Below are 56,548 nucleotides of genomic sequence, written 5' to 3'. Positions count from 1 at the left end.
GTCAACGGCGTTCTCGGCCTGCCCAACCAAGGCCCGCGCTATCGCTATCACCGCGGCCACCGCTGCAAGGGCTACTACACAAGGAGCGGCAAATTCCGCTGCTATCGCCGCTGAGCCGGCGAACCTGTCCAGAGGAGGCGCGGCCGTTCGGGCCGCGCCTTTTCTCTTTGGTCCGATCGATATGGCTGTCCGATCGATATGGTCGGCCGATCGACGCCCGGCGGATCAGGCCTTCAGCCGGTAGCCGGTCTTGAAGATCCACCACACCACCGCCATTCCGGCGAGCAGGAAGCCGCAGGTGGCGGCGACGCTGATGCCGATATCGACGTCGGAGATCTCGTAGAAGCTCCAGCGGAAGCCGGAGACCAGATAGACCACCGGATTGAACAGCGCGATGGTCTGCCAGATCGGCGGCAGCATCGAGATCGAATAGAAGCTGCCGCCGAGAAACGTCAGCGGCGTGATGATCAAGAGCGGCACGATCTGCAGTTTCTCGAAGCCGTCCGCCCAGATCCCGATGATGAAGCCGAGCAGGCTGAACGCCACCGACGTCAGCACCAGAAAACTCAGCATCCAGACCGGATGCGCGATCTTCAGCGGCACGAACAGCCAGGCGGTGGCGAGAATGATCAGGCCGAGGATGATCGACTTGGTCGCCGCGGCGCCGACATAGCCGAGCGCGATTTCCAGGAACGACACCGGCGCCGAGAGAATCTCGTAGATCGTGCCGGTGAATTTCGGGAAGTAGATGCCGAACGAGGCGTTCGCCACGCTCTGCGTCAACACCGACAGCATGATCAGCCCGGGCACGATGAAACTGCCGTAACTGACGCCTTCGATCTGATCGATGCGCGAGCCGATCGCCGCGCCGAACACGATGAAATACAGCGAGGTCGACAGCACCGGCGACACGATGCTCTGCATCAGCGTGCGCCAGGTCCGCGCCATCTCGAACAGATAGATCGCCTTGACGGCCCGATGGTTCATGCTCACGCCCTCACCAGGCTGACGAAGATCTCTTCCAGCGACGACTGGCTGGTGTCGAGATCGCTGAAATGGATGCCGGCGGCGCGGATGTCGCCGAGCAGGGCGGTGATGCCGGTGTGTCCGGCGCGGGTGTCGTAGGTGTAGATCAGCCTGCGGCCGTCGTCGGCGAGCGCCAGATCGTAGGCGGCAAGCTGCGGCGGGATCGCGCCGAGAGCTTCGTCGAGATACAGCGCGAGCTGCTTCTTGCCGAGCTTCCGCATCAGCGCGGCTTTTTCCTCGACCAGGATCAGTTCGCCGTTGTTGATGACGCCGACGCGATCGGCCATCTCCTCGGCTTCCTCGATGTAATGCGTGGTGAGAATGATGGTGACGCCGGTCGCCTTCAGCGCGCGCACCACCTCCCACATCCCCTTGCGCAATTCGACGTCGACGCCGGCGGTCGGCTCGTCGAGAAACAGGATCTGCGGCTCGTGGGACAGCGCTTTTGCGATCATCACCCGGCGCTTCATGCCGCCGGACAGCGTGATGATCTTGCTGTCCTTGCGGTCCCACAGCGACAGGTCGCGCAGCACCTTCTCGATATGCGCGGGGTTCTTCGCCTTGCCGAACAGGCCGCGGGAAAAGCTCACCGTGTCCCACACCGATTCGAACGCGTCGGTGTGCAGTTCCTGCGGCACCAGCCCGATCATCTCGCGCGCGGCGCGATAGTCCTCGACGATATCGTGGCCGGCGACGCTGACCTTGCCCCCGGTCGCGTTGACGAGCCCGCAGATCGTGCCGATCAGCGTCGTCTTGCCGGCGCCGTTCGGTCCGAGCAGCGCGAAGATCTCGCCGGCCATGATGTCGAGGTCGATGCCGTTCAGCGCCTTGCGGCCGGTGCCGTAGGTCTTGCTGAGATTTCGGACGGAAATGATCGGGGCCATCAGGGCTCGCAGGCTGGGACGCTGAACAAGAGGCTGCGGGCGCAGCCGGTCACGCGGGTCGGTTACATAAGGACGAAGGAGGCGGGGCGCAACCGACAAGGGAAAGGGTCGGGAAGCTCGACAAATTTGGGCGCCGGCTTGCTGGCACCGAACCTCACCGCGTCATTGCGAGGAGGCGAAGCCGACGAAGCAATCCAGACCCGTGCATTGCGCCCTGGATTGCTTCGCTTCGCTCGCAATGACGGGGAGAGGCTGGGAGGTCACTCCGCCGCGTGGGCGGGGTAATCGATCAGCGCCACGGTCGCGTCCTTACTCGCCTTGACGAAGGCCGGGTCTTTGTTCAGCTCGTCGATCGTGCGCGGCGGATTGAAAACGATCGCGCCGTCCGGGTCCTCGGCCGCGAAGGCGAGAAGCTCGGCGGCTTCCTCCTCGGCTTCCTCGATCGTCTCCCCCGCGGTGACGACGCCGGGGATGTCGGGAAACGACACGCTGTAGCTGCCGTCAGAGTCCTGGTGGATCAAGGCGACGTAGTGAACCATGGCGGCCTCTACACCCGCTGCACGAAACTATCGACCACCTTCTTCTCGCCGGCCTTGTCGAACACGATGGTGAGTTTGTTGCCGTCGATTTTGGTGACCTGGCCGTAGCCGAACTTTTGATGAAACACCCGGTCGCTGACGGTGAAGTCGGAGTCGGTGCCGGTGGATTTCGCGACCAGTTCGCCTTCGATGGTGAAGGGGGCGCGGCGGGGGCTGCCGCCGAATGGTGAGCCACTTTCGCTGAAGCCGCCGCCGCTGCGGCCGCCGCCGTTCTTGTTCCGATTGGCCTGCGCGCGTTGCCAGCCCGGCGTCGAATAGCTGGAGCCGAACGACTCGACATTGTCGAAGCGCGACGGGCCGTAGCCGCTCATGCCGCCCCAGCCGGAGCCGCCTTTGGACTCGGTGATCTCGACATTCGCCGCCGGCAATTCGTCGAGGAAGCGCGACGGGATCGTGGTGTTCCAGGTGCCGTGGATGCGGCGGTTGGTGGCGAAGTACAACTTCGCGCGGCGGCGGGCGCGGGTGATGCCGACATGGGCGAGGCGGCGCTCTTCCTCGAGCCCAGCGCGGCCCTGATCGTCGAGCGCGCGCTGATGCGGGAACAGGCCTTCCTCCCAGCCGGGCAGGAACACCGTCTCGAACTCGAGGCCCTTGGCGGAATGCAGCGTCATCACGCTGACGGCGTCCTCGTCGGCGGCGCCATCGCGGTCCATCACCAGCGAGATGTGTTCGAGGAAGCCTTGCAGATTCTCGAACTCCTCCATCGAGCGGACGAGTTCTTTCAGGTTCTCCAGCCGGCCGGCGGCGTCGGCGGAGCGGTCCTTCTGCCACATCTCGGTGTAGCCGCTCTCGTCGAGCACGATCTCGGCCAGCTCGGTATGCGACAGCGCGTTGCGCTGCACCTGCCAGCGCTCGAAATTCTCGATCAGCCCGCGCAGCGAACTCCGCGCTTTCGGCTTCATTTCGTCGGTGTCGATCACCAGCCGCGAGGCCTCGAACAGCGGGATGCGGCGCTTCCTGGCATGGTCGTGCAGCATCTGCACGGTGGCGTCGCCGAGGCCGCGCTTCGGCACGTTGACGATGCGCTCGAAGGCGAGATCGTCGGCCGGCGAGTTGATCACCCGCAGATAGGCCAGCGCGTCGCGGATTTCGGCGCGCTCGTAGAATCTTGGTCCGCCGATCACCCGATAGGGCAGGCCGAGGGTGACGAAGCGGTCTTCGAATTCGCGCATCTGGAACGAGGCGCGCACCAGGATCGCGATCTCGTTGAGCTTGTGGCCCTGGCGCTGCAACTGCTCGATCTCCTCGCCGATGCCGCGGGCTTCTTCTTCCGAATCCCAAGCGCCGGTGACGGTGACCATCTCGCCATCGACGTCCTCGGTGCGCAGCGTCTTGCCGAGCCGGCCTTCGTTATGGGCGATCAGATGTGAGGCGGCCGCCAAGATATGCCCGGTCGAGCGATAATTGCGCTCGAGGCGGATGACTTTCGCGCCGGGAAAATCGTGGTCGAAGCGCAGGATGTTGTCGACCTCGGCGCCGCGCCAGCCATAGATCGACTGATCGTCGTCGCCGACGCAGCAGATGTTTTTGGGGGGAGCTTCACCCTCTCCCCCTGTGGGAGAGGGTGGCGTCGCGCGTAGCGCGATGCCGGGTGAGGGGGCGCCGCGCATCGCAGCCTCTGCTTCCGACCCCTCACCCGCCTCGCCACTTCGTGGCTCGGCACCCTCTCCCACAAGGGGAGAGGGAAGGGGCCGCGCGCGGGGAGAGGTTTGACCGGGCGCCTGCGACAGCAGCCGCAGCCAGAGATATTGCGCGACGTTCGTGTCCTGGTACTCGTCGACCAGGATGAACTTGAAGCGGCTTTGATATTGCCGCAGCACGTCGGGGTGCTCGCGGAACAGCCTGATGTTCTCCAGCAGCAGATCGCCGAAATCGGCGGCGTTCAGCACTTTCAGCCGCTCCTGATAGGCGGCGTAGAGCTTGCCGCCGCGGCCGTTGCCGAAGCTCGCGGCTTCGCCGGCGGGCACCTGCGACGGCGTCAGGCCGCGGTTCTTCCAGCCGTCGATCAGCCCGGCCAGCATCCGTGCCGGCCAGCGCTTGTCGTCGATATTGTCGGCGGCGAGCAATTGCTTCAGCAGCCGGATCTGGTCGTCGGTGTCGAGCACGGTGAAGTTCGAGGTGAGCTGCACCAGCTCGGCGTGATAGCGCAGGATGCGGCCGCCGATGGAATGGAAGGTGCCGAGCCACGGCATGCCCTCGACCGCCTGGCCGAGCATCTGGCCGAGCCGCAGCTTCATCTCGCGCGCGGCCTTGTTGGTGAAGGTCACCGACAGGATTTCGGCGGGGCGGGCGCGGCCGGTGGAGAGGATGTGGGCGATCCGCGTCGTCAGCACGCGCGTTTTGCCGGTGCCGGCGCCGGCCAGCACCAGCACCGGGCCGTCCAGCGTCTCGACCGCCTCGCGCTGCTCCGGATTGAGCCCCGACAGATAGGCCGGCGCCGCGGAGGCGCGCGCGCGCGCGGCGATGCCGCCGGCAGCGGGCTGATAGCCGGAGAGGTCGAGATTGGCGCGCTTGTTCGGTTCAGTCATGCGAATCGTCTTTGACCCACGTTGGCACCGCGGGCTTGCGATGGGGAGCCTTCATAGCAGGATTATCCGGCGATATGGGGTCTGCGAGCCGGAAACGACAGGTTGTCCCGCGCAAGGCGGCTGCGCCAACCGGCGCGTCCAAGCGCCTTTGTTCCGCAAAACGGCTGCAAATTAAGCCCTTTCGCAGGCCGGAACGCGCCGGAACTTTCGTTCCAGCGTTGGATTGGTTCGCCAGATGGCGCGGCTGCTGGCAGGCGCGTTGAGTTTCTCAGGGCGTCCCGCGCGGATGTCCCAAGCGCAAAGGAGATGGTCTCATGATGGGTTGGGTTGTCACTTTTCTGGTCGTCGCACTGATCGCGGGTCTGCTCGGCTTCGGCGGCATCGCCGGCGCCTCGATCGAAATCGCCAAGGTGGTGTTCTTTATCGCGATCGTGCTGTTCCTGATCTCGGCCGTCGTCGGCCTGGTCCGCGGCCGCACGCGAGTCTAGCGCACGGCCTCTGCGCGCTTCGAGGGCATCGCGATGCTACGTCCGATGCCCTCGGGCCGCGGCGCCGCGCGATGCGCCTCGGCGACGCGCTCGATCCGGGCGCGAATATCGGGCGGGAACGGCGCGACCTTGCGAACGCCCATGTCGACATGCATCGTCATGTTCTCCGACGTCGCCGACAGCCAGCCTTCCTCGGCATGGCGCAGTTCCTCGAAGGTGTGGATCCGCTTCTCGTCGGCCGCGATCAAATAGACGTGCACCTGCACCGGATCGCCGAGATGCACCTCGCGCAGATAGCGCACGTGGCACTCCGCCGTGAAGGTCGAGCCGCCGCGGGTCTTCAGATAGTCCGGACCGATCCCGAGGTCGAGCCACATCTGATCGATCGAGCGATCGAACAGCACATTGTAGTAGGCCATGTTGAGATGGCCGTTGTAGTCGATCCAGGCCGGTTCGATCTGCATCACGGTGGTGACGAACGGCGCGGCGATGCTGCCGGCGTCGACGTTGCGATCTACTTCCAAAGTCAATCCTGCCTCCCTTGACCCCTCCGGTATCCTTTGCCACGGTCGATCCGATCCGGAGGATTTTTATCGTGGGCCTGACCATCACCAACACGCCGAAGCGCGCCGAGCCGCAGGCCGTGGCGAGCGCCATTGAAGCGCTCGCGGCGCGGTTCGGCAACCGTCTCGTCACCTCGCTCGCGGTGCGCGAACAGCACGGCCACACCACGACCTGGCTGCCGAACCAGCCGCCGGACGCCGTGGTGATGGCGCAGGAGACCGCGGACATTCAGGACGTGGTGCGCGTTTGTGCCAAATACAGCGTGCCGGTGATCGCGTTCGGCACCGGCACCTCGCTGGAAGGCCACGTCAACGCCCCGGCCGGCGGCATCTCGATCGACCTGCGCGACATGAACAAGATCCTCAGCGTTCATGCCGAGGATCTCGACTGCGTGATCCAGCCCGGCGTCACCCGCAAGGCGCTGAACGAAGACCTGCGCGACCAGGGCCTGTTCTTCCCGATCGATCCGGGCGCCGACGCCTCGATCGGCGGTATGGCGGCGACGCGGGCCTCCGGCACCAATGCGGTCCGCTACGGCACCATGCGCGACAACGTTCTGGCGCTGAAAGTGGTGCGCGGCGACGGCGAGATCATCACCACCGGAACCCGCGCCAAAAAGTCCGCCGCCGGCTACGACCTGACGCATCTGTTCGTCGGCAGCGAGGGCACGCTCGGCATCATCTCGGAACTGACCATCAAGCTGCGCGGCATCCCCGAGGTGATCGCGGCGGCATCGTGCTCGTTCCCGTCGGTGACCGACGCCTGCCAGGCCGTGATCCTGGCGATCCAGACCGGCATCCCGCTGGCGCGGATCGAGCTGCTGAGCCAATCCCAGGTCAGGGCCGTCAACGCCTATTCCAAGCTGACGCTGCCGGAGACGCCGCTGCTGTTGCTCGAATTCCACGGCAGCGAGGTCGAGGTCGCCGAGCAGTCGAAGAATTTCGGCGCGATCGCCAAAGACTGTGGCGGCGGCGACTTCACCTGGACGACGCGGCCCGAGGATCGCAACAAGCTGTGGCAGGCCCGGCACGACGCCTATTGGTCGGTGCGGGCGCTGCGGCCCGGCGACGGCGTCGGCGTGGTCGCCACCGATGTCTGCGTGCCGATTTCCCGGCTGGCCGATTGCGTCGCCGAGACCGAGGCCGACATGGCGCGGCTGAATTTGCTGGCGCCGATCGTCGGCCATGTCGGCGACGGCAACTTCCATTGCTCGCTGCTGTGCGACGTCAATGACGCCGACGAGCTGGCGCGCGCCGACGAATTCATGCACCGTCTGGTCGAGCGGGCGCAGGCGATGGACGGCACCTGCACCGGCGAGCACGGCATCGGGCAGGGCAAGCAAAAGTATCTGCAAGCCGAGCTCGGCATCGAGGCGCTGCAGGCGATGCGCGCGATCAAGCAGGCGCTTGACCCGCAGAACATCTTCAATCCCGGCAAGATCCTGCCGCAAGGGATTTGAATGGCTGAAGTTTCCGCCTTCCGGGCGGCCGCGACGCAAGTTGCTGTGAGTTCGCCATCTTTCTTTGTTATGCGTTGAAATAACGGAGCTATTGATCATTGGCCGGGGCGGCTGATCGCCCGAGGGGAAACCGCGTTGCAGACGACCTTGCTCGGCCTAGCCTTCGCGCTGATTCTGGCGCTGCTTGCCGCTCTGGTGGGGCCGTTCGTGATCGACTGGAATCAGTTCCGCGATCAGTTCGAGGCCGAGGCGACGCGGTTGGCCGGAGCGCCGGTCCGGGTCGCAGGCCAACTCGACGCAAGGCTGCTACCGACGCCGACGCTGCGACTGCGGGACGTCACCATCGGCGGCGCCAATGATCCCGGCCGAATTCGCGCCGCCAAGCTCGACGTCGAATTCAGCCTCGGCGCGCTGATGCGCGGCGAATGGCGCGCCGACGAGCTCTCGATCAACGGCTTTGCGCTCGACCTCGGGCTCGATGCCGATGGCCGGCTCGATTGGCCGGCCTCCGGCCTGTCCGACCTCGCGGCGCTGTCGATCGACCGGCTCAACCTGACAGGCCGGATCGCGCTGCACGACGCCGCCAGCCGCTCCACCTTCGAGTTGAACGATATCGCCTTTGCCGGCGATCTGCGGGCGCAGGGCGCCTCGCTGCGCGGCGACGGCAATTTTCTGATGGACGGCACGCGCTATCCGTTCCGGCTGTCGGCCGGGCGCGCGGCGACTGGCGATGGCACGCGGCTGCACGTCACGGTCGACCAGGCGGGCCGCGGCATGTCGGCGGACCTCAACGGCGTGCTGACGTTTGCCGAGCGATCGCCGCGGTTCGACGGCGCCGCCATCCTGGCCGCGACCGCAGCGCCGGACGGATCACGCACGCCCTGGCGGATCGCCGCCAAGGTGAAGGTCGATCCCGCCGCGGCGGCGCTGGATCAGCTCGAACTATCCTGGGGCGCGGACGAGCGTGCGCTGAAGCTGGCGGGCAGCGGCGATGTCCGATTCGGCGTGTCGCCGCTGCTCACGGCCAGATTGTCCGCCCGCCAGCTCGATGGCGACAGGCTGCTGGCCGGGGGTGAGGACTGGTTGCCGCAATTGCGCGAGCGCATCGCCAGGATGCCGAAGCCGCCGCTGCCGGCCCGGATCGTGCTCGACGCCGAGCAGATCATGCTCGGCGGGCGGCCGCTGACCGAAATTGCCGCAGAGCTGCGCTCCGATCGCCAGATCTGGCGGATCGATCGGCTGGCGCTGCGGGCGCCCGGCGGTTCGCGGCTGGCGCTGAGCGGCGAGGCCGGGCCGCCCGGCGCGTCGGATCAGTTCAACGGCGCGCTGACGATCGAGTCCGCCGATCCGGATCTGCTCACCGCCTGGCTGCAGGGGCGTGCGCCGACATCGAGTGGTCCGCCGAATCCGCTGCGGGTGCAGGGCAGCGTCGCCGCGTCCGCAGACGTAATCACGATCGATCCGCTGACAATCGAGGCCGATGGCGGCACGCTGCGGGGCCGCATCGTCACCAGCCGGACGGCCGATCGCGGCGGCCGGATCGAGGCCGTGCTGAAAGGCGACCGGGTCGATCTCGACGCCGCGACGGAGCTGTGGAATTCGTTCGCCGGGCCGCGCGACAATTGGCCGGAGCAGGCCAGCGTCGCGCTCGACCTCGACGAGGCCAAGTCCGGCGGCCAGACCTGGCGCCCGCTGCGGGCGCGGTTCGGCTATGGGCCGGGCACCGTGTCGCTCGACCAGCTCGAAGCAAAGAGCGCGAGCGGCGTCACGCTGCAAGGCGACGGTCGACTCGATCGCGCCAACGCCATCGGGCGGCTCAATCTCGCGGCGCTTGCGCCGTCGCTGCGGCCGATCGCGGACGCGCTCGATGCCGTCGCGCCGACGTTCGCCGCACGGCTGAAGACCATCGGCGAGATGCCCGGCGCCGCGTCCGGTCCGGCGCGTGTGTCGCTGGCGCTGACGCTCGATGCCGACAAGGCGAAGGCCGGGCGGGTCAACGCGGGCGCGGTGGTGCAGATCGACAGCCGGCCGCTCGAGGGCGCCGTGACCCTAAAGGCGACGCCGAGCGGCGCCGACATCGGCGACCTCAAGGCCGATGTGCTCAGCCGCAGCGACATCAGCCTCAGCGGCAAATTGTCGGCCGAGCGCGGGGCCTCGTTGCTGACCTTGCTCGGGCTCGATCGGGCGCTCGCCGCCGGCGAAGGCGGCGGTGCGCTCGACATCGCCGCGACCGGCGCGTGGGGGGCGCCGCTGAAGGTGAAGGGGCGTCTCACCGGGGGCCTATTCGACATCGAGGCCGACGGCCGGGTCGAGCCGTGGGCGGCCGAGCCGAAGGCGGCGCTGTCGCTGAATGCGCGCCGGATCGATCTGGCGCCGCTGTTCGACCTTGCTGCGGCAGGCTCCGACGCAGCCAGGATCAGCGCGACCTCACGGCTGGCGGTGGCCGGCCGGCAATGGACTTTCAACGAGATCGACGCCGGCCTCGGCGGCGCGCGGCTTCGCGGGCGGCTGGCGCTGACGCTCGGCGACGAGATCGCGGTCGACGGCGAGGCCGGGCTCGACGCGCTCGCGCTCGGTCCGGCGCTGCAACTGGCGCTCGGTGTTGCCGGCCATGATCCGACCGAGCCGCTCGGCCGCGGCGTGCTGCGCGGCTGGCGTGGCAAGCTGGCGTTCCAGGCGCTGCGCGCGTCGTTGCCGGGCGGCGCCGAATTGCAGCCGTTCGGCGGCGTGCTCCGACACGACGGCGGCACGCTGACGCTGGATGCCAAGGGCAAGCTCGGGGGCGGCGACGCCAAGGTCGTGCTGCACGCGAGGCCGGTCGATGCCGGCGTGGCGGTCGACGCCAATGTCGCGGTGGCGGGCGCGGATGCTTCGGCGCTGCGCTATGGCGAGCAGGTGCTGCCGGCGGCGAAAGCCTCGCTGCAGATCACGATCGACAGCGTCGGCCGCAGCGCTTCGGCGTTGAGCGGCGCGCTGGCCGGCGGCGGCACGCTGACGCTGGAGCGGGCGCAGATTCCCGGGCTCGACCCGAAGGCGTTCGAGGTTGCGATCCGCGCCGGCGACCAGGCCAAGCCGATCGACGAGGCGAGTCTGGCGAAAACGATCGAACCGGTGCTGGCGGGCGGGACGCTCCCGGTCGACAGCGTGCAATTTCCGATCAGCCTGGCCGACGGGCGGTTGCGGGTCGCGGCCACGACACTGACCGCTAAGGGCGCACGGGCGGTGATTTCGGGTGGCTATGACATCCCGGCCGGGCAGGCTGATCTGCGCGCCACGCTGGCGCTGACCGGCGTGGGTCCCGGCCTGCCGCCTGAAATCCGGATCTTTGCGGCGGGACCGCCGGAGCGGCTGACGCGCAATGTCGATCTGTCGTCGCTGTCGTCCTGGCTGGCGGTGCAGCGGATCGATCGCGAGACCAAGAAACTGCAAAGCCTGGAGCAGGAGGCGAAGCCGCCGGTGATGCCGGCCTCGCGCCCGACCGATCCGTCACCAGGCCCGTCGCTCGACAGAGCTGGCCAGGACATGCCGGCGACGGGGCGGCCGGATGGGTCCGATCCGTCTGCAAAGCAGCCTGATGCATCCATGACGCCAGCCATCGACGGTCCCGGGTCGGGCAAGGCCGCAACTGCTGCGCCACGGTCGGGGATGCCGGAATCTGGCGCAGCGCCGGCCGGGGGAAGTGGTGCTGGCGGGACTGCCCCTGTCGGGGCTGCTGCTGGCGAAGTTGCGCCAGCGCCGTCCACCCCGACGAAGCCCGCGCAGAATAGCCTTGGCCCGACCGCGCCGTTGAACGGGCCTGCGGCGCCCGGGTCGCAAACGGGCACGGCACCACAGGTCGTGCCGCTGCCGGACGCCGACCCGCGCCGCACATCGCCACCGCCACGTGCTGCCACGCCGAAGCCTGCGCCGGTTCAGACGCCGCCCCAAGCCGCGCCGCCCCAAGCCTCGAACAAGGCCTCGAACAGCGACAAGCCGGGCGCACCCGGGAAGCTTGCGCCGCTACCGCCGGCTCTGGAAATCAAGCCCGCACCCGGCGACGCGCGACCGGGTCGGCCGCGCCCGCCAATGGTGCTCACGCCCCCGAACAACTCGCGGGCAGCCTACTAGAGCAATTCCGGTTCTGATAGAATCAGAACCGGAGCTCTAGATTCTAGTTCTGACGCGTTTTCTTCACGCGAACCGGTTTCCACTTCGCTCGAAAACGCTCTAATTGCGCACCAATCGACGACGTCGATCAGTGCGCCACGATGCTGCTATCGACCTTGGCTTCCACCGCGGGCTGCGGCTGTTGCGGTTGCTGCATTGCGCGGCTGCGGAAGTAGTCCAGCACGAACAGGCGGATCGCCGACGACAGGTTGCCCTGCTGGCGATTGCCGTCGATCTCGCCGACGAGTTCGGACAAAGTCATGTCCCGCACGCCGGAGATTTCCTTCATGCCGTTCCAGAACGCCTCTTCGAGACTGACACTGGTCTTGTGGCCCGCGACCACGATCGATCGTTTGACGACCGGCGATTTCATGACGCGTCCTCGCCACCGATTACATGTTGATCGAGCAGTTCATTGGCGCGGCTGACCCGATGATCGTCGATCGCACGCTGCGATTTGGTTCTGCCAAATCGCGCACGATTGACGTCGGCGAGCTTCGCGGCTGCTTCCCGCTCCGCCCGTTTCTTGAAACGCTTCAAATTGACCACATCCACCATAACGGGCACCCATTATCGACTAAATCGGCAACGGGCGTCGCTTAGGGCCGGGCACGAATGCACGAAACCATAGGCGGCTCGATCACCATCAAGAATACAGTCCTCACCGCTGCAGGTTGCTGCTGACTTCCTTCCGCCGACGGCGGAATAAAATTAGCAAATTGCAACACTGCGAGATCAAGTTGATCAATCCAGACGCGCAAGGGATATGATTTACATCAATTTCCGAAACGGCATTTTTGATCACTCTGCGCGACGGCTCGGCTCAGCCGGGATGCGTCATATTGTCCGGACGGACCAGCCGGTCGAATTCGACCTCGGTCACCAGGCCCAGCCGCAGCGCTTCCTCTTTCAGCGTGGTGCCGCGCTGATGCGCCGATTTGGCGATCTTCGCAGCGTTATCGTAGCCGATCTTCGGCGCCAGCGCGGTGACCAGCATCAACGAGCGCTGCATCAATTCGCCGATCCTGACTTCGTCGGCGCGGATGCCGTCGACGCAGTTGGTGGTGAAGGAGCGCGCGGCGTCGGCGAGTAGTCCGATCGATTGCAGCATCGCCTGTGCCATCACCGGCTTGTAGACGTTGAGCTCGAAGTGACCCTGGCTGCCGGCGACGGTGATCGTGGTGTGATTGCCGAACACCTGGCAGCACACCATGGTCAGCGCTTCGCACTGCGTCGGGTTGACCTTGCCGGGCATGATCGACGAGCCCGGCTCGTTCTCCGGCAGAATCAGTTCGCCGAGGCCGGAGCGCGGTCCGGAGCCGAGCAGGCGGATGTCGTTGGCGATCTTGAACAGCGCGGTCGCGGCGGCGTTGATCGCGCCGTGCACGGAGACGTAGGCGTCGTTGCTCGCCAGCGCCTCGAATTTGTTCGGGGCGGTGACGAACGGCAGCTTGGTGATCTCCGCCGCGCGCTTGGCGAACGCCTTGGCGAATTTCGGATGGGTGTTGAGGCCGGTGCCGACCGCGGTGCCGCCCTGCGCCAGCGGATACAGCTCCTTCACCGCGAGCTTCAGCCGGGCCAGGCTGCTCGCGACCTGCGCGGCGTAGCCGGAGAACTCCTGGCCGAGCGTCAGCGGCGTGGCGTCCTGGGTGTGGGTGCGGCCGATCTTGACGATCTTGGCGAACGCCTTTTCCTTGGCGCGCAGCGCGTCGTGCAGCGTCGTCAGGCCCGGGATCAGGTCGCTGACGATCGCCTGCGCCGCGGCGATGTGCATCGCGGTCGGGAACGAGTCGTTCGACGACTGGCTCATATTGACGTGATCGTTGGGATGCACCGGCTTCTTGCTGCCGCGCTCGCCGCCGAGCAGTTCATTGGCGCGGTTGGCGATCACCTCGTTGAGGTTCATGTTGGTCTGGGTGCCGGAACCGGTCTGCCACACCACCAGCGGGAAGTGATCGTCGAGCTTGCCGTCGATCACTTCGCGGGCGGCGCGGACGATCGCGCCGGCGCGGCGTGCGTCGAGCAGGCCTAGTTCGCGGTTGGTCTCGGCGGCAGCGAGCTTGACGATGCCGAGCGCGTGCACGAGGCCGATCGGCATCCGCTCCCGGCCGATCCGGAAGTTCTGCCGCGAGCGTTCGGTCTGCGCGCCCCAGTAACGGTCTGCAGCGACCTCGATCGGTCCGAAGCTGTCGGTTTCGCTGCGGGTGGCGCCGGATTTGGCTGCGCTGGATTCGGCGGCGCCGGGTTTGCGGGCCATGGCGGTCGTCCTGTCGGTCGGCGGTGGGGAAACGAGCGAGCTTCCGCGGGCCGCGTCGCGGCCGGCGGGGCGCGAACTGGGCGAATTCTATTTCTTGCGGAAGCGATCGAGCCGCACCACTTCGGCGCCTTCGGACTTCACCGATTCGTCGGCGGCGATTTCTGCCGGGCCGGATTCGGCCGCTGCCGGGAGAGCAGGGCTCGGCGCCGGGGGCGCGATTTCCGGCGCGCCGGCGTCGGCAGTTTCAGCGGCGCCGTCACTGGCCTCGAATTGCAGGCCGAACTGCACCGACGGATCGAAGAAGCTCTTGATCGACGAAAACGGCACCACCAGCCGCTCCGGAATGCCGCCGAACGACAGTCCGACCTCGAAGCGATCCTCGGTCACCACCAGATCCCAGAACTGATGCTGCAGGATCACGGTCATCTCTTCCGGATATTGCGCCAGCAGCCGCGGCGACAGCTTCACGCCATCGGCCCTGGACAGGAAGGTGATGAAGAAGTGGTGCTCGCCCGGCAGGCCGTGTTGGGCGACATCGGTCAGGACCTGCCGCAGCACGCCGCGCAATGCTTCCCGCGCGAGGACGTCGTATCGGATGTGATCGGTGGCCATGACCTGTCCTGTGCCCGCCTTGTCCTGTACTCGCTTGTCCCGTCGCCGCGCGCTTCGACACTGACCGCCACCGGCGCCAGGGTCCGACTCGCGCCGACCGGGCGGATCGTAACCCGGCAATGGTCCGGGGTCAGCAGGCATCACGGCTGAATATTGTGCGCCCCGGCGCCGGCGGAAGGGCATCGAGGGACGCGAAGGAAAAGTAAAGTGGAGGCTTCTGTTGCCAGGTGCCTCCGAACCCCGCCAAACGGAGCTTAACCCGTCAGGACTTCAGACTTGGTCTTTCAAACTGCGTTACGCAGCCTGAGCAACCGGAGCATAGTTGTCGTTGGCAACTATTGCATAGCCCGATAACGGCGGAACAATACCGGGAAAAAGCAAGCCCTTTACGCCCTCGTCGATCCTGTTTCGCCCCCGCCGAAACCCGCATGTCGGACGGAACCTGCGGGCTTTGGTGGAGGCGCCGGGTACTGCCCCCGGGTCCGAATGGTTTATTACGACGGCCATTTATTTCCATAGTCGGGTTGCCCCGACGCTTCCAATATAGGGGGCAATCGCTTGGGGCGGAAGGGCGATCGCCGTCAAAACGTCCATTATCCGGTCAGCTCGGCCTGGCGCGAAACGGCGGCCGGCAAAAATGCCGGTGGTCGGTGATAATGGGCCGTTCTACAGCTTAGCCATGGCTTTCCACGCTCCAGCCTCTGTTGCAGACAGCCCGGCGCCGCGGGTTCCGCGGCCGCAGCTCGGCGAACTGTTCGTCGCCTTCGCGAAGATGTCGCTGGCCGGTTTCGGCGGGGTGCTGATGTGGGCGCGGCGCGGCATCGTCGAAAAGCACCGGTGGATGACTGCCGACGAATTCAACGACACTTTCGCGCTGTGCCACTTCCTGCCGGGGCCGAATATCGTCAATCTCTCGGTGGTGTTCGGCGCACGCATCCGCGGGATTCCCGGCGCGCTCGCGGCGTTCACCGGGCTGGTGGCGCCGCCGGTGCTGATCGTCACGATCCTCGCCGCGCTGTACGCCCGCTATGGCGAGATCGACGCGCTCCGCCGCACGCTGGCGGGCGTCACCTGCGTCGCCGTCGGGCTGCTGTTTGCGGTCGGTTTCAAGATGATGCTGCCGCTGCTGCGCAAGCGCGACCCGGTCGCGGTGCTGCTGCTGGTCGCGGTGTTCGTCGCGATCGGCGTGCTGCGGCTGCCGCTGCCTGCGGTGCTGTCGGTGATGGCCCCTCTCGGCATCGCGGCGAGCTACCTGATCCGGCGGCGGCGCGCGCCATGAACGGAAGCGACCCCTCGCTCGGATCGCTGACGGCGACATTCGCCCTGATGTCGCTGTTCGCGATCGGCGGAGCCAATGCCGCGGTGCCGGAAATTCATCGGATCGTGGTCGACGTCCATCACTGGCTCACCGATGTGCAATTCGCCGACGCCTATGCGATCGCTCAATTGTCGCCCGGTCCGAACGTCCTGATCGTGACGCTGATCGGTTACCACGTGGCCGGTATCGCCGGCGCGATGGTGGCGACGCTGGCGATGTGCGGACCCACCGCCGTACTCGCCTATGTGGTCAGCCGCATGCTCGGCCGCGCCAGCCGGTCGCAATGGCCGGCCATCATCCAGGCGGCGCTGGTGCCGCTGTCGATCGGGTTGATGTGCGCGAGCGGCCTGATCCTGGCGACGACGTCCGATCGCACGATCGGCGCAGCGCTCGTCACCGCGGCCGCCGCCGTGCTCGCGGCGGCGACGCGGCTCAATCCGCTGTGGTTGCTGATCGCCGGCGGCATACTGGGTTTCGCTGGCGTTGTCTGAGGAAACTGGGTAGGCAGGACGGCCACGCTGCGACAATAGAAACGGGCCACGAAGCCCGGCAACGGGGAGGGAACGATGAGCGACACGCCGAGCCGCGTCTCGGAGAAATCCGTGTTTCCGAAATGGATCCGCGGGCCGCAGGACTTCATCGGTGGCCTCGCTCTGGTGGCGGTGGCGGCCTTCGCGCTGTGGGCGTCGAGCGATCTTCAGGGCATGCAGGGCTTTTCGTTCGGCGCCGGGACCGCGCCGCGGATCTTCGCGCTGCTGCTGCTCGGGACCGGCGTCGTGCTGACGGTGACCGCCATCCTGGTCGACGGCGAGCCGATGGCGAAATTCCACTGGCGCGGACCGCTGTTCGTCGGCCTCGCGATCCTGTCGTTCGCCGTGTCGATCCGCCCGCTCGGACTCATCGTTTCCGCATTCACGACCTTTCTGATCGCCGCGCTGGGAACTCCCGAAACGCGCTGGAAGGAAACGATCATCGTCGGCATCGTGCTGACCATCGGCTGCAGCCTGCTGTTTCCCTATGCGCTGGGACTGCCGATGCCGCTGTATCCGTCGTTCCTGATCCGGTGAGCGCCCGCGATGTTTGATCTGTTTTCCAATCTCGCGCTGGGCTTTCAGGTCGCCGCCTCGCCGATGAATCTCGGGCTCTGCCTGATCGGCGCCCTGGTCGGCACGCTGATCGGCGTGCTGCCGGGGATCGGCACCATCGCCACCGTGGCGATGCTGCTACCGATCACCTTCGGCCTGCCGCCGGTCGGCGCGCTCATCATGCTGGCCGGCATCTATTACGGCGCCCAGTATGGCGGCTCGACCACCTCGATCCTGGTCAATATTCCCGGCGAGGCGACGTCGGTGGTCACGACGCTCGACGGCTTCCAAATGGCGAAGCAGGGCCGCGCCGGCCCGGCGCTGGCGATCGCGGCGATCGGCTCGTTCGCTGCGGGCTGTTTCGCCACCGTGCTGATCGCGGTGTTGGGCGTACCGCTGACCAAGCTCGCGCTGGAGTTCGGACCGGCGGAGTATTTCTCGCTGATGGTGCTCGGCCTGATCTTCGCGGTGGTGCTGGCGAAGGGCTCCGTGCTCAAGGCGATCGCGATGATCGCGCTCGGGCTGCTGCTGTCGATGATCGGCTCCGACATCGAAACCGGCGCGTCGCGGATGACTTTCGGCATCCCGGAATTCGCCGACGGTCTCGGCTTCGCCACGGTGGCGATGGGCGTATTCGGCTTCGCCGAGATCATTCGCAACCTCGACGGCGGCACCGAGGCCGACCGTCAGTTGGTCCAGCAGAAGATCACCGGCCTGATGCCGACCCGGAAGGATCTGCGCGAGGCCGCGCCGGCGATCGCGCGGGGGACCGTGCTCGGTTCGCTTCTCGGCATCCTGCCGGGCGGCGGCGCGGTGATCGCGTCGTTCGCATCCTATACGCTGGAAAAGAAGATCTCGCGGACGCCGTACCGGTTCGGCCGGGGCGCGATCGAAGGCGTGGCGGGGCCGGAAAGCGCCAACAATGCCGCTGCCCAGACGTCGTTCATCCCGCTGCTGACGCTGGGCATTCCGCCGAATGCGGTGATGGCCCTGATGGTCGGCGCGATGACCATTCACGGCATCGTGCCGGGACCGCAGGTGATGCAGAACCAGCCGGAACTGGTCTGGGGGATGATCGCCTCGATGTGGATCGGCAATCTGATGCTGCTGATCATCAACCTGCCGCTGGTCGGAGTCTGGGTGCGGTTGCTCCGGGTGCCGTACCGGCTGATGTTTCCGGCGATCGTGGTATTCTGCGCCATCGGCATCTACTCGGTGAACAACGCGCCGACCGACGTCGTGATGGCGGGGATCTTCGGATTGATCGGCTACTGGCTGGTCAAGCACGATTTCGAGCCTGCTCCTCTGTTGCTGGGGATGGTGCTCGGGCCGCTGATGGAGGAAAATCTGCGCCGGGCGCTGCTGATCTCGCGCGGCGATGCTACAGTGTTCGTGACCGAGCCGCTGTCGGCGGCTCTGCTTGTGGTGGCCGCCGGTCTGCTGGTGCTCGCGGTGCTTCCGTCCCTGCGGCACAAGCGCGACGAGGTTTTCGTCGAGTCCGAGAACTGATCGATTTGCGCTCGGCGCAGGCGCGCCGGGCGTCGTGATTGTCTGATATATTCGATCGGGGCATTCGTTCCCGATCATCTCGATATTGGTAAGGAATTTCTGCCGGAGGCGGGAAAATGCATTGCATTGCGCGGGCGGTCGCGTTCAGGCGCGTCGCCGCTGTCATCGGTCTGGCCCTCGCAGTTTCGGCGTCGCTTTCGGGCGGGCCGGCGGTCGGTCAAACCCCGGCCGGCTATCCGGCACGTCCGCTCACTGTCATCGTTCCGTTCGCCAAGGGTGGCCCGACCGACGTGGTGGCGCGGATCGTGGCAGCCGAGATGTCGAAGACGTTGGGGCAGCCGGTCGCGATCGAGAACGTCGTCGGCGCCGGCGGGACCACCGCGACATTGCGGGCGGCGCGGGCCGAGCCGGACGGCTATACGCTGATCGTCGGCCACATGGGGACCCACGCTGCGGCTGTCGCGCTCTACCCCAATCTCGGATACCGGCCGGATGCCGATTTCGCGCCGGTCGCGCTGTTGTCGCGGATGCCGGTGCTGGTGGTGGCGCGTCGGAAATTCCCGGCGGCGGATTTCGGCGAATTCGTCTCTTACGTGCGAGGCCACACCCATCTGCTCAATATGGCGCATGCGGGGGTGGGGTCGGTGTCCTATGCGTCCTGCACGCTCCTCAATCATCTGCTGGGCATCGATCCTACCGGCGTTCCGTTCAATGGGACGGCGCCGGCGATGGAGGCGCTGGCGGCCGGGCAGGTCGATTATATGTGCGACCAGATCGTCAACGTGGTGGTCCCGCTGCGCGACGGTGCGGTGAGGGCCTATGTCATCGCCAGTCCCCAACGCGATCCTGCTCTGCCGACAGTGCCGACCGCCGCCGAGACCGGCCTGCCGGCTTTCGAGGTCGAGGCCTGGAACGCCCTGTTCGCGCCGAAAGGCACGCCCGATCGGATCGTCGCCATCCTGAACGAGTCGGTGGCGCGGGCGCTGGACCAGCCCGAGGTTCGCGATCCGCTCATCGGCCTCGGCGTCATTGTTCCGCCGCCGGACCAACGCACCCCCGGCGCGCTGCACGCGCGCGTGCAGACCGAGCTGCAGAAATGGGGCCTGGTTCTGAAACGTTCGAGCCATTGAGAAAGCGGTTGACGGCCGCGGCGCGGGCGCGATCAATCCTTGTTGTTTCGACCGGCAGGGGTATTTTCGGCATGGATTCCGTATATCCGCAGCCTTGCGCAGCGGCCGCTTCCGGCGGCTGCCACGCCGGCGCCATTCCGGGCACCGACGACCGATGATCCAGTACCACGACCTGCTCGAGCGCATCCTCAGCGACGGCGCCGAGAAGCACGACCGCACCGGCACCGGCACGCTGTCCGTGTTCGGCCATCAGATGCGGTTCGATCTGGCGGCCGGCTTCCCGATGCTGACCACCAAGCGGCTGCCGCTGAAGGCGATCGTCCACGAACTGCTGTGGTTTCTGCAGGGCGACACCAACATCAAATATCTGCGCGATCACGGCGTCACGATCTGGGACGAATGGGCGGACGCCAACGGCGATCTCGGCCCGGTCTACGGCGCGCAATGGCGGTCCTGGCCGACCGCCGACGGCGGCAGCATCGACCAGATCGCGGGCGTGGTCGACATGATCAAGCGCAACCCGGATTCGCGGCGGCTGATCGTTACCGCGTGGAACCCGGCGGATGTCGAGAAGATGGCGCTGCCGCCATGCCACTGCCTGTTCCAGTTCTACGTCGCGAACGGCAAGCTGTCGTGCCAGTTGTATCAACGTTCCGCCGATGCGTTTCTCGGCGTGCCGTTCAACATTGCGTCCTACGCGCTGCTGACGATGATGGTGGCGCAGGTGACCGGCCTGCAGCCCGGGGATTTCGTTCACACGCTGGGCGACGCGCATCTGTATTCCAACCACCTCGAGCAAGCGCGACTGCAGCTGACCCGCGCGCCGCGCGCGCTGCCGGTGATGACGATCGATCCCGCCGTCACCGACATCTTCGGCTTCCGCTACGAGGACTTCACGCTGCAGGGCTACGACCCGCACCCGCACATCAAGGCGGAGGTGGCGGTGTAGCGGTCATGGTCGAAATCAGCAAAGCCCGGTTGGTCGCTCTGTCCGACGCAAAACTGCACGATGCCAAGCTTCTGCTGGACGCGGGCAGCAGCGGAAACGCCTATTACCTAGCTGGATATGCGATCGAACTGACGCTGAAGGCGATCTTGTCGTCACAATTCAATGCCGATACGCTGCCTGACAGAGTCCTTGTGAGGGATGTGTTCACTCACGATCTTATCAAGCTCGTAAAGCTTTGTCGTCTGGAGGACGAGCTCAAGTCTCGCAGGCAGCTCAACGCCGAATTCGAGGGGTATTGGCAGATTGTGGCGGGTTGGGATGAAGCTAGTCGCTATGGAGACATCGGATCAGACGATGCCTCCAATCTGGTACGAGCTATCGAAGGAGGTATTCTCCCATGGTTGCGCAGCAAGCTGTAGCAGAGGAGTTCGAGACCGCTCGCCACTTGCTCGACCTTCTCGAGCGAGACGGATTTCTGGTCGAGACCGCGATTTGGGCCCTGGACGACGAGGGGCGCGGACGTCTCTACATTGTGCCTCTCGATCGAGGTGGTGACACATTGGACGAGACTATTCGCGTGGCTCAGACGATCGTGGATCATCGCGACGAACTTCCCGGCCGGCACGACTTGCGGTATTCGGTGGTCAAGCGGGACAATCCGATCGTCCAAGCAGTAAAGTCTGTTTCATCGCCCGATGGTCGAGTCCGTGGCGCCTATCGTAACGGCACCTACGTGGACGAAGCTTACGTTCTGCGTCCCGCGGCATGATCCCCATCGTCCTCATCGTCGCGGTCGCCGACAACGGCGTGATCGGGCAGGGCAACGCCATTCCCTGGCGGCTCAAATCCGATCTGCAGCGCTTCAAGCAGCTCACGCTGAACAAGCCGGTGATCATGGGCCGCAAGACCTATCAGTCGATCGGCCGGCCATTGCCGGGTCGAACCAACATCGTGGTGACCCGTGACCCGCATTTCCAGGCGGACGGCGTGGTGGTCGCGACGTCGTTCGATGCCGCGGAGCAGGTCGCTGCCGGCGACGCGCTGCGGCGTTTTGCCACCGAAATCGCGGTGATCGGCGGGGCGGAAATCTACGCGCACTGGCTGCCTTGCGCCTCGCGTATCGAATTGACCGAGGTACACGCCAGCCCGCAAGGCGATACCAGTTTCCCGGCGCTCGATCCGACGCAGTGGGAGGAGCTCGCGCGGACACGCCACGCCGCTGGACCTCAGGACAGCGCCGATGTCTCATATGTGACCTATCGACGCTGCACTGCACGTTAACCTTGAGCGCGGCGCGATCCACATTGACAAAATTGCGTCAGGGCTTAGCTCGCGACATGTGACGACGCGCGTTGTGCCTGCCGGGCCTGTCCCCTATAAAGCCGTGCACGAATTGGGGTCCGCACGTTCGCCGGACCGCTGAGGAGACTATTGATGCCGTGGAAGAATCAAGGCGGAGGACCCTGGGGTTCTGGCCCGAAGGGTCCTTGGGGCTCCGGACCGCAACCATCGGGACCGCGGCCGCCTGACCTGGAAGATCTGCTCCGTCGCGGCCAGGACCGGCTGCAGCAATTGCTTCCCGGCGGTTATTTCAGCAGTCTCGGCATCGCCATCGCGGTGCTCGGCGCCTTGACGATCTGGGGCCTGTCCGGCTTCTTCCGGGTGCAGTCCGAAGAGCTCGGCGTCGTGCTGCGCTTCGGCAAGCACGTCCGCACCGTGCAGCCCGGTCTGAATTATCATCTGCCGTATCCGATCGAGACCGTGTTGCTGCCGAAGGCGCTGCGCGTGTCGACGATCAGCATCGGCATGACGCTGATCAACGATCCGGCCCGGCGCGGCACGACGGCACGCGACGTGCCCGAGGAAAGCCTGATGCTGACCGGCGACGAGAACATCGTCGACGTCGATTTCGCCGTGTTGTGGCGAATCAAGCCCGACGGTGTCGGCAACTTCCTGTTCAACATCCAGAACCCGGAAGGCACCGTGAAGGCGGTCGCCGAAAGCGCGATGCGCGAAGTGATCGGCCGCTCCAACATCCAGCCGATCCTGACCGGCGCCCGGACCACGATCGAGAGCGGCGTGCAGGAACTGATGCAGAAGACGCTCGACGGCTACGGCGCCGGCGTTCTGGTGCAGCAGGTGCAGATGCAGAAGGTGGATCCGCCGCAGCAGGTCATCGACGCGTTCCGCGACGTCCAGGCTGCGCGCGCCGACCTCGAGCGTCTGCAGAACGAAGCGCAGACTTACGCCAACCGCGTCATCCCCGACGCCAGAGGTCGCGGCGCGCAGATCATCCAGGCGGCCGAGGGCTACAAAGGCCAGGCGGTTGCCGAGGCCAAGGGCCAGAGCGCGCGCTTCCTCGACGTCTATGAAGAATACAGGAAGGCTCCCGACGTGACCCGTCAGCGGATCTATCTCGAAACCATGGAGCGCGTGCTCGGCCCTGCCGAGAAGCTGGTTTACGATTCGGGGTCGGGCCCCGGGGGAGGCCAGGGCATCGTGCCGTATCTGCCGCTGAGTGAGCTGAGCCCGCGCCGCACGGCGCCGGCCACACCGACGCCGCCGCAGAACCAGCAGACCCAGGGCGGAGGCAACCGATGAAGGCCGGAATCGCAGGTATCGTTGCCCTGATCGTCCTGCTCGTGGCGATCATCGTCGGCTGGTCGTCGTTGTTCACCGTCCGCCAGACCGAGCAGGTGTTGCTGGTCCGGCTCGGCGAGCCGGTGCGAGTCGTCACTGAACCGGGGCTTCACTTCAAGGCGCCGTTCATCGACACCGTGATCAGCATCGACAAGCGGATTCTCGACCTCGAAAATCCGTCGCAGGAAGTGATCGCTTCGGATCAGAAGCGGCTCGTGGTCGATGCGTTCGCCCGCTACCGCATCAAAAACGCGTTGCGCTTCTACCAGAGCATCGGGTCGATCCCGGCCGCAAACATCCAGCTGACCACGCTGTTGAACGCGGCATTGCGTCGTGTGCTCGGCGAGGTCACCTTCATTCAGGTGGTGCGCGACGAGCGCGAGGGCCTGATGCAGCGGATTCGGGCCCAGCTCGACCGCGAGGCGGATGGCTACGGCATCGAGGTCATCGATGTCCGCATCCGCCGCGCCGATCTGCCGGATCAGAACAGCCAGGCGGTGTATCAGCGGATGCAGACGGAACGTCAGCGCGAGGCGGCCGAGTTCCGCGCCCAGGGCGGACAGAAGGCGCAGGAGATCCGCTCCAAGGCCGACCGTGAGGCCACGGTGATCGTGGCCGAGGCGAATTCGCAGGCTGAAGAAATCCGCGGTTCCGGCGACGCCGAGCGCAACCGTCTGTTCGCGGCTGCTTACGGCAAGGACCCGGAGTTCTTCTCGTTCTATCGGTCGATGACGGCCTACGATCAGTCGCTGAAGAGCTCGGACACCCGCTTCCTGCTGCGGCCCGATTCGGAGTTCTTCCGCTTCTTCGCCAATTCGTCCGGCAGGCCCGCGACACGGCCGGCGACTGCGGCGCCGGGTGCGGCGCAGGCTGCGCCGGAACCGGCTGCCGCGCCACGCTAGCGTTTCCGGTTCTGATTTCATCAGACACGGAATTGCTCTAGAACAGCGCCGAAATCAGAAGCGCAGGCCGCGGCCTGCGCTTCGTCGATAATGGCTGTCGGGCGAGATTCCCGGCCGGGGGATACAGTCGCATGGGGTCTTTCGCGTTCGCCGACCTCCTGATCGGGGTGGGTGTGTTGTTCGTTTTGGAAGGCCTGATCTTCGCCGCGAGCCCGAGCTGGATGCGTCGCGCCATGAAAAGCGCGTTGGCGACTCCCGACAACGTGCTGCGCGTGGTCGGCATCGTCTCGGCCGTGCTCGGCCTGATCCTGATCTGGGTGGTCCGCCGCTGACCTCGCGGAGGCGCGCGATCGGACAGTTTTCAACGGCATCGTGAGCAGGGACGTCCGTTTTTCGCCGCAATCGGTGTTGCGGATGGGGTAGTTTCGAACGATTCCGATGCTTGCCCCGGTTCCCGGATCGGACGCAGAGTTTTCAAGCGGCAGCGCCCAAGGCGCCCGGCCTCGATGCAGGAGACGCCCCCATCATGCCCGTTGCGATCACCGCCTTGAGCTTCCGGATCAGGCCTTTGCTGGCGGCGCTGTGCCTCGGCGCCGCCGCCTTGACCGCGGCCCCGGCGCAGGCCCGCGGCCCCGAGGGCATCGCGGACGTCGCCGAGAAGGTCATCGACGCCGTGGTCAACATCTCGACCACCCAGACGGTCGAGGCCAAGAGCGCGCCCAGCGAGGGCAACAGCGCCAAGCCGAATCTGCCGCCGGGCTCGCCGTTCGAGGAGTTCTTCGAGGACTTCTTCAAGAACCGCCGCGGCGAGAAGGGCGGCGGCCCGCGCAAGACCAACTCGCTCGGCTCGGGTTTCATCGTCGACACCGCAGGCATTGCCGTGACCAACAATCACGTCATCGCCGACGCCGACGAGATCAACCTGATCATGAACGACGGCACCAAGATCAAGGCCGAGCTGGTCGGCGTGGACAAGAAGACGGATCTCGCGGTGCTGAAGTTCAAGCCGCCGGCCAACAAGCCGCTGGTGGCGGTGAAGTTCGGCGACAGTGACAAGCTGCGGCTCGGCGAATGGGTGGTGGCGATCGGCAATCCGTTCTCGCTCGGCGGCACGGTCACCGCCGGCATCGTCTCGGCGCGCAATCGCGACATCAATTCCGGGCCGTATGACAGCTACATCCAGACCGACGCGGCGATCAATCGCGGCAATTCCGGCGGCCCGCTGTTCAACCTCGACGGCGAAGTCATCGGCGTCAACACGCTGATCATCTCGCCGTCCGGCGGCTCGATCGGCATCGGCTTCGCGGTGCCGTCGAAGACCGTGGTCGGCGTCGTCGATCAGCTTCGGCAGTTCGGCGAACTGCGCCGCGGCTGGCTCGGCGTGCGCATCCAGCAGGTCACCGACGAGATCGCCGAGAGCCTCAACATCAAGCCGGCGCGTGGCGCGCTGGTCGCCGGCATCGACGACAAGGGCCCGGCCAAGCCCGCCGGCATCGAGCCCGGCGACGTCGTCGTCAAGTTCGACGGCAAGGACGTCAAGGAGCCGAAGGATCTGTCGCGCGTGGTCGCCGACACCGCGGTCGGCAAGACCGTCGACGTGGTGATCATCCGCAAGGGCAAGGAAGAGACCAAGCAGGTCACGCTCGGCCGCCTCGACGATGGCGCCAAGCCACAGCCGGCCTCGGCCAAGTCACAACCCGAACCGGAAAAGCCGGTGACGCAGAAGGCGCTCGGGCTCGACCTCGCCGCGCTGTCGAAGGACCTGCGCGGCCGCTACAAGATCAAGGACAGCGTCAAGGGCGTGGTCGTGGTCGGGGTCGACAACGGCTCCGACGCCGCGGAGAAGCGGCTGTCGGCCGGCGACGTGATCGTCGAGGTCGCGCAGGAGGCGGTCACCAGCGCCGCCGATATCAAGAAGCGGGTCGACCAGGTCAAGAAGGACGGCAAGAAGTCGGTATTGCTTTTGGTCTCGAACGGAGCCGGCGAACTGCGCTTCGTGGCGCTCAGCCTGCAATAGACGATGGCCGCGGCCGGCCGATCCGCGCTCGCCATCGACTTCGTCGGCGGCGCGGTCGGCTACAAACTGCGCTCCGGCGCCGCCCGCAGCCACGCGCTGCTGAAGGCGACCGGCGTATCCGCGAGCCGCCCGCTACACGTCATCGACGCCACCGCGGGACTCGGCCGCGATTCCTTCCTGCTCGCCTCGATGGGCGCGACGGTGACGCTGATCGAACGCTCGCCGCAGGTTCACGCGCTGCTGGCGCAGGCGCTCGCGACGGCGGGCGCCGAGAGTGAGGAGATCGCCGCGGTCGTGGCGCGGATGAATCTGATCCAGGGCGACGCCCGCGATCTGCTTCCGACCCTGCAGGCGGATGTCGTGACCGTCGATCCGATGCATCCGGAGCGGACCAAGACGGCATTGGTCAAGCAGGAGATGCGGCTGCTGCGCGATCTGGTCGGCGCCGATCCCGACGTTTGCGAATTGATGCAGGCGGCGCTGTCGGCGCGCTGCGGCCGGGTCGTGCTGAAATGGCCGTTGCGTGCCGAGCCGCTCGCGGGCGTGCGCAAGCCGTCCTACCAGATCGCCGGCAAGACGGTGCGCTACGACGTGTTCGTGCAACCGCGCGCTGCGGCAGAGGACGCGCCGGGCGGCGACGTCGCGCTCAATCCTTGAGCGGCTTTTCCAGATAGATCTGCGTCGGCACGAAGCCGACGCGGGCCAGCACGCCCTTCATCGGCTCGTTGGTGGCGCGGGTGCGGAACACCACATGATCCAGCTTCTGCGCCTTGCACCAGTCGAACACCGAATTCATCAGCAGGTTCGATAGCCCGGAGCCGCGCTGCGACGGGTCGATATAGATGCTGTGATAGTCGCCGTAAGGCTGCTTGGTGATGAAGTTGCGGCGGATGCTGACATAGGACCAGCCGACGATCTCGCCGTCGCGTTCGGCGACGAAGGTCGCGGCTTCCTTGTCGCCGAACAGCTTCTCCAGCTTCTTCACATAGAAGCCGACGTCGGTGATCGGATCGTCGGGGAACGAGATCTTGGCGATCTCGGCTTCCATCCAGCCGATCTTTTCGAGGTCCGCGCGCTCCAGCGGGCGCAGCGTGTGCAAGGGCTTGTCGTTCATCGTTCAACTCCAGAATTCAGCCGCCGCGTTCGCACGAACGGCTGCGGCGGGCAAGTCCGTCTTTCCGCGGGGCTCAGGGGCCAGCCGCCTTGCGGCGGAAGCTGTGCCCGCCGCAATTCGCGCAGCCCTGATCCTTCAACGCCTCGATCGTCTCCGGCGTCGAGCCGCGCCCCAGGACGGCCTCGCGGCCGCATGACGTGCAGACATAGGCGCGGACCCGCGGATTGATCTCGGCGGTGTACAGCGGTCCCTGCCACGCCGGCAGCGCCGCGGCGGCGGGGCCGGCGGCGGCGAGTTCGATCAACTGCCCGACATTGCCGAGCACGGTGGCGCCCGCATAGGCGTTGAAGCCCGGCCGGATCGTCTGCACCGCGAGGCCGAGATCGAGAAACACCCGCTGCAATGCCAGCATCTGCCGCGGCGGCCATTGCGCGAACGAGAAGTAGCACAGCCCGTCGCCGGCCAGCGCCTCGCGGCCGCGCGTTAGAAAAAGTTTTGCGCCTTCGAGCGTGTAGGGCGGGTCGGTCTCGATGGTGTCGAACGCCCCCTGCAGTTCGGCCGGCAGCGGCTGGCGCAGATCGTGATGCAGCGTCCGCAGCGCGATGCCTTCCCGTTCTGCATTGTCGCGCAGGAACGCGAGCCGCCGCTCGTCGGCATCGATCACCACGACGCCGCGGGTGAGATCGGATTTGCCGAGCGCCTGGCCGACGAGGCCGATCGACAGCGACACGGAATCATCGTCGCCGAGCAGCAGCACCCGGCGGCCTTCCAGCGCGCCGGCCTGCAGCATCAGGAGCGCGCGCAGCAGCGAGGTCTCGGGCGTGCACGGCGCCTGATCGAGCGTGACGTCGACCGACGGCGCCTGCGCGATGATGGCGGCCAGCCGCGCGACCTGCGCGTGGAAATTCTCCGGGATCACCACGCCATGGCCGGTGCAGGCCGGGCAGGTGACGTCGATGGTGATGCCGAGCCCGAGCTCGCGCTCGACGAAGTCGCGGCCCTCGGGGCTCAGCGCCAGGCCCTGCTTGCGCTCCAGCAGCCCGGCCTTTTCCAGCTCGCGGCGGACGGCGGTGGCGATCGGCATCGGCAGGCGCGCCTCGCGCGCGACGTCCTGCAGCCGCAGCGAGCCAGAGCGGTACACGGCGCGCAGGATCGCCTCGACGCCGGCCGGGCCTTCGCGCAGCCGGGTTGCCTCGGCGATGGTTTGCAGGATCGCGGGGTCAGCCATTGCGGCGCGCCCCGCAAAAGGACGGGCCCCGCCGCGGTTGGCCCGCGCCGCTATCCGTGCCAAAGAGGCGCTGAAACTGAACCGCCATTGAGGACCGATCGCCGATGTTGATGACCCACGCGCTGGCGGAACTGTACGACTGCCTGCCGGTGATCGAGGATGAAGCCGCCTTGGTAGCGGCCGCGCGCGCTGCGGTCCAGAGCGTCGGTGCGACCATCATCGGGTCCTACGAGGTGCGCTACGTCCCGCACGGGCTGACCATCGCGCTGTTCCTCGCCGAGTCGCACATCGTGCTGACCACCTGGCCGGAATACCGGCTGCTGCTGCTCGACGTGCTGCTGTGCAATCCGGAGATGGATTTCAACCGCGTCCTCGCCGAGGTGAAGCGCAGCGTCTGCCCCGACGGGGAAATGACCGTGCATCACGTACCGCGCAAGATCGCCGCCAGCGCCTGAGAGCGCCGTGCGGCTCTCTGGGGCTGCGTCCGTCAGGTCGCCGTGGCGTCGTGACCGGACCGCGTACGCGGCGAGGCAATTCCGAGCGTCTTGATCCGCGACGCCAGGGTGGTCGGCTTGATGTCGAGCATCGCCGCGGCGCCGTCGTCGCCGAACACCTTGCCGTTGCAGGCGCGCAGGGCGGCGACAATATTGGTCCGCTCGAGATCGCGCAGCTCGCCTGCCGTCATCACCGCCGGTCTGGTTTCGGTCTTCTGCCGCCCGGCGTTCGGCACCGGATGGTGGCCGGACGGCTCGGGCAGGTCGATCCGCAGCCGGCCGTTCTGCGCCAGGATGGTGGCGCGCTCGATCACGTTCTGCAGCTCGCGGACATTGCCGGGCCAGTCGTAGCGCATCAGCCGACGAACGTCGCCCTGCGACAGCCGCAGTTCGGATTTCAGCTCGCGGCGTTCGCTGGCGAGGAAGTGCTGCGCCAGCAGCGGAATGTCCTCGCGGCGATCGCGCAGCGGCACCGACTCGATCGGGAATACGTTGAGGCGGAAGTACAGATCCTCGCGGAAGCGGCCGCGCTGCACCTCCTGCTTCAGGTCGCGATTGGTGGCGGCGATCAGCCGGACGTCGACATTGCGGGTGCGCTCGTCGCCGACCCGCTCGAAATTGCCCTCCTGCAGCACACGCAGCAGCTTGCCCTGCAACTCCAGCGGAATCTCGCCGATCTCGTCGAGAAACAGCGTGCCGCCGTCGGCCAGTTCGAACCGGCCGATGCGGTCGCGCACCGCGCCGGTGAAGGCGCCGCGGGCGTGGCCGAAGAATTCGCTCTCGAACAATTCGCGCGGGATGGCCGCGCAATTGACCCGGATCAGCGGCCGGCCGCTGCGGGTGCTGGCGTCGTGGATGGCGCGCGCGATCAGCTCCTTGCCGGTGCCGGATTCGCCGGTGATCAGCACCGCGGCGGTGGTCGGCGCCACCAGCTTGACCTGGCGCAGCGTGGTCTGGATCGCTTCGCTCTGGCCGATGATGCCGCGCGGATTGGTCTCGATCCGGATCTCCTCCTGCAGATAATCGTTCTCGAGCTGCAGCCGTTCGCGCAGCCGGTCGACTTCGGCGAGCGCGGCGTGCAGCTTCTCGTCGGCCTCGCGCCGCTGGCTGACGTCGCGAAACACCACGACGGCGCCGACGATCTCGCCGGCGCGGTCGCGGATCGGCGTCGAGGTGTACTCGACCCATACCGGCCGGCCGTCCTTGCGCCAGAACACCTCGCCGTCGACGGTGTGCACCGCGCCGTCGCGGAACGCGGCGTAGATCGGGCAATCGTGATCCGGATAGGGCCGGCCGTCGTGATGGGTGTGATGCATCACCGCGTGAATCGACTGGCCGACCAGTTCTTCGGCCGACCAGCCGAGCATCCGCTCCGCTGCCGGATTGACGAAGGTGGCGCGGCCCTCGGCGTTGACGCCGTAGATGCCTTCGCCGGCGGCGCGCAGGATCAACTGGTTCTCGCGCTCGATATCCTCGAACACCCGCTCGACCCGCTGCCATGCCGGCAATCCGTCGCGCATGTAATCGTCGGCGGCGGCGTCGATATGGCGGCGGCGGCGCTGCTCCAGGTCGCTCATCGTCAGCAGCAGCAGCGTGCGCCCTTCGAGGCGGAGCGCCCGGCCGGCATATTCGACCCGCAACGCGGTGCCGGAGCCATGGTTCGGCGTCAGCGCGTGGGTCCAATAGCTGCCGCGGTCGAACACCGCCTGGGTGAACACGATCAACGCCGGGAATTGCCGGTCGTGCAGTGCGCTGATCCGGGTCTGCAGCAACGTTGCGCGGTCATAGCCGAGCAGGGCGCAGGCCGCGGGATTGACGTCGAGGATCCGGTCGGCGGCCGGATCGAGCAGCAGCGCCGCCTCGATCAGGCCGTCGAAGGCCTCCGCACGCAGATCGATGTCCATGGCGGAAGGGGGTACCGAAAGGTCCATGGAATTCTCCGAAATTTCGTAATTCTCCTACGAAAATTCGTATACTACGAAATTTCGTAATCGGCAAACGCGCAAATCGGACCGCGCCGATTGGCGAAGTTCGCCGCGCCGAGCTGGCATGCTCCTTGCGTTAACGAGGATGAAATCGCGCAGGAGGTTCCATGTCCACGTTCGACAATCCGTTTGATCCCAACCGCCGCCTGACTGCAGGCGGATGTAGCTGTGGCCGGCATGTCAGCGAAGCCGAACATGCGGCGGATCCGTCCTCGTCGCTGCAGCCGGCGATGCTGGAGAGTGAAGACAAGAAGTTCGAGGGCGTGGTCGCCTCCGCGGTGATGCGGGCGATGTTTCCGCAGGATGCCTCGCGCCGCGCTTTCCTGAAATCGGTCGGCGCCGCCACGGCGCTCGCGGCGGTCTCGCAATTTTTCCCGCTGCAGACCGCCACCGAGGCGTTCGCCTCCAGCGGCCCGCTGGAGAAGAAGGATCTCAAGGTCGGCTTCATCCCGATCACCTGCGCCACGCCGATCATCATGGCGGCCCCGATGGGGTTCTACTCGAAATACGGCCTCAACGTCGAAGTCATCAAGACCGCGGGCTGGGCGGTGATCCGCGACAAGACCATCAACAAGGAATACGACGCGGCGCACATGCTGTCGCCGATGCCGCTCGCCATCACGATGGGCGTCGGCTCGAATCCGATCCCCTACACCATGCCGGCGGTCGAGAACATCAACGGCCAGGCCATCACCCTGGCGATGAAGCACAAGGACAAGCGCAATCCGAAGGACTGGAAGGGATTCAAATTCGCGGTCCCGTTCGACTATTCGATGCACAACTATCTGCTGCGCTATTATCTCGCCGAGCACGGCCTCGACCCCGACGTCGACGTCCAGATCCGCGCGGTGCCGCCGCCGGAAATGGTCGCCAATCTGCGCGCCGACAACATCGACGGCTATCTGGCGCCCGACCCGATGAACCAGCGCGCGGTCTATGACGGCGTCGGCTTCATCCACATTCTGACCAAGGAGATCTGGGACGGCCATCCGTGCTGCGCCTTCGCCGCGTCGAAGGAATTCGTCACCACGATGCCCAACACCTACGGCGCGCTGCTGAAATCGATCATCGAGGCCACCGCCTACGCCCACAAGCCGGAGAACCGCAAGGAGATCGCCGCGGCGATCGCGCCGGCCAACTACCTGAACCAGCCCGCGATCGTGCTGGAGCAGATCCTCACCGGCACCTATGCCGACGGCCTCGGCAACATCGTCAAGCAGCCGAACCGGATCGATTTCGATCCGTTCCCCTGGCAGTCCTTCGCGGTCTGGATCATGACGCAGATGAAGCGCTGGGGACAGGTCAAGGGCGACGTCGACTACAAGGCGATCGCCGAGCAGGTCTATCTCGCCACCGACACCGCGAAGCTGATGAAGGAAGCGGGCCTCACCCCGCCGACCACGACCTCGCGGTCGTTCTCGGTGATGGGCAAGTCGTTCGACGGCTCGAATCCGGAAGAGTATCTCGCGAGCTTCAAGATCAAGAAGGCCTCGTGATGCCCGGGGATGCGCTCCCTGCCATTCCAGCACGCGCGCGCGGACGATTCCGCGCGGTGAGCCGGGCGAGGGGGCGCATCCTCGTTGCGAGATCATCATTCCATTCCTTCATTCCACCTCTCTCCCGGCGAGCGGGAGAGGGCAGAGAGTCCTCATGACGAAATCCCTTCGCATTCGTGCCGCCATGGTCTCGCTGGTGATCTTCGCGGCCTTCATCGGCACCTGGCATCTGGCGACCCGCGGCACCGGCGCCGTGGCCCAGATGAGCCCGGAATACGCCGCGCTGATGGGCGCGACCGCGACCCAGGGCAAATCGGCGATGCCGGGCCCGCTCGATGTCGGCGCCAAGCTGTGGGAGCACATCCGGCAGCCGTTCTACGACAACGGTCCGAACGACAAGGGACTCGGCATCCAGCTCGGCTATTCGATCGCGCGGGTGATGATCGGCTATCTGATCGCTGTCGCGGTGGCGATCCCGCTCGGCTTCCTGATCGGGATGTCGCCTCTGATGAACAAGGCGCTCGACCCCTTCATCCAGGTGCTGAAACCGATCTCGCCGCTGGCCTGGATGCCGCTCGCGCTCTACACCATCAAGGACTCGAGCCTGTCGGCGATCTTTGTGATCTTCATCTGCTCGGTATGGCCGATGCTGCTCAACACCGCGTTCGGCGTCGCCTCGGTGCGCAAGGAGTGGATCAACGTCGCGCGCACGCTGGAGGTCGGCAATGTCCGTCGCGCCTTCACGGTGATCCTGCCGGCCGCGGCGCCGACCATCCTCACCGGCATGCGGATTTCGATCGGCATCGCGTGGCTGGTGATCGTCGCCGCCGAGATGTTGGTAGGGGGTACGGGTATAGGGTACTTCGTCTGGAACGAATGGAATAATTTGTCGATCGTGAATGTGATTATTGCGATCCTGCTGATCGGGGTGGTGGGGATGCTGCTCGACCAGATCCTGGCGCGGTTCACCCGCATGGTCACGTTTCCGGAGTGAGCGCGATGATCGACAGATTCATTTCGATCGAGGGCATCGCCAAGCGCTATCCCGGCGCGGCCGGCGCTGGCGACACCACGATCTTCGAAAATTTGTGGCTGTCGCTGCCGCGCGGCGAGTTCGGTTGCGTGATCGGCCATTCCGGCTGCGGCAAGACCACGGTGTTGAACATCCTCGCCGGGCTCGATCAGCCCAGCGAAGGCGCGGTGATCGTCGACGGCCAGGCGATCGAGGGCACCAGCCTCGACCGCGCGGTGATCTTCCAGAGCCACGCGCTGCTGCCGTGGCGCACGGTGATGGGCAACGTCGCCTATGCGGTGACGTCGAAATGGCCCAGATGGGACAAGGCGCGCGTCCGCGCCCACGCCCAGCAATTCATCGATCTGGTCGGGCTCACCGGCTCGGAGCACAAGCGGCCCTCGGAGCTGTCCGGCGGCATGAAGCAGCGCGTCGGCATCGCCCGCGCGCTGAGCATCACGCCGAAGATCATGCTGATGGACGAGCCGTTCTCGGCGCTCGACGCGCTGACCCGCGGCTCGCTGCAGGACGAGGTCCGCCGGATCTGTCTCGAGACCGGGCAGACCACCTTCATGATCACCCACGACGTCGACGAGGCGATGTATCTCGCCGACAAGATCTTCCTGATGACCAACGGCCCCGGCGCCGTGGTCGCCGAGATCGTCGAGAATCCGCTGCCGAAGGATCGCGCCCGGATCGATCTGCACCGGCATCCTTATTACTACGCGCTGCGCAACCACATCGTCGACTTCCTGGTGACGCGCAGCAAGACCTTCGCCGCCGCCAATCCGGGCCACGATCCGCTCAACGTGCCGGTGGTGCGCCCCGGTCTCGGCGAACCCGCTCTGGTGCCGGCCGCGAACGGCTCCGGCGCGTCGGCTCCGGCGCAGCTCCGCGCGCGCTGACACCATCGTCTTTCATCATCACCACCTCACGGAGAACTCATCATGAAGCGTGCGCAACTCACCGAAAAGCTCGTCGATCTCAAGCGCGAGAAAGGCTGGACCTGGAAGTACATCTGCGAAAAGATCGGCGGCCATTCCGAAGTGCTGGTGGTCGGCGCGATCCTCGGCCAGATGAAACTGACCAAGCCGCAGGCCGCCGCCGCCGGCGAATTGTTCGGCCTCAGCAAGGTCGAGATTGCGATGCTCAACGAGGTGCCGATGCGCGGCGAGGGCATCACCATGCCGCCGACCGATCCCTTGATCTATCGCTTCTACGAGCTGGTCATGATCAACGGCCCGGCCTGGAAGGCGCTGATCGAGGAGGAATTCGGCGACGGCATCATGTCGGCGATCGATTTCGACATGGTGATGGACCGCCTGCCCAACCCCAAGGGCGACCGCGTCAAGATCACCATGTCGGGCAAGTTCCTGCCCTACAAATACTACGGTGCCACCGGCAACAACCAGGAATACGGCTTCAAGGAGGAGTGAGGTGGACGCGCCCCGCGACGTTCCACCTGCCGCAGACTGCGTCATGCCCGGGCTTGTCCCGCCTGCGCGGCCGTAGCCGCTCCGGCGCGGCGAAGGCCCGGGCATCCACGTCTTTGCCGCCTCGATGCGCGGCAAGGCGTGGATGGCCGGCCCGGCCATGACGTGTGGAGAGGCAGAGGACCAAAAAATGCCCGACTGATCGCCTCAGGGCCCGAGCCCGCAAAAATCGCATGACCCTGCGTGGTCGAGCCTACATCTCAGCGCCGTCCGGAACTGTATGTTGCCGCCGACGACCCATGCGGTCGTGAGGCAGAGCAACCGTCAGCATCGCGCAGACGATGCGGCCGAGGAGGAAGTGCGCATGAGACTCGTTCGGCGAAAGTCGACCACGCGAGCGGCGAAGCCATGACCGCACCGACCGGGCCGCTCGCCGGCATCCGCATTCTCGATCTGACCAGCGTGCTGTTCGGCCCCTATGCGGCGCAGATTCTCGGCGACTGGGGCGCCGACGTGATCAAGGTGGAGTCGCTGGCCGGCGACATGTGGCGCTATGCCGGCGCGTCGCGCCATCGCGGCATGAGCGGGCAGTTCATGGCGGTGAACCGCAACAAGCGCAGCCTCGCGCTCGACCTCAAGCATCTGCAGGGCAAGGCGGCGCTGCGGCGGCTGATCCCGGGCGCCGACGTGCTCATCACCAACGTGCGCCCCGCCGCGATGGCGCGGCTCGGCTTCGGCTACGAGGATTGCCGCGCGCTGAATTCGCGGCTGATCTATGCGGCGGCGACCGGCTTCGGCCAGGACGGGCCGTGGGCGGCGCGGCCGGCATTCGACGAGATCATCCAGGCGGCGTCCGGCCTCGCCTCGTCGATCGGCTCGGACGACGCGCCGCAATTCGTGCCGAGCCTCGTCGGCGACAAGATCTGCGGCCAGGCGCTCGCCGGCGCGGTGTCGGCGGCTTTGTTCAGCCGCGAGCGCTCGGGCAAAGGCCAGCTCGTCGAAGTGCCGATGCTGGAGACCATCGCCGGCTTCAACAGCATCGAGATGTTAGGGGGCTACGCGTTCGATCCGCCGATCGGCCCCGCGGGCTACAAGCGGATGAAGGAGCGCAGGCCGGTGCGCACCAAGGACGGCTGGATGACGATGCTGCCGTATTCCGGCGACAATTGGTGCGCGTTCTTCACGGCGGTCGGCCGCCCCGAACTGATCGACGAATTGCAGGTGCGCGACCCGGTGGCGCGGGCGGAGAACATCGACAGGATCTACGCGCGGATGGGCGAGATCGCGCCGAGCCGCACCACCGCCGAGTGGGAGGAACTACTGCTGCGGCTCGACGTGCCGCACACCGCGTTCGCGCGGATCAGCGAGATCGGCGAGCAGGAACATCTGAAGGCGGTCGATTACTTCGCCGCGATCGACCATCCGAGCGAGGGCCGCATCCGCCAGGCGCGCCCCGCGACCAAATTCTCCGACGAGCCGCCCAACCTGCACCGCCCGACCCCGCGCCTCGGCGAACATTCGCGCGAGGTGCTGCTCGACGCGGGCTACAGCGCCTCAGAGATCGACGCGCTGATCGCGGCGGGCGCGGTCGGGGAGGGATGAGCGGCGGATGCATTTGGGGGGGAGGATCCCGTCAGGCCGACCTGGGTGCCAGAGCGGTTCTGTTTCTGATGGAATCAAACTGACGTTCTGGAGCGTTCGCGACGAGTAAGACCTCATGGTGAGGAGCCGCGAAGCGCCGTCTCGAACCGTGGGCGCGAGGGACTGCGTCGCCCCATCCTTCGAGACGCCCGGCTTCGCCGGGCTCCTCAGGATGAGGAATCAGTGCGTCTCGCGAGGATGCGGGGTTCAATCAATCGAGGGCGTGCTTTAACCGAACAAGACCCACCCGTCGTTATCCAAGGCACCAGCGCAGCGCGCCTCGAAGGATGATGGTCGCGCGTGCCTTGTCCGTCCTGCGATCAGTTTCGTCATGGCCGGGCTTGTCCCGGCCATCCACGCCTTTCTTACGACTCCATCAGCAAGACGTGGATGCCCGGCACAAGGCCGGGCATGACGGGTTGAAACGAACGTTGCTGATCTCGCTGTCAGTCGCCCGCTGCCGAGCCGCGATGCGGTTGGGACTTTGTCTGCCGCCACTCGCGCGGCGAGGTCTGGAAGCGTTTCCGGAACAGCGTGGAGAAATGCGAGAAGCTGCTGAAGCCGTTGCGCAACGCGATGTCGCTGACGGTGAGGCCGGCCTTGCGCCGGTCGGTCAGTTCGTCGGCCGCCATCTGCAGGCGCGTTTCGCGAATGACGTCGCTTGCGGACGTCTCCTGCGTGGCGAAGATCTCGTTGAGGCGGCGCACCGAGACGCCGACGGCATGGGCGAGCGCGACGCGATCGAACTGCGCTTCCCTGAAATGATGCCGGATAGCGGATTTGGCGCGCAACAGCAGAAGCTGCGTCGACGACGACAGCTCGCTTGCGCCGGTGGTCGACGTACTGGAGAGGGCAGCGGAGAACAGGCTCGCCAGAATATCCGCGACGTGATCGTTCAGCGGCTCGTTGCTCTCCGGCGTGTACTTGCAGAACTGCAAGATGCTCTGGCCGATCAGATGTCCGGCGCCGGTGCTGCCGTCGATCCGCCTGCCGAGCGCCAGTTCCGCATCGGGCATCCGCAGCAGCAGCGACGGTTTCGGGATCTGCAGCACGATCTGGCGGAAGCCGCTCGCCATGCTGAGTTCGTACGGTTCGGTGCTGCTGTAGGCGGCCATGTCGCCGGGCCGCAGCGTGGTGATCGCGCCGCGCTGGCTGATCGTCGTCGTCTGCTCGAGCTGAAGGCTGAGCAGGAAGAACTCCTCGGTCGCACGCCGGATATCACGCGCGCGGCGTCTGACCCTACCGCCGGTTCCGCTGATCTCCGACACCGAAAGATTGGCGAGCCGCTTGATCTCGATGGCGCCGCGAACTTCGCGCGCGTCGTCGATCTCGCATTCGAGCTGAACATAGTTTGCGCACACCACGTCGTGCCAATAGGCGATCCGATCCTGGGGTGGGACGAGGGCGGTATCGTATCGTGCGAGCATCGCCGGGATCGCCTGCAAGAGACCGCGGCCACGATATCCGGCTCCGCCCGGATTCACAACAAATCGCGCTCAAACGCGAAAGCCCGGCATTGCGGCGCTCGCTAGACTTCGCGGCATCCCGATCATCCGTGGAGGCTGACAATGCAGATGTCGAAGCAATTCAAGGTCGCCGCCGTGCAGGCCGCGCCGGCGTTCCTCGATCTTCAGGCCGGCGTCGCCAAGGCGGTCGGGCTGATCGAGCAGGCCGCGCGGCAGGACTGCAAGCTCGTGGTGTTTCCCGAAGTGTGGCTGCCGGGCTATCCCAACCACATCTGGCTCGGGCCGCCGGCCTGGGCGATGCAGTTCGTCGGCCGTTACTTCGAGAACAGCGTGCAGGCGGGCGGCGCCGAGGATCGGGCGATCGCCGAGGCGGCGCGCCGCAATGGCATTCAAGTTTCGATGGGGCTGTCGGAGCGGGACGGCGGCAGCCTGTATATCGCGCAGTGGCACTATGCCGAGACCGGCGAGGTGATCAAGCGTCGCCGCAAGCTGAAGCCGACCCATGTCGAACGCACCGTGTTCGGCGAAGGCGACGGCAGCGACCTCGCCGTGCTCGATACTTCGCTCGGCCGCGTCGGCCAATTGTCGTGCTGGGAGCACCTGCAGCCGCTCAGCAAATACGCGATGTACAGCCAGAACGAACAGATCCATTGCGGCGCCTGGCCGGCGCTGTCGCTGATTGCCGACGAGGCCTATGCGCTCGGCCCCACCGTCAACAACGGCGCCAGCATGATCTACGCGGTCGAGGGCGGCTGCTTCGTCGTCGCCGCGGCCGCGCTGGTCGACAAGGCCCAGCAGGACCTGCTGTGCCAGGGCGATCCGATGAAGGAGGCGATGTGCCAGTTGGGCGGCGGCTTTTCCCGGGTCTACGCGCCCGACGGCCGCTCGATCGGCGCCAATCTCGATCCCTTCGAGGAAGGGCTGGTCGTCGCCGACGTCGATCTCGGCCTGATTGCGTTCGCAAAGGCATCCGCCGACCCCGCCGGGCACTATGCGCGTCCGGACGTGACCCGGCTGCTGTTCAACAACAAGCCGGCGCGCCGCGTCGAGTACTTCTCGGTGCCGGCAGAGAGCTCGGTGGTCTCTTCGTTCGAGCTGACCGAAGATCGGTAAGGCACAGCGCGCTCCCTCTCCCGCTTGCGGGAGAGGGTTGGGGTGAGGGTGACGCGGGGGTACGGACCGGATAGATTCCTGACAGTTCAGACCGGGGTGATTGTCGACAGTTCACACTGCATCGGAGGGAGGACCGCCGATGCCTTTTGTGGAGACCTGTCGGATGGAACAGCGGGTGCGGATGCTGTCGGAGCATGCGAGCGGCCATTGGAGCGTGTCGGATCTGTGCCGGCGCTACGGGGTCAGTCGAGACACGTTCTACGAGTGGCGGCGGCGTCGGGACAGCGGGGCCGAGGACTGGTTCGTGGACCGCTCGCATGCTCCGCATCATTGCCCGCAGCGGACCGATGCCGCACTGGTTGCGACGATCGTCGATCTGCGGCGCCGGTTTCCGCACATGGGTCCGCGCAAGCTTCTGGCGATCCTGCGGCGCAAGCATCCGGAGAACGCGTGGCCTTCGGCCTCGACGATCGGCGGATTGTTGAAGCAGGCCGGGCTGATCGCGCCGGTCAGGCGGCGGCGGCCGGCGCTGGCTCAGCAACGACCGTTTGCAGCGGTGAGCGCGCCGAACGACGAATGGGCGGCCGACTTCAAGGGCTGGTTTCGGACCCGCGACGGCACCCGGATCGATCCCTTGACGCTGACCGACGGTTTCAGCCGCTATCTGTTCGACATCGCCATCACGCCGCAAACCATCGACGCCACGATGCCGTTGTTTCTCGATGCCTTCCGCCGCCATGGCCTGCCGCGGGCGATCCGCTGCGACAACGGCTCGCCGTTCGGTTCGACCGGCGCCTGCGGGCTGACCCGGCTGTCGGCCTGGTGGCTCAAGCTCGGGATCGAGCCGCATTTCGTGCATCCAGCCTCGCCGCAGGAGAACGGCCGTCACGAGCGGATGCATCGGACCCTGAAGGCACAGACCTCGCGCCCGCCGGCGGCCACGGCGACCCAGCAGCAGTCCCGCTTCGATGCCTTCCGCGATCACTACAATCGGGAGCGCCCGCACGAGGCGCTCGGCCAGCGACCGCCGGCCGAACTCTACACCGTCTCGACGCGGCAGATGCCGGACCGGATCGCGGACCCCTGGTACGACGCCGACCACGAGGTGCGGCGGGTCCGCAGCTCCGGCGAGATCATGTGGCACGGCGAGCGCATCTTCATCAGCGAGGCGCTGATCGGAGAACCGATCGGCATCGCCGAACTCGACAACGGCGACCAGATCGTGCGGTTCTGCCACTACGACATCGGCCTGATCGATCGCCTCCGCGTGTTCCGTCGCTTCGCTCCGCCCCGAGAGGGGCTGCGCTACGCGCCGCAACACGCGGACAAAGACCTGTCGACAATCATCCCGGTCTAAAGTGTCGGGAATCATGCCGGTTGAACAGGGCACCGTGCCTGTGGACCCCCACCCCCGACCCCTCCCCGCAAGGGGGAGGGGAGAACAGCGCCGCATGCCGCCGTTGTTATCACCGCCGCCGCTTCCTCGCCTTCGGCGGCCGCAACGCGGGGTGATCCTCCGCCGGACGTTTGGCGGCGATCAGCAGGTCCATCGCCTCCGGCGGGACGCGATCGACGTCGACGCCGAAATTGCGCATCTCTTTCAGGGCAGTGCGGATGGCTTCCTCTTCGGACAGCCAGTCGTGGCCGGTGCGCGCACGGAAGGCGGGGTCGCGGCGGCGACGCCGGCGGCCCATCGCTTCCATCCGCGCCATCTTCAGCACCTGCAGCGCCTGCATCAGCCGGTCGACATCGGTGCCGGCGTCGGCTTCGAGTTTCTCGATCATCTGCTCGGCGAGCAGGCGCAGCCGCTCGGCGAGTTTCCGCAGCTTGAGTTTCTGGCTGGCGCGCGCGGTCGGCATCCGGTCGGTGGCGCGCGGCGCGAAGGGCGGGCGCGCCCAGGCGCCGTCGCGGCTCCAGCGGCTGATGCTGGCGCGGCCGACGCCGGTCTTGGCGCTGATCTGGCTGTAGGTCAGCTCGGTTTGTTCGATCAGCCGGCGCACCTCCGCCGCCTTGGCGTCGGTATGCGGCCGCCGCGATCCGCGCGGGCGCCCGCCGGGGATCGGCGGCGGCGAGTCCGAATTCGGGTCGGGCGTGACGCGGAGACGGACGATTGTGGGAATGAAAGGATATGGCATGACAAGGAATATAAACCTAGATCATTCCCGATGCAAGCCGGCCGAGCTGATGATCGACGGCGCGCGCGTCATCGTGCTGTCGCCGCAAATTGCATTCGATCCGATGGTGTGGCAATCACGCGGGGCACTCCAGCGATTTCGATGCGATGGCAAAATCCACTCGGGCTCCTGATCGCGGCGCGGTCATCTACAAGGCGTTGTGGCACGCCATCATCGAGCAGGCGCTGCAGCCCGGCGCCAAGCTTCCCGAGGACGCGATCGGCGAGAAATTCGGCGCCAGCCGCACCATCGTCCGCGCCGCGCTGGGCCGGTTGGCCGCCGAAGGGCTGGTCGAACTGCGCCGCAATCGCGGCGCCGCGGTCGCGACCCCGAGCTGGAACGAGGCGCGCGATATCTTCGATGTGCGGATCGGGCTGGAGCGGCTGGTGGTGGCGCGGCTCGCCGGCCGGCTGACGCGCGAGCAGATCAAACAGCTCGAGCAGCACGTCGACGCCGAGGAGCAGGCGAGGGGCAGCAACGAGCCGCTGTCGATCCGGCTCGCCACCGCGTTTCACATCAGACTCGCCGAGATGACCGGCAACCCCGTGCTGGCGCGTTACGTCAGCGAGGTCGCCTCGCGCTGCGGATTGATTCTCGCGCTGTACAGCCGGCCGCATTCGGCCGATTGCGCCGTCAGCGAGCACCGCGCCATCATCGCGGCGCTTGCATCGGGCGACGCCACCCGCGCCACCGCGCTAATGGATCATCATCTCGACGCGGTGGCCGAGCGTGCGCTGATCGTGCCGCACGCGCCGGAGGCGCGCGACATCCAGGACATCCTGTCGCCCTATGCGAAAGAGGCCGCGTTGCCGAAGACCAGGAAAGCCGGCGCGAAGAAGCGTTGAGCCGCTCCGACATCGTTGTTGCGAGCGAAGCAAGCCAGCTCAGCGCACAGCATCCTGGATTGCTTCGCTTCGCTCGCAACGACGAGCGAGAAGGTCAGCGCAGATCAGTGATAATTCGCACGCCGCCGCGAAACTGCGCGCTTACGCCTCGATGCCGTGCCGGGTCAGCAGCCGCTCGGCGCTGTCGTTCCAGACGTCCATCTTGACGATCTTTCCGTCGCGCACCACGAAGCGGTCGACATAGCGATTGCCTTCGAACGGCGTGCCGTCGGGCCATTCGCCGTACAGCGTGCCGGTGTTGTAGACGATGGTCTCGTCGATCCCGGGGGCGACGTCGGTGCGCTCCATCTTCTTCTTCACCCATTTGTAGCGGCCGGCGTTGAACGCGGTCGCTTCGCGCGGATGCTTGAATTTGCGGCCGCCGGTGAAGGTGATCGCAACGTCGGGAGCCATGAAGGTGCCGGCAGTCTCGGGGTCGGGAACCATCGACGCCACGAGAAAACGTTCGACCAGCGCCGCGGCTGCGGCGGTCTGATCCATGGACGGCGCGGCTTCGGCGCGGGATGATGACACGGCGAAATCTCCTGACAGGGGACAAAGGGCAAGGCGATCCAAGCAAGCCCGGTGCCAGATATTGTATCCGTTTCCAAGAAAAATTGTATACGATTTGTGCGGGCGCTGTCTGGATATTGGGCAGCCGTCGCGAGAAACCACGGTCTGACCGGGCTTTGTTCGCGATTCCGGCGGCTTTGCCGGCTCCGGGGCGGTGGCACAGCGCTTGCTAGCAAGGATGCGATGATTTCATCCTGCGAGGAGCCCGTGATGAGTTTCGCTTCCCAAATTTCGCGCCGCCTGTTGCTCGCGGCCGGCGCCGCGTCGCTGGCGCTGGTCGGCGTGGGGCCCGCTTCGGCCCAGGACGCCATGAAGGTCGGACTGGTCGCGGCGATGTCCGGCCAGTCGGCGAAGTCCGGCGAGGCCATCGTCCGCGGCCTGTCGCTGGCGATCGACGAGATCAACGCCAAGGGCGGCGTGCTCGGCAAGAAGCTCGAACTGGTGGTGCGCGACGACGAGAGCAATCCCGCCAAAGGCGTGATCGCGGCGCGCGAACTGGTGCAGCGCGAGAAGGTGGTCGCTTACTTCGGCGGCATCGACACCCCGGTGTCGATGGCGATCGTGCCGTTCGCCAATCAGTCCAAGGTGCCGTTCATCGGCGTCTGGGCCGCCGGCACCAAGATCACCCAGAACGGCGCGCCGGAGAACTACGTGTTCCGCGTCTCGGCGGTCGACGCGCTGGTGGACATCGCGCTGGTGGACTACGCGATCAAGAAATACGGCGCCAAGAAGCCCGGCATGATCCTGATCAACAACCCCTGGGGCGAATCCAACGAGGCCGGGCTGAAGGCTGCGCTCGACGCCAAGAAGATGACCGCCGCCGGCATCGAGAAGTTCGAAGGCGGCGACGTCGACGTGGTGCCGCAGCTCACCCGGCTGAAGGACGCCGGCGCCGATACGCTGTTCATGGTCGCCAACGTCGCGCCCTCGGCGCAGGTGGTGAAGTCGCTCGACCGGATGGGCTGGAACGTGCCGGTGGTGTCGCATTGGGGCCCGGCCGGCGGACGTTTCACCGAACTCGCCGGCCCCAGCGCCGAGAAGGTTCACTTCATCCAGACCTTCAGCTTCTCCGGCAACACCAACCCCAAATCGGTCGCGCTGTTCGACGCGCTGAAGAAGAAATATCCCGAGGTCAAGACGGCCGCCGACGTCACGCCCGCGGTCGGCATCGCCAACGCCTACGACGCGATGCATCTCACCGCGCTGGCGATCGCCAAAGCCGGCTCCACCGACGGCCCGAAAGTGCGCGAGGGCTTCTACCAGATCGGCAGCTATGACGGCCTGATCAAGACCTACACCAAGCCATTCAGCGCCGACAATCACGACGCGCTGTCGCCCTCGGACTATATTTTCACCTACTTCAAGGGCGCGGAGATCCTGCCGCTGGTGAACTGACCTGCCGCCAGAGTTCGTCATTCCGGGATGTGCTTTCGTCGGCGAAGCCGACGGAAGTACAGACCCGGAATCCATATCCCCAGTGACTGCGTTTCGGCGCAGCCGTTGTTACGCCTTGGGAGAAACTTGAATTCAGGGGGTATGGATTCCGGGTTCGCGCTGCGCGCGCCCCGGAATGACGAGACCATAGATTTCTAACCCGACCATCGCACGGACGTTTCATGCTCACCTCCGCTATCATCTCCGGCATCGGCCTCGGCAGCATGTACGGGCTGATCGCGCTCGGCTTTCACATCACTTACGTGGTGTCCAACACCGTCAACTTCGCGCAGGGCTCGGCGATGATGCTGGGCGCCGTGCTGGGCTACACCTTCGGCATCAGATACGGCTGGCCGATGCCGCTGGCGATCGTCGCCGCGCTCGGGGTCTGCGCGCTGTTCGGCCTCGTGGTCGAGCGGATTCTGGTGCGGCCGTTCGTGGCGCGCGGCTCCAACGCCTGGCTGATGGCCACCGTCGCCGCCGGCATCGTGCTCGACAATGCGGTGATGTTCACTTTCGGCAAGGAGCCGCGCGGCTTTCCCTCCGACTGGGCGGCCCAGCCGATCCGGATCTTCGGCGCCGGCGTGTATCCGCTGCAACTGGTCATTCCGCTGGTCGGCATCGGCGCCGCCGCCGCGATGCATCTCTTGCTGCGCCACACAAGGCGCGGCAAGGCGCTGTTGGCCGTGGTGCAAAATCCCGACGCCGCGCGGCTGATGGGCATCAATGTGCACCGGACCATCGCGATCTCCTTCATGGTCTCGACCGCGCTCGCCGGTCTCGCCGGCCTGCTGATCGCGCCGCTGTTCAGCGTCAGTTCGGAGATGGGCACGCTGTTCGGCATCAAGGCATTCGCGGTTGCGATTCTCGGCGGCATGGGCTCGGCCTGGGGCGTGGTGATCGCCGGCCTGGTCTACGGCCTGATCGAGGCGCTGGTGACGTCGTTTCTCGGCTCGGTCTACACCCAGATCGTGGTGTTCTCTGTGGTCATTCTGGCGCTGGCGCTGAAGCCGAACGGCCTGTTCGGCCGCGCCGCGATCAACAAGGTCTGACCATGGGCTTGGCTGAAAGACTCCGCAGCTACGCGATGCCGGCCACGGTGTTGCTGCTCACCGCGATCGCGGCGCTCTACGCCGCGCAGGCCGAAGGCTATCTGCCGTTCGTGCTGGCGATGGTGGCGCTCACCTGCATCGTCGGCGTCGGCCTCAACATCCTGGTCGGCCTCACCGGACAGATCTCGATCGGCCACGTCGGCTTCTACGCGATCGGCGCCTATACGGTGGCGATCCTGACGCTGCAGGGCTGGAGTTTCTGGCTGGCGCTGCCGCTGGCGGGCGTGATCGCCGGCGCCATCGGCCTGCTGCTGTCGCTGCCGGCGCTGCGCGTCAGCGGGCCGTATCTGGCGATGATCACCATCGCCTTCGCCTTCATCGTGCAGCATCTCACCATCGAATGGCGCGGCGTCACCGGCGGCTCCAACGGGCTGATGGGACTGCCGCCGCCGCAGCTCGGCGGCACGGTGTTCACCGAGCGCGAAATGGCGCTGCTGGCAATCCTGTTGGCCGGCGCCTCGACCTATCTGTTCTATCGGCTCGCAGGCTCCGCCTGGGGCAAGGCGATGGTCGCGGTGCGCGACGCCGAGGTCGCGGCGCGTTCGATCGGGCTCAACCCGATCAGCGTCAAGGCGGCGGCATTCGTGCTGTCGGCGGCGTTCGCCGGCGTGGCCGGCGGCATCTTCGCTTCGCTGCTCGCCTTCGTGGCGCCCGACTCGTTTCCGTTCTCGCAGTCGATCCTGTTCCTGTTCGCCTGCATTGTCGGCGGCGCCGGCTGGGTGCTCGGCCCGGTGGTCGGCGCCGCGATCACCGTTGTGCTGCCGGAATTGCTGTCGCAGCTCGCCGAATATCGGCTGCTGTTCTTCGGGCTGCTGCTGCTGGTGGTGCTGTGGTTGGCGCCGGAGGGCATCCTCGGCACGCTGGCGCGATTAGTAAGGCGGATCGATCCACGGCCGGCGAAGCCTGGTGACGTCGCAGCCTTCCTTGCTGCCTCGCCTGAGCACGGCGCACTGCAGATTGGCAACATCGGCATCAGCTTCGGCGGCATCAAGGCGGCCTCGCAGGTGTCGTTCATCGCCGAGCCCGGCAAGGTCACCAGCGTGATCGGCCCGAACGGCGCCGGCAAGACCACCGTGCTCAACATGATCGGCGGCTTCTACAAGCCGGACGCCGGCAGCATCCGGCTCGGCGGGCAGGAGCTCGCCGGCGCGCCGGCGTGGAAGGTGGCGCGCGCCGGCATCGGCCGCACCTATCAGACCACCAAACTGTTCGAGACCATGAGCGTGCGCGACAATGTGCTGATCGCGATGCGGCGCGGCCGGCTCGGCTCGATGCTGGCCTTTGCCGCGAATGACGCCGACGAAGCTGCCGCGGAAGCGCTGATCGACTTCGTCGGCTATCGCGGCGCGCTGGCCGCGGTCGCCGGCGATCTGCCGCATGTCGATCGCCGGCTGGTCGAGATTGCGCGCGCGCTGGCGATGCGGCCGCGCGTGCTGTTACTCGACGAGCCCGCCGCCGGGCTGATGGCGGCCGACAAGGATGCGCTCAGCGGCCTGCTGCGCCGGATCGCCGATCTCGGCATCGCGGTCATTCTGGTCGAGCACGACATGCGGCTGGTGATGGGAATCTCCGACCACGTCGTGGTGCTCGACGCCGGCACGCCGATCGCGGCCGGCACCGCCAACGTCATCCGCCGCGATCCGAAGGTGCTCGCCGCCTATCTCGGCGCCGCCGAGATGCGCGCGCGCGGCCGCGACGAGCCGTGGGACGGCTCGCGCGACGCTGTGCTGGACGTCATCAATCTGGTCGCCGGCTACGGCGCGGCGCCGGTGCTGCAAAAGGTCAATCTGCAGGTGCGGCCCGGCGAGATGGTGGCGCTGATCGGCGCCAACGGCGCCGGCAAATCGACGATGATGCGCGCGCTCGCCGGCCTGCTGCGTCCGGTGCAGGGCGACGTCATCCTCGACGATCAGCGCATCGAAACCAGCGAGGCGCATCGCATCGCCGCGCGCGGTCTCGCGCTGGTGCCGGAAGGCCGGCAGGTGTTTCCCGAACTCAGCGTCTACGACAATCTCGAACTCGGCGCCAACACGCGGACCAACGTCGATTACGCCGCCGAGATCGAAGCCGTGCTGACGCGGTTTCCGCGGCTGCGCGAGCGGCTGAACAGCCGGGCAGGGCTGTTGTCCGGCGGCGAACAGCAGATGCTGGCGATCGCGCGTGGCATGATGGCGAAGCCCCGCATCCTGCTGCTCGACGAGCCGTCGCTGGGGCTCGCGCCGGCGATGATCAACGAACTCTACGACGTGCTCGCCGATCTGCGTGACGAGGGCATCACCATCCTGCTGGTCGACCAGATCGCCGTGCTGGCGCTCGCGGTGGCCGACCGCGGCTATGTGATTGATAGCGGCACGATCGTGCGCGACGACAGCGCCGCCGCGCTCGCCAGCGATCCCGAGGTCGAGGCCGCTTATCTGGGCCATGCCGAAGCTGCGCAGTGACGCGCGCCCGTTCTTGTTCAGGAGTCCTTCCGTGACGTTCGATCTCATTCTCCGCAACGCCGCCGTCGTCGATCGTCCCGAGACGGCGCTCGACATCGGCATCAAGGCCGGACGCTTCGCCGCGATCGAGGCGGGGCTGCCGGCGACCGGCGCGCCGGAGCACGATTGCGGCGGTCGGCTCATCGTGCCGGGCTTCGTCGAAACCCACATCCATCTCGACAAATCCTGCCTGCTCGGCCGCTGCAACTGCGAGAAGGGCACGCTGGATGAAGCCATCGCCGAAGTCGTCAAGGCCAAGCGCGGCTTCACCGAGGAGGACGTGTATCAGCGCGCCTCGCAGACGCTGGAAAAGGCGATCAAGAACGGCACCAATCAGATGCGCACCCATGTCGAGGTGGACCCGCGGGTCGGCCTCACCAGCTTCCGCGCGCTGAAGCAGTTGAAGCTGGACTATTCATGGGCGATCGATCTGCAGCTCTGCGTGTTTCCGCAGGAGGGGCTGCTCGACGATCCCGGCTGCGACGCGGTGATGCTGCAGGCGCTGCGCGAGGGCGCCGACGTGGTCGGCGGCGCGCCCTATATGGACAAGGATTCGCACGGCCAGATCGGCCGGATCTTCGAGATGGCGAAGGAGTTCGACGTCGATATCGACTTCCATCTCGATTTCGGGCTCGATCCGGCGCATCTCGATCTCGACGAAGTGTGCCGGATGGCGGACGCCACCGGCTGGGGCGGCCGCGTCGCGATCGGCCACGTCACCAAGCTGTCGGCGATGCCGAAGGCCGCGTTCGATGCCGCGGCGAAGCGGCTTGCGGACGCCGGCGTCGCCGTCACCGTGCTGCCGGCGACAGACCTGTTTCTCACCGGCCGCGACGCCGAGTACAACGTGCCGCGCGGCGTGACGCCGGCGCACAAGCTGCGCGCGCAGGGTGTGAACTGCAGCATCTCGACCAACAACGTGCTCAACCCGTTCACGCCGTTCGGCGACTGCTCGCTGATCCGGATGATCAATCTCTACGCCAACGTCACCCAGGTCGCGGCGACCGCCGATCTCACCTTCTGCCTCGACATGGTGACGTCGGGCTCGGCGAAGCTGATCAACCGCGCGGATTACGGCATCGCCGTCGGCCATCCGGCCGATCTCGTGGTGCTGGATTGCGCCACCAAGGCGCAGGCGGTGTGCGAGATCGCGCAGCCGCTGTTCGGGCTCAAGCGCGGCGTGCGGACATTCGACAAACCCGCCGCGATCCTGCACAAACCGAGCTGATCTCGCCGCGCGGCGACAACAAGAAACTCACGGAGATGGTGATGCCGGTCGACGACAATCTGAACGCGTTCTGTACTTATGGCCGGGGCGATCGGCGGACACAGGACGGCGGCGCGCTGGCCGGGCTGAGCTTCGCGGTGAAGGATTTCTTCGACGTCGCGGGTCTGCCGACCGGCGCCGGCAGCCCGGAATGGCTGGCGACCCATCCGGTGCCGACACAGTCATCGCCCGTGGTCGACCGGCTGTTCGCCGCCGGCGGCACCATGGTCGGCAAGACCCACACCGACGAGATGGCGTGGAGCCTCAACGGCGAGAACGCGCATTACGGCACGCCGATCAATCCGGCCGCGCCGGGGCGGATTCCCGGCGGCTCGTCGAGCGGATCGGCCGCGGCAACCGCCGGCGGCCTGGTGGATTTCGCGATCGGCTCGGACACCGGCGGCTCGGTGCGGCTGCCGGCGAGCTATTGCGGCGTCTACGGCATCCGCACCACGCATGGGCGGATTCCGCTCGACGGCGCGGTGCCGCTGGCGCCGAGTTACGACACCGTCGGCTGGTTTTCGCGCAACGCTGCGTTGATGGCCCGGGTCGGGCAGGTGCTGCTCGACGGCGTCCGCGCGCCGCGCCGTCCCAAGCGCGTGCTGATCGCGCGCGATCTGTTCGACGCGCTCGAGCCGCGCGTCGTCGCGGCGCTGCAGCCGGGGCTCGCCCGGCTAAGCGGATTGCTGGGTGAGCCGGAGCCGGTTGAAGTCGCTGGCGACGAACGCGCGGCATGGCGCAACGCGTTTCGCGTGCTGCAATCCGCCGAAGCCTGGGCCGCGCATGGCGACTGGGTCAACGCGGTGAAGCCGGCGTTCGGTCCGGGCGTCAAGGAGCGCTTCGCCGCCGCCGCGGTGCTCGATCCGGCCGAAGTCGTCGCGGCGAAAGCGCTGCGCGAAACCATCGCGGCGAAGATGCGGACGCTGCTGCAGGACGACGCCGTGCTGATCGCGCCGACCGCGCCCGGCATCGCGCCGCTGCGCGGCAGCTCGGGCGAGGCGCTCGAAACCTTCCGCGCCCGCTCGCTCGAACTGCTCTGTCCCGCCGGCCATTCCGGCCTGCCGCAACTGTCGCTGCCGCTCGCCACGCTCGACGACTGCCCGATCGGCCTGTCGCTGATCGGCGGCCGCAATTGCGACGAGGATCTGCTGGCGCTCGCGGCCGAGCTGGAGGCGGGGACGGCGAAGCAGCACTGAGGCCGGCACCGCGCGTCTCGTCGCTTCGCCGCGGACCGCGTCGGCCTCGCGCGCCGCTTGACTCGTCAAGAACAAAATGAGAACAATTTTGTTGCGAAGTCAGGCTCGGAAGGCGATTCGATGGCCGATGTCACCTACTACGTCGCGCTGCCCTTCACCGCGTCGGACGAGGGTGCGGTGCCCGGTGAGCCGGCGGAGTGCCAGAGCGCATCCGCGGCCATCCGCAGAGCCGAGGTGCTCGCGCGGACCAGCGGCAATGCCGGCGCGGTCGCGTTCAGCCGGACCGGCGATCCGCTGATCGGCGAATTTCACGACGCAGTGCTGCTCAAGGCATTCGGCGATGTGCCGAGCGATCTGTCGGAGCTGTAGCGAGAGCGGGTGATTGCGCTGGGGGCGAGCCGGCGGTCACGGAGCGTGGGGCGCAGCAAACTTGGCGGCCGGCACGCGGTGATGTCGCGAAAATCGCCACAACCCCATCGCGGCGACGGCCGGCGGTGATGAATTCGTCGAGATTGCTGCGGGGTCCGGAATGGCTGGGGAACTAGGATTCGAACCTAGACAAACAGAGTCAGAGTCTGTTGTGCTACCGTTACACCATTCCCCACCGGAAAATGCCAGAATTGAATCAGGCATTTACGCTGGTGCCGGGGCGCGGGCTGAATCGATCTGGCCGGGCGCCTCGGATGTGGGGCGACTTCTAACGGGCTCGGCCGGTCCCCGCAAGGGCTTCCTGATGGCGAATGCCGGCTCGGCTGTGCAGAGGCCGGGCGCCTCCCTCTGCCACCCGGGCGACCTCGGCCGACCGTGGCGGCCGGTCCAGTTGAGAACTCTTCCAATTGTCAGCGAGGTCGCGCTCGGCCATATCCGCTGCAGCGGTGGTGGCCGTCTCGTCGCCACGGCCCTCGGAGCGCTGAATGGAAGAGCTGAACGGGCGAATGATCGCGTGCCAGATTCTGATCACCGGTCTGATCGCGCGGGTCGCCAATGATCAACCCGACCCGCTGCGCTTCCTCAGCGAATTTCGCGACGAGATCCGCGCGGTGGTGAGCGGAATCAGAATCGGCGGAGCCCTGGATGCCGACCGCGTCCGCGTGAGCGCGCAGCAGACCGTCGACGAATTGTTCTCGCTGATGAAGCCGCCGAGTCCGCCGTCCGAGTGACGCCAGACGTCACTATCCGCATACCGGATGCCGACGCGCAAGAATTGCGCAAATGCTTGTCTTCTCGGCATATCCCGAACATTCGGCCGGTCGCCTCCGGATGTTTGCGGAGGTGTTTGTTTAGAACCATTTTGATCTTGAGTGATTCCAATGCGTCAAAGGCGCGCGCAAGTTGACCCTCAAAATGGCGGCCGATACCACGGGAAGCTGCAGGTAATTAGCAACTGCACTTTTCGGGGGCGATGGGCAACATGAATGGGGCAAAGGCGCCGAGGTCGTTGCGGGCGGAAGCGTCGATCCGCACTTTCAACGACGAACTCGACAATCACTACGGCCGCAAGGTGTCAGCCGTCGCCGGCATGATCGCGGTGGCGTCGATCGGCGGCGCCGAGGCGCAGCAGTCCAACCTGCCGGCCGTCACCGTCGACGCCCCGGTGGCGCGGCCGCGTCCGGCGGCGAAGCCGACGCCCGACCAGGTCCGTGCCCGCACCGCGCTGCGTCGCGCGGCGCGGCGGGCTCAGCCGGCTCAGGTGGCGCCGGTGCCGTTCCCGAATGCCGGCGTGCTGTTGGCGGATCGCAACCCCTATGCCGACGCGGACGCGCCCTACAAGGTCGACCGGCTGTCGGGCACCAAGTTCACCGAGCCGCTGCTGAACACGCCGCGCACCGTGACCGTGCTGAGCAAAGAGATCCTGGAAGACAAGAACGCCACCTCGCTGCGCGACATCGCACGCTCCACCGCCGGCGTCACGCTCGGCACCGGGGAGGGCGGCAACGCCTTCGGCGATCGCTTCTTCATCCGCGGCTTCGACGCCCGCAACGACGTCTTCATCGACGGCATCCGCGATCCGGCGATCTCGATCCGCGAGAATTTCTTCACCGAGCAGGTCGAGATCCTGCGCGGCCCGGCCTCGACCATGGCCGGCCGCGGCACCGCCGGCGGCGCCATCAACATCGTCACCAAGCAGGCCACCACCGCCGGCAATTTCACCAAGGCCGAGACCACCTTCGGCACCGACGCCACCAAGCGGGTCACCGTCGACGTCAACCAGGTGATCAGCCCGACGCTCGCGGTGCGGTTCGACGGTTTGTACCAGGACGCCCGCGTCGCCGGGCGAAACTACGTCACCGACGACCGCTGGGGCACGCTCGCCGCGGTGAAGTGGACGCCGACCGACGCCGTCAAGGTCACCGCGAACTACGTCCACACCGATCTCGACGGCCTGCCGGATTTCGGCGTGCCCTACAACACCACGCTGCGGAAGCCCTCGACCAGCGTCAACGTTCCGCGCGAAACCTATTACGGCTTCATCAATCGCGACTTCCAGAAGGCGCAGCAGGATTTCGGCACCGTGATCGGCGAGTTCGCCATCACCCCCGATCTGACGCTGAGCAGTCGTTCGCGCGCCGGCCGTTCGGTGCTCGACTACATCGGCACGCTGCCGAGCAATCCGACCGCGACCACCGTGCAGCTCGCCTCGCAGAGCCGCTATCAGGTCACCAACGTGCTCGCCAACCAGACCGACCTGACCTACAAATTCGACACCGGTCCGGTGAAACACGCGCTGATCGGCGGCGCCGAAATCTCCCGCGAGAGCGTGATGCGCGACACCTATGCGGGGCTGACCTCGGAACTGACCGGGTTCCAGACCGGCGGCCGCATCACCGTGCCGCTGCTGTCGCCGCCGAACGAGTTCGAGTTCGCCAGCACGCCGCAGCGTGCCTACAATCCGACCTTCATCACCGTCGACACCAAGTCCGCTTATCTGATCGAAACCGCGAACTGGAACGATGTCGTCATCCTCAACGGCGGGGTGCGCTACGACGACTACAGCATCACCGGCCACACCGCGAGCACGTCGACCGGCGTGCAGTCCGGGATGTGGAACTACAATGTCGGCGCCGTGGTCAAGCCGCTGCCTTACGCCAGCCTCTACGCCGCCTACGCCACCTCGAGCAATCCGGTCGGCGCCGAACTCGACGCTTCGGGCACTGCCTATGGCGGACTCGTGGTCAACAACACCACCTTCCAGGCGCTGTCGCCCGAATTGAACAAGGCGGCCGAAATCGGCACCAAATGGGAACTGTTCGATCGGCACCTGCTGGTGACCGGTGCGCTGTTCCAGACCGAGAAATCCAACGCGCGCGAGACACAGGGCAGCACCATCCTGTCCACCGGCGTCTATCGCGTGCGCGGCATCGACCTCGGCGTCTCCGGCAAGCTGACCGAGCGCTGGAGCGTGTTCGGCGGTCTGGTGCTGATGGAGAGCGAGGTGCTGCAATCGATCGATCCGACCCAGGTCGGCGCCAAGCTCGCCAACATCGCGCACCAGTCGTTCAACATGCTCACCAAATATCGTATCGGTGAGCAGTGGGAGGTCGGCGGGCAGGCGACCTATGCCTCGAAGATCTACGGCGGCACCTTCGGCGCCATCAACGGCAACGTGCTGCCTGAGCATTGGCGGTTCGACAGCTTCGTCGAGTTCAAGGTCGACAAGCACCTGACTGCGAAGCTGTCGGTCAACAACATCCTCAACACGACCTATTACGACGCGTTCTATCGCAGCAACTCGCCGTTCGTGTTCATCGCGCCGGGCCGTTCGGTCTGGCTCACTCTGCGCGGCACGCTCTGAAAGCGTGCCCGGACTGGAGTCGCCATGCTGGTTTGCATTCCCGAGGTGCTGTCGAAGCATGAGGTGGCGGAGTTCCGCCATCTGATGGACGGCGCCGACTGGGAGGATGGTCGCTCCACGGCCGGCGCGCAGTCCGCCATGGTCAAGCGCAACGAGCAGCTTCCGCCGGACGGGGAGCTCGCCCGCGCGCTCGGCCGCCGCATCATCCAGGCGCTGACCGCCAATCCGAAATTCGTTGCGGCGGCGGTGCCGCTGCAGATCTTTCCGCCGCTGTTCAACCGCTATGCCGCGGCGGGCAATCATCATTTCGGCATCCACGTCGACAACGCGGTGCGCGGCGATCCGCTCACCGGGCTTCGTATCCGCACCGACCTGTCGGTGACGTTGTTCCTCTCCGAGCCGGACGAATACGACGGCGGCGAACTGGTGATCGAAGACACCTACGGCTCGCACGAGATCAAGCTGCCGGCCGGGGACTGCGTGCTGTATCCGTCGACCAGCCTGCACATGGTCACGCCGGTCACCCGCGGTGCGCGGGTCGCGTCTTTTTTCTGGCTGCAGAGCATGATACGAGATGCTCATGCACGCAGCATGATCTACGATCTCGATGGTGCCATTCAGGCCCTGGTCCAGCGGCTGGGACGCGACGACCCTGAAACGGTCAAATTGACCGGCATCTATCACAACCTCATCCGCTACTGGGCCGAAGTATGAAACTGTCGAAAATTCGATCGATCGCCGTCGCATTGGTTGCCGCAGTCCTGCTGGCGCACACCGCGCCCGTGTTCGCGCAACAGGCGGCTGCGCAGCAGCCTCCCGCCGCCACGCCGATGGCAGCGCCCTCGGCCGAGCAGCCCGCGACCGCCCCCGAGACTACCGGCGCGACCCAGGCATTGCCGGCCTCCGGCACCACGCCCAATGGCAGCGTGACGCCGGGACTCGCCGAACTGTCGCCCTGGTCGATGTTCATGCAGGCCGATATCGTCGTGAAGGCGGTGATGGTCGGTCTGGCGCTCGCCTCGATGATCACCTGGACCATCCTCATCGCCAAGAAGATCGAACTCGGTCGCGCCCGCTTGCGGCTGCGCTCGGCGCTGAAGCAGATTTCCGAAGCGCGGTCGATGTCGGAAGCGCAACTCGCGCTCGGCGACAAGACCAGCCCGCTGTCGATGCTGCTGGCGGCGGCGCTGCGCGAGGCCCGGGTCTCGGCCGGGCTCGCCAGCGACGAGGGCATCAAGGAGCGCGCGGTGTCGAGCTTCAGCGAAATCGTCCGCGCCGAGTCGCGGCACATGCGCCACGGTATGGGCTTTCTCGCCACCATCGGCGCGACCGCCCCGTTCATCGGCCTGTTCGGCACGGTGTGGGGCATCATGAACAGCTTCATCGGCATTTCGAAATCGCAGACCACCAATCTGGCGGTGGTCGCGCCCGGCATCGCCGAGGCGCTGCTCGCCACCGCGATCGGCCTGGTCGCGGCGATTCCGGCGGTGATCATCTACAATCACTTCTCGCGCGAGATTAAGGTCTATCTCGAGATGGTGGCGCGTGCCTCCGGCGCGGCGTTGCGGCTGTTGTCGCGCGACCTCGACCGCAGCCACGGCAGTGGTCGTCATTCGCGCGCGGCGGAGTAGCCGATGGCGGTCTCCCTCAACGATTCCGACGGCCTCGACGACGATTTCGACGAGACCCACGAGATCAACGTCACGCCGTTCATCGACGTCATGCTGGTGCTGCTGATCATCTTCATGGTCGCCGCGCCGCTGTCGACGGTGGATCTGCCGGTCAGCCTGCCGACCTCGACCGCGACGCCGCAGAAGCGTCCCGACAAGCCGACCTATGTCAGCATCAAGCCCGATCTCGCGGTGGCGATCGGCGAGGAGCAGGTCAAGCGCGTCGATCTGGTGCGGACGCTGGATGCGATGCCGGACATGACCAAGGATCGTTTCATCTTCGTGCGCGCCGACCGCGCGGTGCCGTATGGCGAGCTGATGGACGTGCTGGAGATGCTGCGCACCGGCGGCTACGCTAAGATCAAGCTGGTGGCGCTGGAAGGCGTGCCCGGATCTGCGCCGGGGGCGCAATAGCGCTATGACCGAGTTCGATTTCTCCCACAAGCCTTCGCGCACGTTGTGGCTGATCGCCGGAATCGCCGCGGTCGCGCTGCATGTCGGCGGCGTCGCGCTGGCCATGGCCAATCGGGACACGGACGTCGACGACGACGCGCTGGGCGCGCCGGCGATCGAGGTCGGCGTCGAGATGATGTCGCCGAAGCACGAGGCGACCGATCTGCCGCCCGGCCCGGACACCGACGCCTCTGCGGCGTCGCCGGCGCTGAACGAGCAGAAGGCCGAGGTTCAGGAAACCGACCTGCCGAAGGACATCCCGCAGGAGACCGAAGAGGCCGACCGCGTCGTCACCACGCAGGAGGCGAAGAAGCCCGACGAGGAGGCGAAGGAAAAGGCGGTGGTGCAGCAGCAGGCCTCGACCGAATCGGTCGCCGCCGAAGCCACCGCGATGCCGAGCAACGAGACCGCCAAGGA

54 protein-coding genes, 1 tRNA gene and 1 other RNA gene (2 of these 56 cut by a window edge) are annotated in these 56,548 nt (G+C 66.4%); 39 read left to right on the top strand and 17 right to left on the bottom strand.

Annotation, left to right across the window (positions count from 1 at the left end; translation table 11 throughout):
* Positions 1-114, top strand: the final stretch of a protein-coding gene (locus SR870_RS09590) for a hypothetical protein (protein ID WP_322517738.1). 234 nt of this gene lie to the left of the window's left edge; only the last 114 of its 348 coding nucleotides appear in the window; the start codon falls outside the window, past its left edge; it ends in the stop codon at positions 112-114.
* A gap of 111 nt (positions 115-225) precedes the next feature.
* Here the strand turns inward: SR870_RS09590 and SR870_RS09585 are convergent, their stop codons facing one another.
* The 4 genes from SR870_RS09585 to SR870_RS09570 all read right to left on the bottom strand — a co-directional run bounded on the left by SR870_RS09585 (position 226) and on the right by SR870_RS09570 (position 5,037).
* On the bottom strand, positions 226-987 hold the full coding sequence (locus tag SR870_RS09585; RefSeq protein WP_322517737.1) for an ABC transporter permease: 762 nt from the start codon (positions 985-987) through the stop codon (positions 226-228).
* Positions 988-989: 2 nt separating this feature from the next.
* Entirely contained in the window at positions 990-1,910 is a 921-nt protein-coding gene (locus tag SR870_RS09580; RefSeq protein ID WP_322517736.1) for an ABC transporter ATP-binding protein, read from the bottom strand.
* A gap of 260 nt (positions 1,911-2,170) precedes the next feature.
* On the bottom strand, positions 2,171-2,449 hold the full coding sequence (locus tag SR870_RS09575; RefSeq protein ID WP_322517735.1) for a type II toxin-antitoxin system HicB family antitoxin: 279 nt from the start codon (positions 2,447-2,449) through the stop codon (positions 2,171-2,173).
* Positions 2,450-2,457: 8 nt separating this feature from the next.
* On the bottom strand, positions 2,458-5,037 hold the full coding sequence (locus SR870_RS09570; RefSeq protein ID WP_322517734.1) for an ATP-dependent helicase: 2,580 nt from the start codon (positions 5,035-5,037) through the stop codon (positions 2,458-2,460).
* Positions 5,038-5,351: 314 nt separating this feature from the next.
* On the opposite strand from SR870_RS09570, the gene SR870_RS09565 reads away from it, so the two are divergent.
* The gene (locus SR870_RS09565) at positions 5,352-5,525 is read left to right on the top strand and encodes a DUF1328 domain-containing protein (RefSeq protein WP_322517733.1); all 174 of its coding nucleotides are present in this window, start codon (positions 5,352-5,354) and stop codon (positions 5,523-5,525) included.
* On the opposite strand, the gene SR870_RS09560 is transcribed toward SR870_RS09565, so the two are convergent.
* The gene (locus SR870_RS09560; RefSeq protein WP_322517732.1) at positions 5,522-6,055 is read right to left on the bottom strand and encodes a thioesterase family protein; all 534 of its coding nucleotides are present in this window, start codon (positions 6,053-6,055) and stop codon (positions 5,522-5,524) included. The genes SR870_RS09565 and SR870_RS09560 overlap by 4 nt on opposite strands.
* Before the next feature lie 65 nt (positions 6,056-6,120).
* Here SR870_RS09560 and SR870_RS09555 point away from each other — a divergent pair, with 65 nt between their 5' ends.
* Positions 6,121-7,548: an FAD-binding oxidoreductase gene (locus SR870_RS09555; protein ID WP_322517731.1), complete on the top strand. Its 1,428-nt coding sequence runs from the start codon at positions 6,121-6,123 to the stop codon at positions 7,546-7,548.
* Between the two features lie 135 nt (positions 7,549-7,683).
* Entirely contained in the window at positions 7,684-11,655 is a 3,972-nt protein-coding gene (locus SR870_RS09550; RefSeq protein WP_322517730.1) for an AsmA family protein, read from the top strand.
* Between the two features lie 127 nt (positions 11,656-11,782).
* On the opposite strand, the gene SR870_RS09545 is transcribed toward SR870_RS09550, so the two are convergent.
* From SR870_RS09545 to ssrA, 5 genes are all read right to left on the bottom strand, one after another.
* Entirely contained in the window at positions 11,783-12,067 is a 285-nt protein-coding gene (locus SR870_RS09545; RefSeq protein ID WP_322517729.1) for a ribbon-helix-helix domain-containing protein, read from the bottom strand.
* Positions 12,064-12,252, bottom strand: coding sequence for a DUF4169 family protein (locus tag SR870_RS09540; RefSeq protein ID WP_322517728.1), 189 nt, complete (start codon positions 12,250-12,252; stop codon positions 12,064-12,066). Before SR870_RS09540 ends, SR870_RS09545 begins: the two co-directional genes overlap by 4 nt.
* 265 nt (positions 12,253-12,517) lie before the next feature.
* Positions 12,518-13,951: a class II fumarate hydratase gene (gene fumC / locus SR870_RS09535; RefSeq protein ID WP_322517727.1), complete on the bottom strand. Its 1,434-nt coding sequence runs from the start codon at positions 13,949-13,951 to the stop codon at positions 12,518-12,520.
* Positions 13,952-14,038: 87 nt separating this feature from the next.
* Complete coding sequence (locus SR870_RS09530; protein ID WP_322517726.1) at positions 14,039-14,563, bottom strand: SspB family protein; 525 nt, start codon at positions 14,561-14,563, stop codon at positions 14,039-14,041.
* A 206-nt stretch (positions 14,564-14,769) separates the two neighbouring features.
* Positions 14,770-15,136, bottom strand: a transfer-messenger RNA (tmRNA) gene (gene ssrA, locus SR870_RS09525).
* Between the two features lie 106 nt (positions 15,137-15,242).
* Between ssrA and SR870_RS09520 the strand changes: the two genes are divergently transcribed.
* The 14 genes from SR870_RS09520 (at position 15,243) to SR870_RS09455 (ending at position 26,770) form a co-directional block, all read left to right on the top strand.
* Positions 15,243-15,842 carry a chromate transporter gene (locus SR870_RS09520; protein WP_322517725.1) on the top strand — a complete coding sequence of 200 codons (600 nt, stop codon included), beginning with the start codon at positions 15,243-15,245 and terminating at the stop codon, positions 15,840-15,842.
* Positions 15,839-16,372: a chromate transporter gene (locus SR870_RS09515; protein WP_322517724.1), complete on the top strand. Its 534-nt coding sequence runs from the start codon at positions 15,839-15,841 to the stop codon at positions 16,370-16,372. Before SR870_RS09520 ends, SR870_RS09515 begins: the two co-directional genes overlap by 4 nt.
* A 75-nt stretch (positions 16,373-16,447) precedes the next feature.
* Entirely contained in the window at positions 16,448-16,948 is a 501-nt protein-coding gene (locus SR870_RS09510; protein ID WP_322517723.1) for a tripartite tricarboxylate transporter TctB family protein, read from the top strand.
* 9 nt (positions 16,949-16,957) lie between these two features.
* Positions 16,958-18,475 carry a tripartite tricarboxylate transporter permease gene (locus SR870_RS09505; RefSeq protein WP_322517722.1) on the top strand — a complete coding sequence of 506 codons (1,518 nt, stop codon included), beginning with the start codon at positions 16,958-16,960 and terminating at the stop codon, positions 18,473-18,475.
* Positions 18,476-18,591: 116 nt separating this feature from the next.
* On the top strand, positions 18,592-19,605 hold the full coding sequence (locus SR870_RS09500) for a tripartite tricarboxylate transporter substrate-binding protein (protein ID WP_322517721.1): 1,014 nt from the start codon (positions 18,592-18,594) through the stop codon (positions 19,603-19,605).
* Positions 19,606-19,759: 154 nt separating this feature from the next.
* Complete coding sequence (locus tag SR870_RS09495; RefSeq protein ID WP_322517720.1) at positions 19,760-20,554, top strand: thymidylate synthase; 795 nt, start codon at positions 19,760-19,762, stop codon at positions 20,552-20,554.
* 5 nt (positions 20,555-20,559) lie between these two features.
* Positions 20,560-20,973, top strand: coding sequence for a hypothetical protein (locus SR870_RS09490; RefSeq protein ID WP_322517719.1), 414 nt, complete (start codon positions 20,560-20,562; stop codon positions 20,971-20,973).
* Positions 20,952-21,323 (top strand): hypothetical protein, encoded by a 372-nt coding sequence (locus tag SR870_RS09485; protein WP_322517718.1) that lies wholly within the window; start codon positions 20,952-20,954, stop codon positions 21,321-21,323. Before SR870_RS09490 ends, SR870_RS09485 begins: the two co-directional genes overlap by 22 nt.
* Entirely contained in the window at positions 21,320-21,835 is a 516-nt protein-coding gene (locus tag SR870_RS09480) for a dihydrofolate reductase (protein ID WP_322517717.1), read from the top strand. The genes SR870_RS09485 and SR870_RS09480 overlap by 4 nt, the downstream gene beginning before the upstream one ends.
* A gap of 153 nt (positions 21,836-21,988) precedes the next feature.
* Positions 21,989-23,155: an FtsH protease activity modulator HflK gene (hflK, locus tag SR870_RS09475; protein WP_322517716.1), complete on the top strand. Its 1,167-nt coding sequence runs from the start codon at positions 21,989-21,991 to the stop codon at positions 23,153-23,155.
* Complete coding sequence (gene hflC, locus SR870_RS09470) at positions 23,152-24,096, top strand: protease modulator HflC (protein ID WP_322517715.1); 945 nt, start codon at positions 23,152-23,154, stop codon at positions 24,094-24,096. The genes hflK and hflC overlap by 4 nt, the downstream gene beginning before the upstream one ends.
* 131 nt (positions 24,097-24,227) lie before the next feature.
* The gene (locus SR870_RS09465) at positions 24,228-24,428 is read left to right on the top strand and encodes a DUF2065 domain-containing protein (RefSeq protein ID WP_322517714.1); all 201 of its coding nucleotides are present in this window, start codon (positions 24,228-24,230) and stop codon (positions 24,426-24,428) included.
* Positions 24,429-24,622: 194 nt separating this feature from the next.
* Positions 24,623-26,113: a Do family serine endopeptidase gene (locus tag SR870_RS09460; protein WP_322517713.1), complete on the top strand. Its 1,491-nt coding sequence runs from the start codon at positions 24,623-24,625 to the stop codon at positions 26,111-26,113.
* A gap of 3 nt (positions 26,114-26,116) precedes the next feature.
* The gene (locus SR870_RS09455; protein WP_322517712.1) at positions 26,117-26,770 is read left to right on the top strand and encodes a class I SAM-dependent methyltransferase; all 654 of its coding nucleotides are present in this window, start codon (positions 26,117-26,119) and stop codon (positions 26,768-26,770) included.
* Here SR870_RS09455 and SR870_RS09450 read toward each other — a convergent pair.
* The gene (locus tag SR870_RS09450) at positions 26,760-27,227 is read right to left on the bottom strand and encodes a GNAT family N-acetyltransferase (RefSeq protein WP_322517711.1); all 468 of its coding nucleotides are present in this window, start codon (positions 27,225-27,227) and stop codon (positions 26,760-26,762) included. The genes SR870_RS09455 and SR870_RS09450 overlap by 11 nt on opposite strands.
* A 73-nt stretch (positions 27,228-27,300) precedes the next feature.
* Positions 27,301-28,455, bottom strand: a complete 1,155-nt coding sequence (locus SR870_RS09445; RefSeq protein ID WP_322517710.1) for a bis-aminopropyl spermidine synthase family protein — start codon at positions 28,453-28,455, stop codon at positions 27,301-27,303.
* A 104-nt stretch (positions 28,456-28,559) separates the two neighbouring features.
* Here SR870_RS09445 and SR870_RS09440 point away from each other — a divergent pair, with 104 nt between their 5' ends.
* Positions 28,560-28,910 carry an S-adenosylmethionine decarboxylase gene (locus SR870_RS09440; RefSeq protein WP_322517709.1) on the top strand — a complete coding sequence of 117 codons (351 nt, stop codon included), beginning with the start codon at positions 28,560-28,562 and terminating at the stop codon, positions 28,908-28,910.
* Positions 28,911-28,942: 32 nt separating this feature from the next.
* Here the strand turns inward: SR870_RS09440 and SR870_RS09435 are convergent, their stop codons facing one another.
* Positions 28,943-30,880: a sigma 54-interacting transcriptional regulator gene (locus SR870_RS09435; protein ID WP_322517708.1), complete on the bottom strand. Its 1,938-nt coding sequence runs from the start codon at positions 30,878-30,880 to the stop codon at positions 28,943-28,945.
* 161 nt (positions 30,881-31,041) lie between these two features.
* Between SR870_RS09435 and SR870_RS09430 the strand changes: the two genes are divergently transcribed.
* The 5 genes from SR870_RS09430 to SR870_RS09410 all read left to right on the top strand — a co-directional run bounded on the left by SR870_RS09430 (position 31,042) and on the right by SR870_RS09410 (position 36,477).
* On the top strand, positions 31,042-32,430 hold the full coding sequence (locus tag SR870_RS09430) for a CmpA/NrtA family ABC transporter substrate-binding protein (RefSeq protein ID WP_322517707.1): 1,389 nt from the start codon (positions 31,042-31,044) through the stop codon (positions 32,428-32,430).
* A gap of 154 nt (positions 32,431-32,584) precedes the next feature.
* Complete coding sequence (gene ntrB / locus SR870_RS09425; RefSeq protein WP_322517706.1) at positions 32,585-33,424, top strand: nitrate ABC transporter permease; 840 nt, start codon at positions 32,585-32,587, stop codon at positions 33,422-33,424.
* Between the two features lie 5 nt (positions 33,425-33,429).
* Positions 33,430-34,347, top strand: coding sequence for an ABC transporter ATP-binding protein (locus tag SR870_RS09420; RefSeq protein WP_322517705.1), 918 nt, complete (start codon positions 33,430-33,432; stop codon positions 34,345-34,347).
* 42 nt (positions 34,348-34,389) lie between these two features.
* Positions 34,390-34,878, top strand: coding sequence for a cyanase (gene cynS, locus SR870_RS09415; protein ID WP_011440952.1), 489 nt, complete (start codon positions 34,390-34,392; stop codon positions 34,876-34,878).
* 405 nt (positions 34,879-35,283) lie between these two features.
* Positions 35,284-36,477, top strand: a complete 1,194-nt coding sequence (locus tag SR870_RS09410) for a CoA transferase (RefSeq protein WP_322517704.1) — start codon at positions 35,284-35,286, stop codon at positions 36,475-36,477.
* 485 nt (positions 36,478-36,962) lie between these two features.
* Here the strand turns inward: SR870_RS09410 and SR870_RS09405 are convergent, their stop codons facing one another.
* Entirely contained in the window at positions 36,963-37,943 is a 981-nt protein-coding gene (locus SR870_RS09405) for a helix-turn-helix domain-containing protein (RefSeq protein ID WP_322517703.1), read from the bottom strand.
* Positions 37,944-38,090: 147 nt separating this feature from the next.
* On the opposite strand from SR870_RS09405, the gene SR870_RS09400 reads away from it, so the two are divergent.
* Both SR870_RS09400 and SR870_RS09395 read left to right on the top strand, forming a co-directional pair.
* Entirely contained in the window at positions 38,091-39,095 is a 1,005-nt protein-coding gene (locus SR870_RS09400; protein ID WP_416221160.1) for a carbon-nitrogen hydrolase family protein, read from the top strand.
* A gap of 163 nt (positions 39,096-39,258) precedes the next feature.
* Positions 39,259-40,452, top strand: a complete 1,194-nt coding sequence (locus SR870_RS09395; RefSeq protein WP_322514220.1) for an IS481 family transposase — start codon at positions 39,259-39,261, stop codon at positions 40,450-40,452.
* A 109-nt stretch (positions 40,453-40,561) separates the two neighbouring features.
* Here the strand turns inward: SR870_RS09395 and SR870_RS09390 are convergent, their stop codons facing one another.
* On the bottom strand, positions 40,562-41,230 hold the full coding sequence (locus SR870_RS09390) for a hypothetical protein (protein WP_322517701.1): 669 nt from the start codon (positions 41,228-41,230) through the stop codon (positions 40,562-40,564).
* Positions 41,231-41,376: 146 nt separating this feature from the next.
* On the opposite strand from SR870_RS09390, the gene SR870_RS09385 reads away from it, so the two are divergent.
* Positions 41,377-42,114: a GntR family transcriptional regulator gene (locus SR870_RS09385; protein WP_322517700.1), complete on the top strand. Its 738-nt coding sequence runs from the start codon at positions 41,377-41,379 to the stop codon at positions 42,112-42,114.
* Between the two features lie 141 nt (positions 42,115-42,255).
* Here the strand turns inward: SR870_RS09385 and SR870_RS09380 are convergent, their stop codons facing one another.
* Positions 42,256-42,654, bottom strand: coding sequence for a nuclear transport factor 2 family protein (locus SR870_RS09380; RefSeq protein WP_322518237.1), 399 nt, complete (start codon positions 42,652-42,654; stop codon positions 42,256-42,258).
* A gap of 282 nt (positions 42,655-42,936) precedes the next feature.
* On the opposite strand from SR870_RS09380, the gene SR870_RS09375 reads away from it, so the two are divergent.
* The 6 genes from SR870_RS09375 to SR870_RS09350 all read left to right on the top strand — a co-directional run bounded on the left by SR870_RS09375 (position 42,937) and on the right by SR870_RS09350 (position 50,584).
* Positions 42,937-44,121 (top strand): ABC transporter substrate-binding protein, encoded by a 1,185-nt coding sequence (locus tag SR870_RS09375; protein ID WP_322517699.1) that lies wholly within the window; start codon positions 42,937-42,939, stop codon positions 44,119-44,121.
* 221 nt (positions 44,122-44,342) lie between these two features.
* The gene (locus SR870_RS09370) at positions 44,343-45,212 is read left to right on the top strand and encodes a branched-chain amino acid ABC transporter permease (RefSeq protein WP_322517698.1); all 870 of its coding nucleotides are present in this window, start codon (positions 44,343-44,345) and stop codon (positions 45,210-45,212) included.
* 2 nt (positions 45,213-45,214) lie between these two features.
* Positions 45,215-47,713, top strand: a complete 2,499-nt coding sequence (locus SR870_RS09365) for a branched-chain amino acid ABC transporter ATP-binding protein/permease (protein WP_322517697.1) — start codon at positions 45,215-45,217, stop codon at positions 47,711-47,713.
* Positions 47,714-47,744: 31 nt separating this feature from the next.
* The gene (locus SR870_RS09360) at positions 47,745-48,980 is read left to right on the top strand and encodes an amidohydrolase family protein (protein ID WP_322517696.1); all 1,236 of its coding nucleotides are present in this window, start codon (positions 47,745-47,747) and stop codon (positions 48,978-48,980) included.
* Positions 48,981-49,021: 41 nt separating this feature from the next.
* Positions 49,022-50,215, top strand: a complete 1,194-nt coding sequence (locus SR870_RS09355) for an amidase (RefSeq protein ID WP_322517695.1) — start codon at positions 49,022-49,024, stop codon at positions 50,213-50,215.
* 120 nt (positions 50,216-50,335) lie between these two features.
* The gene (locus SR870_RS09350; RefSeq protein ID WP_322517694.1) at positions 50,336-50,584 is read left to right on the top strand and encodes a hypothetical protein; all 249 of its coding nucleotides are present in this window, start codon (positions 50,336-50,338) and stop codon (positions 50,582-50,584) included.
* 161 nt (positions 50,585-50,745) lie between these two features.
* Here SR870_RS09350 and SR870_RS09345 read toward each other — a convergent pair.
* Positions 50,746-50,819: transfer RNA gene (locus tag SR870_RS09345), tRNA-Gln, on the bottom strand.
* 310 nt (positions 50,820-51,129) lie between these two features.
* Between SR870_RS09345 and SR870_RS09340 the strand changes: the two genes are divergently transcribed.
* From SR870_RS09340 to SR870_RS09315, 6 genes are all read left to right on the top strand, one after another.
* Complete coding sequence (locus SR870_RS09340) at positions 51,130-51,375, top strand: hypothetical protein (protein WP_322517693.1); 246 nt, start codon at positions 51,130-51,132, stop codon at positions 51,373-51,375.
* 251 nt (positions 51,376-51,626) lie between these two features.
* Positions 51,627-54,008 (top strand): TonB-dependent receptor, encoded by a 2,382-nt coding sequence (locus SR870_RS09335; RefSeq protein ID WP_322517692.1) that lies wholly within the window; start codon positions 51,627-51,629, stop codon positions 54,006-54,008.
* Between the two features lie 24 nt (positions 54,009-54,032).
* On the top strand, positions 54,033-54,722 hold the full coding sequence (locus SR870_RS09330; protein WP_322517691.1) for a Fe2+-dependent dioxygenase: 690 nt from the start codon (positions 54,033-54,035) through the stop codon (positions 54,720-54,722).
* Positions 54,719-55,639, top strand: coding sequence for a tonB-system energizer ExbB (gene exbB, locus SR870_RS09325; RefSeq protein ID WP_322517690.1), 921 nt, complete (start codon positions 54,719-54,721; stop codon positions 55,637-55,639). The genes SR870_RS09330 and exbB overlap by 4 nt, the downstream gene beginning before the upstream one ends.
* Positions 55,640-55,642: 3 nt before the next feature.
* Complete coding sequence (exbD, locus tag SR870_RS09320) at positions 55,643-56,092, top strand: TonB system transport protein ExbD (RefSeq protein ID WP_322517689.1); 450 nt, start codon at positions 55,643-55,645, stop codon at positions 56,090-56,092.
* Between the two features lie 4 nt (positions 56,093-56,096).
* Positions 56,097-56,548 carry the 5' portion of an energy transducer TonB gene (locus tag SR870_RS09315; protein WP_322517688.1) on the top strand. The gene runs 343 nt beyond the window's last position, so the window shows 452 of its 795 coding nt (coding positions 1-452); the start codon lies at positions 56,097-56,099; its stop codon lies beyond the right edge, outside the window.

Origin of the sequence: Rhodopseudomonas palustris (assembly GCF_034479375.1) — a bacterium.
In the GTDB taxonomy this organism is placed as follows: domain Bacteria; phylum Pseudomonadota; class Alphaproteobacteria; order Rhizobiales; family Xanthobacteraceae; genus Rhodopseudomonas; species Rhodopseudomonas palustris_M.
The sequence above is the reverse complement of the archived record's forward strand: the minus strand, read 5'-3'. Positions and strand labels throughout refer to the sequence as shown.

Coding starts and splice junctions, on each gene's coding strand:
- SR870_RS09465 (WP_322517714.1), top strand. CDS start 24,228: ATGGGGTCTTTCGCGTTCGCCGACCTCCTGATCGGGGTGGGTGTGTTG.
- SR870_RS09420 (WP_322517705.1), top strand. CDS start 33,430: ATGATCGACAGATTCATTTCGATCGAGGGCATCGCCAAGCGCTATCCC.
- SR870_RS09490 (WP_322517719.1), top strand. CDS start 20,560: ATGGTCGAAATCAGCAAAGCCCGGTTGGTCGCTCTGTCCGACGCAAAA.
- SR870_RS09580 (WP_322517736.1), bottom strand. CDS start 1,910: ATGGCCCCGATCATTTCCGTCCGAAATCTCAGCAAGACCTACGGCACC.
- SR870_RS09380 (WP_322518237.1), bottom strand. CDS start 42,654: ATGGATCAGACCGCCGCAGCCGCGGCGCTGGTCGAACGTTTTCTCGTG.
- SR870_RS09400 (WP_416221160.1), top strand. CDS start 38,091: ATGTCGAAGCAATTCAAGGTCGCCGCCGTGCAGGCCGCGCCGGCGTTC.
- SR870_RS09515 (WP_322517724.1), top strand. CDS start 15,839: ATGAACGGAAGCGACCCCTCGCTCGGATCGCTGACGGCGACATTCGCC.
- SR870_RS09505 (WP_322517722.1), top strand. CDS start 16,958: ATGTTTGATCTGTTTTCCAATCTCGCGCTGGGCTTTCAGGTCGCCGCC.
- SR870_RS09530 (WP_322517726.1), bottom strand. CDS start 14,563: ATGGCCACCGATCACATCCGATACGACGTCCTCGCGCGGGAAGCATTG.
- cynS (WP_011440952.1), top strand. CDS start 34,390: ATGAAGCGTGCGCAACTCACCGAAAAGCTCGTCGATCTCAAGCGCGAG.
- SR870_RS09585 (WP_322517737.1), bottom strand. CDS start 987: ATGAACCATCGGGCCGTCAAGGCGATCTATCTGTTCGAGATGGCGCGG.
- SR870_RS09350 (WP_322517694.1), top strand. CDS start 50,336: ATGGCCGATGTCACCTACTACGTCGCGCTGCCCTTCACCGCGTCGGAC.
- SR870_RS09485 (WP_322517718.1), top strand. CDS start 20,952: ATGGTTGCGCAGCAAGCTGTAGCAGAGGAGTTCGAGACCGCTCGCCAC.
- SR870_RS09480 (WP_322517717.1), top strand. CDS start 21,320: ATGATCCCCATCGTCCTCATCGTCGCGGTCGCCGACAACGGCGTGATC.
- SR870_RS09395 (WP_322514220.1), top strand. CDS start 39,259: ATGGAACAGCGGGTGCGGATGCTGTCGGAGCATGCGAGCGGCCATTGG.
- SR870_RS09430 (WP_322517707.1), top strand. CDS start 31,042: ATGTCCACGTTCGACAATCCGTTTGATCCCAACCGCCGCCTGACTGCA.
- ntrB (WP_322517706.1), top strand. CDS start 32,585: ATGACGAAATCCCTTCGCATTCGTGCCGCCATGGTCTCGCTGGTGATC.
- SR870_RS09545 (WP_322517729.1), bottom strand. CDS start 12,067: ATGAAATCGCCGGTCGTCAAACGATCGATCGTGGTCGCGGGCCACAAG.
- SR870_RS09500 (WP_322517721.1), top strand. CDS start 18,592: ATGCATTGCATTGCGCGGGCGGTCGCGTTCAGGCGCGTCGCCGCTGTC.
- SR870_RS09510 (WP_322517723.1), top strand. CDS start 16,448: ATGAGCGACACGCCGAGCCGCGTCTCGGAGAAATCCGTGTTTCCGAAA.
- hflC (WP_322517715.1), top strand. CDS start 23,152: ATGAAGGCCGGAATCGCAGGTATCGTTGCCCTGATCGTCCTGCTCGTG.
- SR870_RS09410 (WP_322517704.1), top strand. CDS start 35,284: ATGACCGCACCGACCGGGCCGCTCGCCGGCATCCGCATTCTCGATCTG.
- SR870_RS09575 (WP_322517735.1), bottom strand. CDS start 2,449: ATGGTTCACTACGTCGCCTTGATCCACCAGGACTCTGACGGCAGCTAC.
- SR870_RS09565 (WP_322517733.1), top strand. CDS start 5,352: ATGATGGGTTGGGTTGTCACTTTTCTGGTCGTCGCACTGATCGCGGGT.
- SR870_RS09450 (WP_322517711.1), bottom strand. CDS start 27,227: ATGAACGACAAGCCCTTGCACACGCTGCGCCCGCTGGAGCGCGCGGAC.
- SR870_RS09460 (WP_322517713.1), top strand. CDS start 24,623: ATGCCCGTTGCGATCACCGCCTTGAGCTTCCGGATCAGGCCTTTGCTG.
- hflK (WP_322517716.1), top strand. CDS start 21,989: ATGCCGTGGAAGAATCAAGGCGGAGGACCCTGGGGTTCTGGCCCGAAG.
- SR870_RS09355 (WP_322517695.1), top strand. CDS start 49,022: ATGCCGGTCGACGACAATCTGAACGCGTTCTGTACTTATGGCCGGGGC.
- SR870_RS09520 (WP_322517725.1), top strand. CDS start 15,243: ATGGCTTTCCACGCTCCAGCCTCTGTTGCAGACAGCCCGGCGCCGCGG.
- SR870_RS09495 (WP_322517720.1), top strand. CDS start 19,760: ATGATCCAGTACCACGACCTGCTCGAGCGCATCCTCAGCGACGGCGCC.
- SR870_RS09370 (WP_322517698.1), top strand. CDS start 44,343: ATGCTCACCTCCGCTATCATCTCCGGCATCGGCCTCGGCAGCATGTAC.
- exbB (WP_322517690.1), top strand. CDS start 54,719: ATGAAACTGTCGAAAATTCGATCGATCGCCGTCGCATTGGTTGCCGCA.
- SR870_RS09540 (WP_322517728.1), bottom strand. CDS start 12,252: ATGGTGGATGTGGTCAATTTGAAGCGTTTCAAGAAACGGGCGGAGCGG.
- SR870_RS09385 (WP_322517700.1), top strand. CDS start 41,377: ATGGCAAAATCCACTCGGGCTCCTGATCGCGGCGCGGTCATCTACAAG.
- SR870_RS09435 (WP_322517708.1), bottom strand. CDS start 30,880: ATGGACCTTTCGGTACCCCCTTCCGCCATGGACATCGATCTGCGTGCG.
- SR870_RS09445 (WP_322517710.1), bottom strand. CDS start 28,455: ATGGCTGACCCCGCGATCCTGCAAACCATCGCCGAGGCAACCCGGCTG.
- SR870_RS09330 (WP_322517691.1), top strand. CDS start 54,033: ATGCTGGTTTGCATTCCCGAGGTGCTGTCGAAGCATGAGGTGGCGGAG.
- SR870_RS09375 (WP_322517699.1), top strand. CDS start 42,937: ATGAGTTTCGCTTCCCAAATTTCGCGCCGCCTGTTGCTCGCGGCCGGC.
- fumC (WP_322517727.1), bottom strand. CDS start 13,951: ATGGCCCGCAAACCCGGCGCCGCCGAATCCAGCGCAGCCAAATCCGGC.
- SR870_RS09570 (WP_322517734.1), bottom strand. CDS start 5,037: ATGACTGAACCGAACAAGCGCGCCAATCTCGACCTCTCCGGCTATCAG.
- SR870_RS09365 (WP_322517697.1), top strand. CDS start 45,215: ATGGGCTTGGCTGAAAGACTCCGCAGCTACGCGATGCCGGCCACGGTG.
- exbD (WP_322517689.1), top strand. CDS start 55,643: ATGGCGGTCTCCCTCAACGATTCCGACGGCCTCGACGACGATTTCGAC.
- SR870_RS09455 (WP_322517712.1), top strand. CDS start 26,117: ATGGCCGCGGCCGGCCGATCCGCGCTCGCCATCGACTTCGTCGGCGGC.
- SR870_RS09390 (WP_322517701.1), bottom strand. CDS start 41,230: ATGCCATATCCTTTCATTCCCACAATCGTCCGTCTCCGCGTCACGCCC.
- SR870_RS09440 (WP_322517709.1), top strand. CDS start 28,560: ATGTTGATGACCCACGCGCTGGCGGAACTGTACGACTGCCTGCCGGTG.
- SR870_RS09405 (WP_322517703.1), bottom strand. CDS start 37,943: ATGCTCGCACGATACGATACCGCCCTCGTCCCACCCCAGGATCGGATC.
- SR870_RS09340 (WP_322517693.1), top strand. CDS start 51,130: ATGGAAGAGCTGAACGGGCGAATGATCGCGTGCCAGATTCTGATCACC.
- SR870_RS09335 (WP_322517692.1), top strand. CDS start 51,627: ATGAATGGGGCAAAGGCGCCGAGGTCGTTGCGGGCGGAAGCGTCGATC.